Annotated in this window: 30 protein-coding genes and 1 pseudogene; 18 read left to right on the top strand and 13 right to left on the bottom strand. The window is 68.7% G+C overall.

The window, feature by feature from the left end:
- Both L324_RS41230 and L324_RS01290 read left to right on the top strand, forming a co-directional pair.
- A pseudogene (locus L324_RS41230) lies at nucleotides 1-523 on the top strand (hypothetical protein); the annotation flags it as partial.
- A 34-nt stretch (nucleotides 524-557) separates the two neighbouring features.
- Nucleotides 558-755, top strand: coding sequence for a hypothetical protein (locus L324_RS01290; RefSeq protein ID WP_037303447.1), 198 nt, complete (start codon nucleotides 558-560; stop codon nucleotides 753-755).
- 71 nt (nucleotides 756-826) lie between these two features.
- Here the strand turns inward: L324_RS01290 and L324_RS01285 are convergent, their stop codons facing one another.
- Nucleotides 827-1,792: an ATP-binding protein gene (locus L324_RS01285; RefSeq protein ID WP_037303446.1), complete on the bottom strand. Its 966-nt coding sequence runs from the start codon at nucleotides 1,790-1,792 to the stop codon at nucleotides 827-829.
- 134 nt (nucleotides 1,793-1,926) lie between these two features.
- On the opposite strand from L324_RS01285, the gene L324_RS01280 reads away from it, so the two are divergent.
- Together L324_RS01280 and L324_RS01275 are read left to right on the top strand one after the other, a co-directional pair.
- Nucleotides 1,927-3,336, top strand: coding sequence for an RNB domain-containing ribonuclease (locus L324_RS01280; protein WP_037303456.1), 1,410 nt, complete (start codon nucleotides 1,927-1,929; stop codon nucleotides 3,334-3,336).
- A complete protein-coding gene (locus L324_RS01275) occupies nucleotides 3,333-4,094 on the top strand; it encodes a helical backbone metal receptor (protein ID WP_037303445.1) in 762 nt (253 codons plus the stop codon). Before L324_RS01280 ends, L324_RS01275 begins: the two co-directional genes overlap by 4 nt.
- A gap of 53 nt (nucleotides 4,095-4,147) precedes the next feature.
- Here L324_RS01275 and L324_RS01270 read toward each other — a convergent pair whose 3' ends face one another.
- Both L324_RS01270 and gabT read right to left on the bottom strand, forming a co-directional pair.
- Nucleotides 4,148-5,578 carry an aldehyde dehydrogenase family protein gene (locus tag L324_RS01270; protein ID WP_037303444.1) on the bottom strand — a complete coding sequence of 477 codons (1,431 nt, stop codon included), beginning with the start codon at nucleotides 5,576-5,578 and terminating at the stop codon, nucleotides 4,148-4,150.
- A complete protein-coding gene (gene gabT / locus L324_RS01265; protein ID WP_051173559.1) occupies nucleotides 5,575-6,906 on the bottom strand; it encodes a 4-aminobutyrate--2-oxoglutarate transaminase in 1,332 nt (443 codons plus the stop codon). The genes L324_RS01270 and gabT overlap by 4 nt, the downstream gene beginning before the upstream one ends.
- Nucleotides 6,907-7,014: 108 nt before the next feature.
- On the opposite strand from gabT, the gene L324_RS01260 reads away from it, so the two are divergent.
- On the top strand, nucleotides 7,015-8,484 hold the full coding sequence (locus tag L324_RS01260; RefSeq protein ID WP_037303442.1) for a PucR family transcriptional regulator: 1,470 nt from the start codon (nucleotides 7,015-7,017) through the stop codon (nucleotides 8,482-8,484).
- A gap of 69 nt (nucleotides 8,485-8,553) precedes the next feature.
- Here L324_RS01260 and L324_RS01255 read toward each other — a convergent pair whose 3' ends face one another.
- Nucleotides 8,554-9,291, bottom strand: a complete 738-nt coding sequence (locus tag L324_RS01255; RefSeq protein WP_037303455.1) for a cache domain-containing protein — start codon at nucleotides 9,289-9,291, stop codon at nucleotides 8,554-8,556.
- Nucleotides 9,292-9,323: 32 nt separating this feature from the next.
- Nucleotides 9,324-10,067, bottom strand: coding sequence for a FadR/GntR family transcriptional regulator (locus L324_RS01250; protein ID WP_037303441.1), 744 nt, complete (start codon nucleotides 10,065-10,067; stop codon nucleotides 9,324-9,326).
- 164 nt (nucleotides 10,068-10,231) lie between these two features.
- On the opposite strand from L324_RS01250, the gene L324_RS01245 reads away from it, so the two are divergent.
- The 5 genes from L324_RS01245 (at nucleotide 10,232) to L324_RS01225 (ending at nucleotide 15,772) form a co-directional block, all read left to right on the top strand.
- Complete coding sequence (locus tag L324_RS01245; protein WP_037303440.1) at nucleotides 10,232-11,653, top strand: gamma-aminobutyraldehyde dehydrogenase; 1,422 nt, start codon at nucleotides 10,232-10,234, stop codon at nucleotides 11,651-11,653.
- Nucleotides 11,650-12,768, top strand: a complete 1,119-nt coding sequence (locus L324_RS01240; protein ID WP_235783375.1) for an ABC transporter ATP-binding protein — start codon at nucleotides 11,650-11,652, stop codon at nucleotides 12,766-12,768. Before L324_RS01245 ends, L324_RS01240 begins: the two co-directional genes overlap by 4 nt.
- 29 nt (nucleotides 12,769-12,797) lie before the next feature.
- Nucleotides 12,798-13,997 (top strand): ABC transporter substrate-binding protein, encoded by a 1,200-nt coding sequence (locus L324_RS01235; RefSeq protein WP_037303439.1) that lies wholly within the window; start codon nucleotides 12,798-12,800, stop codon nucleotides 13,995-13,997.
- Nucleotides 13,998-14,071: 74 nt separating this feature from the next.
- Nucleotides 14,072-14,956: an ABC transporter permease gene (locus L324_RS01230; RefSeq protein WP_037303438.1), complete on the top strand. Its 885-nt coding sequence runs from the start codon at nucleotides 14,072-14,074 to the stop codon at nucleotides 14,954-14,956.
- Nucleotides 14,957-14,965: 9 nt separating this feature from the next.
- Nucleotides 14,966-15,772 carry an ABC transporter permease gene (locus L324_RS01225; protein ID WP_037303437.1) on the top strand — a complete coding sequence of 269 codons (807 nt, stop codon included), beginning with the start codon at nucleotides 14,966-14,968 and terminating at the stop codon, nucleotides 15,770-15,772.
- 52 nt (nucleotides 15,773-15,824) lie between these two features.
- Here L324_RS01225 and L324_RS01220 read toward each other — a convergent pair whose 3' ends face one another.
- The 4 genes from L324_RS01220 to panB form a co-directional block, all read right to left on the bottom strand.
- Complete coding sequence (locus L324_RS01220) at nucleotides 15,825-18,782, bottom strand: PQQ-dependent sugar dehydrogenase (RefSeq protein WP_037303435.1); 2,958 nt, start codon at nucleotides 18,780-18,782, stop codon at nucleotides 15,825-15,827.
- 193 nt (nucleotides 18,783-18,975) lie between these two features.
- Entirely contained in the window at nucleotides 18,976-19,935 is a 960-nt protein-coding gene (gene pip / locus L324_RS01215) for a prolyl aminopeptidase (RefSeq protein WP_037303434.1), read from the bottom strand.
- 89 nt (nucleotides 19,936-20,024) lie between these two features.
- A complete protein-coding gene (locus L324_RS01210; RefSeq protein WP_037303433.1) occupies nucleotides 20,025-20,999 on the bottom strand; it encodes a right-handed parallel beta-helix repeat-containing protein in 975 nt (324 codons plus the stop codon).
- Nucleotides 21,000-21,234: 235 nt separating this feature from the next.
- Nucleotides 21,235-22,110 carry a 3-methyl-2-oxobutanoate hydroxymethyltransferase gene (gene panB, locus L324_RS01205; RefSeq protein ID WP_037303432.1) on the bottom strand — a complete coding sequence of 292 codons (876 nt, stop codon included), beginning with the start codon at nucleotides 22,108-22,110 and terminating at the stop codon, nucleotides 21,235-21,237.
- Nucleotides 22,111-22,357: 247 nt separating this feature from the next.
- On the opposite strand from panB, the gene lysX reads away from it, so the two are divergent.
- On the top strand, nucleotides 22,358-25,675 hold the full coding sequence (lysX, locus tag L324_RS01200) for a bifunctional lysylphosphatidylglycerol synthetase/lysine--tRNA ligase LysX (RefSeq protein ID WP_037303431.1): 3,318 nt from the start codon (nucleotides 22,358-22,360) through the stop codon (nucleotides 25,673-25,675).
- A 144-nt stretch (nucleotides 25,676-25,819) separates the two neighbouring features.
- The gene (locus L324_RS01195; protein ID WP_037303430.1) at nucleotides 25,820-26,416 is read left to right on the top strand and encodes a DinB family protein; all 597 of its coding nucleotides are present in this window, start codon (nucleotides 25,820-25,822) and stop codon (nucleotides 26,414-26,416) included.
- Here the strand turns inward: L324_RS01195 and L324_RS01190 are convergent.
- Nucleotides 26,413-26,949 carry a methylated-DNA--[protein]-cysteine S-methyltransferase gene (locus L324_RS01190; RefSeq protein ID WP_037303429.1) on the bottom strand — a complete coding sequence of 179 codons (537 nt, stop codon included), beginning with the start codon at nucleotides 26,947-26,949 and terminating at the stop codon, nucleotides 26,413-26,415. The two genes, L324_RS01195 and L324_RS01190, sit on opposite strands and share 4 nt — an antisense overlap.
- 107 nt (nucleotides 26,950-27,056) lie before the next feature.
- On the opposite strand from L324_RS01190, the gene L324_RS01185 reads away from it, so the two are divergent.
- Nucleotides 27,057-27,683 (top strand): VOC family protein, encoded by a 627-nt coding sequence (locus L324_RS01185; RefSeq protein WP_037303452.1) that lies wholly within the window; start codon nucleotides 27,057-27,059, stop codon nucleotides 27,681-27,683.
- On the opposite strand, the gene L324_RS01180 is transcribed toward L324_RS01185, so the two are convergent.
- Nucleotides 27,654-29,411, bottom strand: a complete 1,758-nt coding sequence (locus tag L324_RS01180) for an NAD+ synthase (RefSeq protein ID WP_037303451.1) — start codon at nucleotides 29,409-29,411, stop codon at nucleotides 27,654-27,656. The two genes, L324_RS01185 and L324_RS01180, sit on opposite strands and share 30 nt — an antisense overlap.
- Before the next feature lie 222 nt (nucleotides 29,412-29,633).
- The gene (secA2, locus tag L324_RS01175; RefSeq protein WP_037303450.1) at nucleotides 29,634-31,961 is read right to left on the bottom strand and encodes an accessory Sec system translocase SecA2; all 2,328 of its coding nucleotides are present in this window, start codon (nucleotides 31,959-31,961) and stop codon (nucleotides 29,634-29,636) included.
- Between the two features lie 150 nt (nucleotides 31,962-32,111).
- Between secA2 and L324_RS01170 the strand changes: the two genes are divergently transcribed.
- On the top strand, nucleotides 32,112-33,683 hold the full coding sequence (locus L324_RS01170) for an alpha/beta hydrolase (protein WP_201769628.1): 1,572 nt from the start codon (nucleotides 32,112-32,114) through the stop codon (nucleotides 33,681-33,683).
- 52 nt (nucleotides 33,684-33,735) lie between these two features.
- The gene (locus L324_RS01165) at nucleotides 33,736-35,295 is read left to right on the top strand and encodes an alpha/beta hydrolase (RefSeq protein ID WP_081736156.1); all 1,560 of its coding nucleotides are present in this window, start codon (nucleotides 33,736-33,738) and stop codon (nucleotides 35,293-35,295) included.
- A gap of 77 nt (nucleotides 35,296-35,372) precedes the next feature.
- Here L324_RS01165 and L324_RS01155 read toward each other — a convergent pair whose 3' ends face one another.
- Complete coding sequence (locus L324_RS01155; RefSeq protein WP_235783373.1) at nucleotides 35,373-36,035, bottom strand: LppX_LprAFG lipoprotein; 663 nt, start codon at nucleotides 36,033-36,035, stop codon at nucleotides 35,373-35,375.
- 107 nt (nucleotides 36,036-36,142) lie between these two features.
- On the opposite strand from L324_RS01155, the gene L324_RS01150 reads away from it, so the two are divergent.
- The 3 genes from L324_RS01150 (at nucleotide 36,143) to L324_RS01140 (ending at nucleotide 40,397) form a co-directional block, all read left to right on the top strand.
- Nucleotides 36,143-37,408: an MFS transporter gene (locus L324_RS01150; RefSeq protein ID WP_037303448.1), complete on the top strand. Its 1,266-nt coding sequence runs from the start codon at nucleotides 36,143-36,145 to the stop codon at nucleotides 37,406-37,408.
- A 68-nt stretch (nucleotides 37,409-37,476) separates the two neighbouring features.
- The gene (gene glnA / locus L324_RS01145) at nucleotides 37,477-38,820 is read left to right on the top strand and encodes a type I glutamate--ammonia ligase (protein WP_037303423.1); all 1,344 of its coding nucleotides are present in this window, start codon (nucleotides 37,477-37,479) and stop codon (nucleotides 38,818-38,820) included.
- A 14-nt stretch (nucleotides 38,821-38,834) separates the two neighbouring features.
- Nucleotides 38,835-40,397, top strand: coding sequence for an amidase (locus tag L324_RS01140; RefSeq protein ID WP_037303422.1), 1,563 nt, complete (start codon nucleotides 38,835-38,837; stop codon nucleotides 40,395-40,397).
- Nucleotides 40,398-40,737: the final 340 nt, after the last annotated feature.

The raw sequence follows: 40,737 nt of genomic DNA, 5'->3' as shown, positions 1-40,737 counted from the left end.
GCCGCCGTTGCCGGGTGGCCCCGCCGCACCTCAGGCGCCGCCCGCCCAGCCCGCCGCCCAGCCGCCCGCCCAGCCGCAGGCCGGGCCGCCCGCCGTGCCCCAGACGCCGCCTCCGGCCGTCGCGCCTCCGCCTGTCCAGCCTCCCGCCGCTCAGGCGCCGCCTCCGGCCGTGAGCGCGCCTCCGGCCACGCCGGAAGCGCAGTCGGCCACGCCACCCCAGGCCGAGCCGCAGCCGGAACCGCCGCAGGCCGCCCAGCCGCCCGTCCAACCGCCGGTCGCCCCTCCCGTGACCGGGCCGCCCCCGGCGCCCTTGCCGCAGCCGATGCCGCCCGCCTCCCCGCCGCGGGGGACCCCCGCCGCACCGGAGCCCGCGACCCCGCCGCGCGGCGTCCCGATGCACCGCGGCTGGTTCGACGAACTGGCCGAGAACCCGCCGGAAAGCTCGAAACTGGATCCGCCGGAGGGCGGCGAGTTCGGCCCGACCGGCGAGCCGACGGAGATCCCGTACCGCTACCGCAAGTGATGACAGGACGTCCCGGTGATGTCACGCTGGACGCATGTCGAGCGACCCGAACCCGGATCAGGGCTGGTACTACAACACCAAGACGAACCAGGTCGAACATCTGGAACGCGGGCGGAGCATCGATCTCCTCGGCCCGTACCCGGACGAGGCGACGGCCCGGCGCGCGCTGGAGATCGCCAAGGAACGCACGCGGCAGGCCGATGCCGAGGACGCCAAATGGAGCGGTGACTGAGCCGCCCCGGTCACCCTCGTGAGTGGTAATGACGGTTAGAACCGTCATTACCACTCACGAGGCTCCGCAGGTCAGGCGCTTTGCTTGGCCGGTTCCGGGCCCAGTACGAACTCCGGGTCCACCTGCGCCGTGAGGTCTTCCCCGGCGCGCCCGCTGCCCCACGCCCGCGCGTTGCGGAGGTGGAACTCGACGCCCTGACGCTGATAGCGCGCCCAGTCGCGCTGCTCGGCGTCGACGGTCGCGAGCATCGAGCCCAGCGTCCGGAGGTTGTGCGCCTCGAGTTCGCCGATCGGGCGCGCGCGGCCGCGTTCGGCGGCGCGGACGTGCCGCGAGTTCTCCATCCAGCCCAGCAGCGCGTCGCCGATCTCGTCGCGCAGGAAGTCGATGTCCTCGTCCTCGGTCACCTTGTTGCCGACGACGACCAGCCGCACCCCGAAGTCCCGCGCGTAGTCGGCGTACTGCCGGTACACGCCGACACTGCGCACGGTCGGCTCGCACACCAGGAAAGTGACGTCGAACCGGGTGAAGAGTCCGGACGCGAACGCGTCGGCGCCGGCGGTCATGTCCATGACCACGTATTCGCCCGCGTCGTCGATCATGTGGTTCAGCAGCAGTTCCGCCGCGCCGACCTTCGAGTGGTAGCAGGCGACGCCGAGGTCGTCCTCGTCGAACTGCCCGGTGACGCCGAGCCGCACGCCGCCGAACTCGCGGAAGCAGGCCTGGAAGATCGGGTTGTCCTCGAACGGCCGGACCAGCCGCGAACCGCGTCCGGGCGGAGTCGTCTTGATCATCGAAGCCGCGTCGGCGATCCGCGGGTTGTCGCCGCGCAGGTACTCCTTGATCAGGCCCATGTTGTCGCCCAGCGTCGGCCACGCGATGGCCTCTTCCTCGCTCGCGCCGAGCGCGACCGCGAGGTGCTGGTTGATGTCCGCGTCGATCGCCAGTACCGGTTTCCCGGCACCGGCCAGGTACGCGGTGAACAGCGACGCCAACGTGGTCTTGCCGCTGCCGCCCTTCCCGACGAACGCGATCTTCACGCCACGGCCCTTCCTGTCGTTTTGAAAAGGGTATCGGTTTTCATTTCGGCCCGTAACGTACACCCGACCGGCCCGCACCCGAACGGGCGATCAACCGGGCCGGATCGGGATAGGGTTGGGTGGTGCCTCCACTCGTGATCAGGACACACACGGCCGGAGGGGACTTCGGTCGCCTGCGAGCCGAGTTCTTGCTGCCGGAGACGTTCGGACCCGACGTCCTCGCCGAGGCGGAGGCGGCGGTCGTCGACCCGCTCGAAGCGGCGGGGGAACGCGAGGATGCCACCGGTCTGCCCTTCGTCACCATCGATCCGCCCGGTGCCAAGGACCTCGACCAGGCGATGCTGATCGAGCGCGTCGAGGGCGGCGGATTCCGGGTCCACTACGCGATCGCCGATCTGGCCGCGTTCATCCCACCGGGTGGTGCGCTCGACAAGGAAGCGCGGCGCCGCGGGCAGACGCTCTACCTGCCGGACGGAAACGTGCCGTTGCATCCGCCGGTGCTGTCCGAAGGCGCGGCGAGCCTGCTGCCGGGGGAGACCCGGCCCGCCGTGCTGTGGACCATCGACGTCGACGCGGGCGGCGAACCGACGGCGACCCACGTCCGCCGCGCGCTGGTCCGCTCCACCGAGCAGTTCGACTACGAAACGGTCCAGGCCTCGATCGACGCGGGTACCCCGCATCCGTCGGTCGCCGCGCTGCCGGAGCTTGGTCGCCTGCGCCGCGAACTCGCGGTCCGGCGCGGCGCGGTCGAACTGCAGTTGCCGGAACAGGAGATCAACGGCGATCCCGACGGCGGCTGGGTGCTGGTCCAGCGGCCGCGCAACGACGTCGACGCGTGGAACGCCGAGATCTCGCTGCTCACCGGGATGGCGGCGGCGAAGCTCATGATCGACGCCCGGATCGGGGTCCTGCGGACCCTGCCCGCGCCGGAACCCGACGCGGTCGAATGGCTGCGCCGGTCCGCGCAGGCGCTGAACATCGACTGGCCCGAGGGCAAGAGCGTGTCGGAGTTCCTGGCCTCGCTGGACCCCGGTCAGCCCGCTTCGATGGCTCTTTTCGCCGACACGACACGGCTTTTGCGTGGCGCCGGGTACACCGCCTTCGACGGCGAACTGCCCGCCTTGACCACGCACGCCGGGATCGGCGGCGCGTACGCCCATGTCACCGCGCCGATCCGGCGGCTGGTCGACCGGTTCGCCACCGAGATCTGCCTGGCCGTGAGCGCCGGCCGCGAGGTGCCCCCGTGGGTCCGCGCGGCGCTTTCGGAGGTGCCGGAGCAGATGACCGCGTCCGACACGCTGGCGGCCAAGGTCGAACGGGCCTGCATCGACCAGGTCGAGGCCTGGGTCATGGTCGAGCACATCGGCGAGGAGTTCGGCGCGATCGTGCTGCGGGCGGACGAGAACAAGGCGGAGATCCTGGTCGAGAATCCGCCGGTGATGGGCAAATGCGCGGGTGAGCGGCTGCCCGAGGGCGAGCGGATCCGGGTCCGGCTCACCGCGGTGGACGTCGACAAGCGGAAACTGTCCTTCGAGCGCGCATGATCGACGATCTCGGCGAAGTGGTCCCGCTGCGCGCGCCGGCGACGCGGGTGGTCTCACTCGTGCCGTCGCTGACCGAGGCCGTCGAGGTGAGCGCGCCGGGAAGGCTCGCGGGCGCCACCGACTACTGCACCCATCCGGTGGAGCTGGACGTCCCGCGGGTGGGCGGTTCGAAGTACCCGAACGTGGACAAGGTGCTCGAACTCGAGCCGGACCTGGTGCTGGCCAACTCCGAGGAGAACCGGCCCGAGGACGTGGAACACCTGCGCGCCAACGGGATCCCGGTCTGGGTGATGGAGGCGTCGGCGACCGTGCCCGCCGCACTCGGCTCGATCCGGCGGATTCTGACGCAGGCATACGACCTCGCCGAGCCGGACTGGCTGGTGGAGGCCGAGGAGGTGTGGCGGGAGACGCGGCCGGAGCGCTTCCGGGCGGTCGTGCCGGTCTGGCGGAAGCCGTGGATCGTGCTCGGCCGCGACACCTTCGGCGGCGACGTGCTGCGTCGCGTCGGAATCGGCAACGCCTACGAGGACCACGAAGAGCGCTACCCGCGTCCGAAGCTCGACGAACTCCAGGCGCGCTTCGCGGCCGGGGACGCGAACTTGCTCGTACTGCCCGACGAGCCCTACGAGTTCACCGCCGACGACGGCCCTGAAGCGTTTCCCGGCGCGAAGTACGTCTTGGTCTCCGGGCGCCACCTGACCTGGTACGGCCCTTCGCTCGTCGAGGCCCACGCCCACCTCACGCATTTAGTCCTCTGAATGCGGTAGTTCGCGTCACGAACCACCGCATCCAGAGGACTAAATGCGCGTCGTCAGAGGGTCAGGCCGGTCAGGACGGTGACGCGCTCTTCGGTGAAGTCCGCCATCGCCGACGCGGGGCCCTCGCGGCCGACGCCGGAGTCCTTCACGCCGCCGTACGGCATCTGGTCGGCCCGGAAACTCGGCACGTCACCGACGAGCACGCCGCCGACACGCAGCTTCGCGGACACGTCGAACGCGGTCGGCAGGTCGCGGGTGAACACGCCCGCCTGCAACCCGAAGCGCGAGTCGTTGATCCGCCGCACCCCGTCGTCCACCGAGTCCACGCGCGTGATCGACACGACCGGCCCGAACACCTCGTCGGCCATCACCGCCGCGTCCTCCGGCACGTTCGCGAGCACGGTCGGCTCGACGGTCGCGCCGTCGCGCTTCCCGCCGGTCAGCAGTTCGCCACCCGCGTCGACGGCCGTGGCGATCCACGACTCCACCCGGGAAGCGGCGGCGGTGTTGATCAGCGGCCCGACGTCCACGCCGTCCGCCCGCGGGTCACCGGTCCCGAGCGCACGAACCTGCTCCAGCACCTTCGCCCGGAGCTCGTCGTAGACGTCGGTGTGCGCGTAGACGCGCTGCACCGAGATGCACGACTGGCCCGCCTGGTACATCGCGAACGTCGCGATCCGCTGGGCCGCGAAGTCCAAGTCCGTCCAATCAGGACAGACGAGGACGGCCGCGTTGCCGCCGAGTTCGAGCGCGACGTGCTTGCGCGGCACGCTGTCCCGGATTCCCCAGCCCACCGGCACGGAACCGGTGAACGACACGACCGGAAGCCGAGGGTCGGCCACCAGCTTGGCCGATTCCTCGTTGCTCACCGGGAGAATCGACCAGCTTCCGGCGGGAAGATCCGTCTCGGCCAGGATTTCGCCGAGCAGCAACGCGGTCAGCGGCGTCGCAGGCGCGGGCTTGAGCACGATCGGCGCGCCGACCGCGATCGCGGGCGCGACCTTGTGCGCCACCAGGTTCAGCGGGAAGTTGAACGGCGTGATGCCCAGCACCGGCCCCTTCGGCACACGCCGCACCAGCGCGAGCCGCCCGGTGCCGCCCGGGTCGGTGTCGAGCCGCTGCAGGTCGCCGGAGAACCGGCGGGCCTCCTCGGCGGCCCAGCGGAACGTCGACGCCGCACGCCCGACCTCGCCGCGCGCCCACTTCAGCGGCTTGCCGGACTCGGCGGTGATCAGCCGGGCCAGCTCTTCGGACCGCTCACCCAAAACTCGGGACACGTGGTCCAATGCGCCCGCCCGGACGTGCGCGGGCAGCGTCGCGAACTCCTCCTGGACGTCGTGCGCCGCCTGAACCGCGGTCTCGATGTCCGAAGTGGACGGAACGTGGTGCGAGCCCGCCTCGCTGTTGTCGAAGGAGTGGCGGACGATGACGGTCTCGTCGCTGGTGACCGGCTTTCCGGCCACCCAGTACGGGAATGTGGTCACTTGACGGCCTCCGTGCGGACAGCGTGCTCGAGGACGGAAAGACCCTCGTCGAGCAGTTCGGTGGACAGGGACAGCGGCGGCAGCAGGCGGACGACGTTGCCGTAGGTGCCGCAGGTGAGGACGACGACGCCCGCCTGGTGGCAGGCCTGCGCGATCCGCTTGGTCAGGTCGGCGTCGGGTTCGGTGGTGCCCGGCTTCACGAATTCGGCGGCCAGCATCGCGCCGCGCCCGCGGACGTCGCCGATCACGCCGGTCTCCTCGGCCAGCGCGCGCAGCCGAGGCAGCACCGCGTTCTCGATGCGCTTCGCCGACGCCGCGAGGTTCTCCTGGCGCATGGTCTCGATCGAGCCGAGCGCCGCGGCGCACGCGATCGGGTTACCGCCGTAGGTTCCGCCGAGGCCGCCCGGTCCGACGGCGTCGAGCAGTTCCGCGCGGCCGGTGACGGCGGCGAGCGGAAGCCCGCCCGCGATGCCCTTGGCGGTGGCGATCAGGTCGGGCACGACGTCTTCGTGCGTGGACGCGAACCACTCGCCGGTGCGGCAGAAGCCGGTCTGGACCTCGTCGGCGACGAACACGACGCCGTTTTCGGTGCACCACCGGGAAAGCGCGGGCAGGAAGCCGGGCGCGGGCTCGATGAACCCGCCCTCACCCTGCACCGGTTCGAGCACGACGGCCGCGACCTGGTCGCCGCCGATCTGCTTCTCGATGCGGTCGATGGCGATCCGCGCCGCCTCGGGTCCGGACAGGCCGTCGCGGTACGGGTACGACCCCGGCACGCGGTAGACCTCGGGCGCGAACGGGCCGAAGCCGTGCTTGTAGGGAATGGACTTCGCGGTCAGCGCCATCGTCAGGTTGGTGCGGCCGTGGTAGGCGTGGTCGAACACGACGACCGCCTGGCGGCCGGTCGCGGCGCGGGCGATCTTCACCGCGTTCTCGACGGCCTCGGCGCCGGAGTTGAACAGCACCGAACGCTTCTCGTGGGTGCCCGGCGTCAGCTTGTCGAGCGCTTCGCACACCTCGACGTAACCCTCGTACGGCGTGACCATGAAACACGTGTGCGTGAACAGTCCCACCTGCTCGCGCACCCGGTCCACGACGGCGGGGGCCGCGTGGCCGACGTTGGTCACCGCGATGCCGGAACCGAAGTCGATCAGGACGTTGCCGTCGGCGTCGGTGAGCAGGCCGCCTTCGGCCGAGGTGATGTAGACCGGCAGCACCGAGCTCACGCCCGCGGCGACGACGGCGGCGCGTCGCTCCTGCAGGGCGCGCGAGGCAGGGCCGGGGATCTCGGTGCGCAGCCTGCGCTGGGTCTCGGTGGTGACGGTCACGGCCAACTCCTGCGGACGCGAGGGACGGGGTCGCCCTCCAGAATGGGAGCCGCGCCGGTGCACGTCAGCTCGACATCTTGTCGATATGGGAGCGTAGAGTTGGACAACATGGCACTGACGCTCCGCGCCCTCGCGGCCGAACGCCCGCTCGGGCTGCGCGTGCGGGCGGCCGAGAGCGGGCTCGACCGGCCGATCGGCTGGGTCCACCCCACCGAACTGACCGATCCGCAGGCCTTCCTCGAAGGCGGCGAACTCCTGCTGACCACCGGCCTCGCCCTCGATGAGACCACGTCGCCCGGGTACATCCGGCGACTCGTCGACGCCGGGGTGGCGGGGCTCGGGTTCGGTGTCGGGCTCAGTCACGAGACCATCCCGCGGTCCTTGGTGGAGACCGCGGAGGAGGTCGGGCTCCCGGTGCTGGAAGTGCCGAGGAAGACGCCGTTCATCGCGATCACGCGGGCGGTCTCCCGTGCGGTCGCGGCCGACGAGTACGCGTCGCTCGTGCGCACCGGCAAGGGGCAGCAGGAACTGACCAGGACCGCCGTCGGCAAGGGCGGACCTGGCGGAGTGGTGCGCAAACTGGCGAAGCTGATCGACGGCTGGGTGCTCCTGCTCGATTCGGCGGGCGCGGTCACCGAAGCGTCGCCGTCGTCGGCCCGGCATTTCGCCGACGAAATGCGTGAAGATCTCGGACGGCTGCGCGCGGGCACGTTGGTGACGGTGGCGGGGGAGGACGAGGTCGTCCTGCAGACACTCGACACCCGCGCTCGCGGTGTGCTCGCTGTCGGCACCCGTGAGCCCCTGGACGCCGCGGGGCAGCACATCGTCAACACCGCGGTGTCGCTGCTTTCCCTTGCGCTGGAACAGAACCGGGAACACGGCGGCGCACTGCGGCGGCTGAGGTCCGGGCTGTGCGAGCTGCTCGCCGCGGGCCATACCGAACTCGCCACTCGCACGATGAAGACGCTCTGGGGCGGGGTTCCGGAAGAGCCGTGGCCGGTCCTGGCCGTCACCGGTCCCGCGGGCGCGCGTCGCTCACTCGCCGACGCGCTCGACGTCGAAGTCGCCGGAGAGAAGGTCTTCTTCGGGGAATCAGGGACGTTCGTGCTCGCGCTCGGCGACGTGGAGGCGGTTCTCCGGCTGGTGTCGAGGATCGGCGGGCTGCACGCGGGCCTCGCCGAACCGGTGTCCACAGTGGATTTCCCCGCCGGGCTCCGTCAGGCGAAGCAAGCGGCCGAAGCGGCCAAGGCCGAGCGAACCGAGTTGGTCCGGTTCGCGGAACACGCCGGGCGCGGCTTCCTGGAACTGGTCGATTCCCAAGCGGCGCAAGCGTTTTCGGACAGCTTGCTGGCGCCTCTGCGGCAGCACGACGAAACCGGCCGAGGCGAACTCGTGGCCTCGCTGAGGTGCTGGCTCGAACACCATGGCCACTGGGATCTGGCGTCCGCGCGGCTCGGCGTGCACCGGCACACCCTGCGCAACCGCATGCGCAAGGTCGCCGACCTGACCGGCCGGGACCTCGATTCCCCCGGCGTACGCGCCGAACTCTGGCTCGCGCTGCAGGCCGCGGGGGGCTGAAGGACGCTTTCCCCGCATGCGACGCGGTGAAGGGCGCTTTCCCCGCATCAGATGCGGGTATGGCGTCCTTCAGCCCCCAGCGGACCTGACCAAGGCGATCGGTGAGTCCCCGCAGCGCCGGAGGTGGATGCCGTTCTCGGTCGTGACCGGTTCCGCGCCGGAGGACCACCAGGCCGGGACGTCGACGTCGCGCACCAGCGAACCCGTCGCCTGGCGCGCGTTGTTCGACACGATCACCCGGCCTTGGGCGTTGACCAGCGCCGCGCGGCCGCCGAGCCCGCGCAGTTTCGGCTGCAGCAGGCGCTCGACCTCGCGCACGTAGATGTCCGCGCCGACCACGCCCGCGAACGACCCGCTTCGCTGGACCGGGACGGTGAACGTCAGCGTGTACTCGTCGGTGCAGAGGTAGTCGACGTACGGGCCGTTGATGTGGCGGCGGCCGGTGTCGCGCGGGACGGTGAACCATGACTGGCGGGTGTAGTCGAGGAAGTTCTCGCTGTCCGGATCGAGGCTGATGACCAGCCGAGCGGGTTCGGCGTCGCCGGTTTCGGTCCACCACTCGAAGCCGAATTCCTGGTCGGCCAGGGCGTTCGGCGCGCTGATGAACCCGGCGCCGACGACCAGGCCGCCGAGAACGTCGAAGACCTGCGGCCGGAGCCGGGTCAGATCGTCGGCGAGGGCATCGGCGGATCCGGCCAGCAGCCCTTCGGCCGCGGCCAGAACCGGCTTCAGTCGGCCGAAGACGTCCTCGACCAGGGCGGATACCTGGTCGACGACCTCGGAAGCGGCGGACGGTGTGTCGTTCACGATGCTCACCTCGGATGCGCGGATGCCGCAGCTTAAGGGCCCAGAAGGTCTAAATGCACGTCCGCCAGCCGGTCTATCGCTTCGAGGATGTGCTCCTCGGTGAGTTTCCTGGCCAGCTCGCCGTCGGCCTGCGCGATGGCGGCGGTGATCGCGCGGTGTTCGGCGTAGGCGTGCTCGCGGGTGCCGCTCGGTTCGAGCGGCAGCCACAGCAGCCCGCCCCGTTCGCTCTGCAACTGCACCTCCTCCCTCGTCAGTCGCGGCGACTGAGCGGCCGCCGCGACTTCGAGGTGGAACTGGCGCTCGGCGCGCGACGCCTCCGCGCCTGTCGCGGTGCGGATGTCCTCGGTCGCCAGTTCGAGCCGCTCGATGTCCTCGGGCGAACTCCGCTCGGCGGCGAGTTTGGCCGCGGCGCCGGCGATGGCCAGATAGTGGTCGCCGACGTCGCGCAGATCCGACAGCGAAACCGTGCGAAGGCGTTCTCGCCACGAAGCGGCCGAAGGGTTCACCGGAGTCTTCACGAAGCTTCCGCCGCCCCGGCCGCGACGGGTTTCGACGAGGCCCTGCTGCCGTAGGGCGACAAGCGCTTCGCGAACGGTCACGGTCGAGACGCCGAACTGGGCGGCCAGTTCGGCTTCGCTCGGCAGCTGTTCGGAGTCGGCCAGCAGTCCGAGCGTGATGGCGTCGACCAGCCGCGCGGTGACCGCTTCGGCCCGGCCGATCTGGTCGAGCGGCGCGAACATCGCTGACCGCGCGCTGTGCGACAACCCCTTACGCATGGTGGCCCTTCACCCGTACCGCTACCCGATGGAACCAATCTTGCCCCATCGTCTTGTCATCTAACCTATGGAGTTATATGTTTTAGCCGTCCCGCCACCCCACAAGGGAGCAAGGGACCTTTGCTATCGCCTCACGCCCCCAGGCCCAGTAGCCAGGAGCTTCCGTGCAGCAGTTGAAGCACTTCATCGGCGGTGAGTACACCGGATCCGCGTCGGGCCAGGTCGCCGACATCGTCGATCCCGTCACCGGCCGCCCGTATCGCACCGCCGCCGTCGCCGGCCCCGAAGACGTCGATCGCGCGCTCAAGGTCGCGGCCGCCGCCTTCGAGCACTGGCGCGAGACCACGCCCGCGCAGCGCCAGCTCGCGCTGCTGAAGATCGCCGACGCCGTCGAAGCGCGCGCGGACGGCCTCGTGCTCGTCGAATCCGCGAACACCGGCAAACCGATCGCGCTCACCGCGGCCGAAGAACTGCCGATGATCGTCGACCAGTTGCGGTTCTTCGCCGGCGCCGCGCGTGTCCTGGAAGGACGGTCGGCAGGCGAGTACATGGAAGGACATACCTCTTTCGTCCGCCGAGAACCGATCGGCGTGTGCGCGCAGGTTACGCCGTGGAACTACCCGCTCCTCATGGCGGTCTGGAAGATCGCGCCCGCCCTCGCGGCCGGGAACACCGTGGTGCTCAAACCGGCCGACACCACCCCCGCGTCCACCTTGCTCCTGGCCGAGATCTGCGCCGAATTCCTGTCGCCCGGCGTGCTCAACGTCGTCTGCGGCGACCGCGACACCGGCCGGGCGCTCGTCGAGCACGAGATCCCCGCGATGGTGTCCATCACCGGCTCCGTCCGCGCGGGAATCGAGGTCGCCGCTTCGGCGGCGAAGGACGTGAAGCGCGTACACCTCGAACTCGGCGGGAAGGCGCCCGTACTGGTCTTCGCCGACGCCGACATCGAAGCGGCCGCGGAGGGAATCGCCGCCGCGGGCTACTTCAACGCGGGTCAGGACTGCACCGCGGCGACCCGTGTCCTGGTCGCCGACGAGGTCCACGACGCGTTCGTCGCGGCGCTCACCAGGCAGGCGCGGGCGACCACCACCGGCAAACCCGACGACACTTCGGTCAGTTACGGACCGCTCAACAACGCCGCGCAGCTGGCCAGGGTCGCCGGTTTCGTCGACCGGCTGCCCGCGCACGCGACAGTCCACTGTGGAGGGAAAAGGCATGGGGACGAGGGTTACTTCTACGAACCGACGGTGATCTCCGGCGTCCGCCAGGACGACGAGATCAGCCAGACGGAGGTCTTCGGCCCCGTCATCACCGTGCAGCGCTTCGGCGCCGAAGCGGAAGCACTCGCGGCGGCCAACGGCGTCGACTACGCGCTCGCGTCGTCGGTGTGGACCACCGACCACCAGCGGGCGATGCGACTGGCCGGAAAGCTCGACTTCGGCTGCGTCTGGATCAACACGCATATCCCGCTGGTCGCCGAAATGCCGCACGGCGGCTTCAAGAAGTCCGGCTACGGCAAGGACCTCTCGCTCTACGGCCTCGAGGACTACACCCGCGTCAAGCACGTGATGAGCGCGCTGTGACGACCACCGAAAGGCACGCCATGCCGCATCGAGCACCCATCCCCCCTGCCGAGGGGGAGCAAGGGACCTTTGCTATCGCTTCCGCGGGCGGCGGCGAACCGGCCATCCGGCTGCGCGGGCTCCGCAAGGAGTTCGGCCAGGTCAACGCGGTCGACGGCGTCGATCTCGACATCCCGCCCGGCGAGTTCTTCTCGATGCTCGGCCCGTCCGGCTCCGGCAAGACGACCGTGCTCCGCATGATCGCGGGTTTCGAACTGCCGACCGCGGGCACGATCGAACTGCACGGCCGCGACGTCAGCCGCCTCGCGCCCTTCGACCGCGACGTCAACACCGTCTTCCAGGACTACGCGCTCTTCCCGCATATGACCGTGCGGCAGAACGTCGAATACGGCCTTCGGGTGAAACGTGTCCCCCGCGCGGAGCGCCGCCAACGCGCGAAGGAGGCCCTCGACACGGTCCGGCTCGGCGAGTTCGGCGAGCGCAAACCCGATCAGCTCTCCGGTGGTCAGCGGCAGCGCGTCGCGCTCGCCAGGGCATTGGTCAACCGCCCGAAGGTGCTCCTGCTCGACGAGCCGCTCGGCGCGCTCGACCTGAAACTGCGCCACACCATGCAGACCGAGCTCAAGCAGATCCAGCGCGAAGTCGGCATCACCTTCATCTTCGTCACCCACGACCAGGACGAGGCGCTGACGATGAGCGACCGCATCGCGGTGTTCAACGCCGGCCGCATCGAGCAGGTCGGCTCACCGGTCGAGGTCTACGAACGGCCCGCGTCGGCGTTCGTCGCCGGATTCGTCGGCACCTCGAACCTGCTCAGCGGCGGTGGCGCCGAGAACATCATCGGCGAATCCGGCGTCTTCAGCATCCGCCCCGAGAAGATCCGCATCGACGCCGATCTCTCGAAATCGGCGGAGGACGGCGAAACCAGCGCCACCGGCACCGTCACCGACACCGTCTACGCGGGCGCGACCGTGCGCTACGAGGTCACGCTCGACGCCGGCGGCCAGCTCTCCGTGGTCCGGCAGAACACCGCCGAGCCCGCGGACTTCGAGGGTGGCCGGGTCCGCCTGAGCTGGCGGCACGAACACAGCTTCCGCGTCCCCGAAGCCGGTTAGCCCCTCCCCAGCACCGAAAGGTTCGTCCAATGAAGAAACTCGCGCTCGCCGGGCTGCTCGGCGCCGGCCTGCTCGTGGCCGCCTGTGGCACCTCCGGATCCAGCTCGACCGCCGCGGCCCCCGGCGGTCAGGGCTTCACCCCGCCGAAGCTGGACGCGCTCGCGCAGCTCGGCCAGCCGGAAGGCCAGGTCAACGTGCTGGCCTGGCCCGGCTACGCGGAGAACGGTTCGAACGACCCGGCCGTCGACTGGGTCACGGGCTTCGAAAAGGAGACAGGCTGCAAGGTCAACGTCAAGGCGTTCGGCACCTCCGACGAGGCCGTCAGCCTGATGAAGACCGGACAGTACGACGTTGTCTCCGCCTCCGGTGACGCCTCGCTGCGGCTCATCGCGTCCGGCGACGTCGAACCGGTGAACACCGCGCTCGTCCCGAACTACGCCGACGTCTTCGACTTCCTCAAGAACCGTCCGTGGAACAGCGTGAACAACGTTTCCTACGGCGTGCCGCACGGCTGGGGTGCGAACCTGCTCACCTGGCGGACGGACAAGGTGACCCCGGCGCCGACGTCGTGGTCGGTGATGTTCGACGCGAACAGCCCGTACAAGGGCAAGATCTCCGCCTACGACTCGCCGATCTACATCGCCGACGCCGCGTTGTACCTGCAGACGCACAAACCCGAACTCGGTATCAAGAACCCGTACGCCTTGGACGACAAGCAGTTCCAGGCCGCGGTCGAGCTGCTCAAGCAGCAGCGGCCGATGGTGGGGGAGTACTGGTCGGACTATCTGAAGGAGAGCCAGGCGCTCAAGAGCGGCGACTCCGTCGTCGGCACCGCCTGGCAGGTCACGGTGAACCTGACCAAGAGCGAAGGCGCCCCGGTCGAATCCGTGCTGCCGTCCGAAGGCGCGACGGGCTGGTCGGACACCTGGATGGTGTCGGCGAAGTCGCCGCACAAGACGTGCTCCTACAAGTGGCTGAACCACATCGTCAGCCCGAAGGCCAACGCGCAGGTGGCCGAGTACTTCGGCGAATCGCCGTCGAACCCCAAGGCGTGCGCGGAAACCAAGAACAAGGAGCACTGCGAGACCTTCCACGCCGGTGACGCCGCCTACGCCGCGAAGATCGCCTACTGGACGACACCGATCGCGCAATGCCTCGACGGCCGCACCGACGTCAAGTGCAAGGACTACGGCGAGTGGACGCGCGCCTGGACCGAGATCAAGGGCTGAGCCTCCCGAACTCCGGGAGCGGCCGGTGGGCCCCCCACGCCGGTCGCTCCCGGTCCATCCCAAGGCGGAAGAAGATGACGACCACCCTCGATTCGCCGCGGCGGAAAGTCTCCGCCTTCCTGTACCGCAAACCCAGGCTGCGGCTGGGAATCCTGCTGTCCGCGCCGACGTTGTGGCTCGGCCTCGCCTACCTCGGCGCGCTGGCCGCGCTGTTCGTGACCGCGTTCTGGCACACCGACATCTTCACCGGCCAGGTCGTCACCGAATGGTCACTGGACAACTTCACCACGCTGTTCAGTGACGCGGTCTACCGCACGATCACCCTCCGGACGGTCGGGATCGCCGCGCTGGTCACGGTGATCACCGCGGTCATCGCCTTCCCGATGGCGTTCTACATGGCCAAATTCGCGTCACCGCGAGCGCGACGTCTTCTCGTGATCGCCGTGATGACCCCGCTGTGGGCGAGCTACCTGGTGAAGGCGTACGCGTGGCGGACCATGTTGTCCGGCAACGGAGTCCTGCACTGGCTGCTCGATCCGTTCGGCCTCGACACCCCCGGCTACGGCGTCCTCGCGACCGTGATCACGCTGTCGTACCTTTGGCTGCCATACATGATCCTGCCGATCTACGCGGGTCTCGAACGGCTGCCCGATTCCCTTGTGGACGCCTCCGGCGACCTCGGCGCGCGGCCGTTCAGGACGTTCCGGTCAGTGGTGCTGCCGGTGAGCTTCCCGGCCGTCGTCGCCGGGTCGATCTTCACGTTTTCGTTGTCGCTGGGCGACTACATCGCGGTCAAGATCGTCGGTGGCACTTCGCAGATGCTCGGCAACGTCGTCTACGACAACATCGGCGCGGCCAACAACCTGCCGTTCGCGGCGACCGTCGCGACCGTGCCCGTGGTGATCATGCTCGCCTACCTCGCCGCCGTGCGCCGCACGGGCGCGCTGGACAACCTGTAGGAGCGCGCGATGCGGCTTTCCCGGACGACCAAATACCTGCTGCTGGCGGCGCTCGTGCTCGGCCTCGCGGTCATCTACTTCCCGCTGCTGGTGGTCCTGCTCAACTCCTTCAACGCGGACACCACCTTCGGCTGGCCGCCGTCGAGCTTCACCCTCGAATGGTGGGGACGGGCCGCGGAGAACGAAGGTGCGTTGAACGCGCTGTGGACGAGTGTCCAAGCAGGACTCGCGGCCACCGCGATCGCCCTGGTCCTCGGCACCATGGCGGCGTTCGCGCTGCAAAAGTACCGCTTCTTCGGCCGTAACCAGGTGTCCCTGTTGATCATCCTGCCGATCGCGCTGCCCGGCATCGTCACCGGTATCGCGCTGAACAACGCCTTCCGCACGATCCTCGGCATCGATCTCGGCCTCTTCACCGCGATCGTCGCGCATGCGACCTTCTGCATCGTGGTGGTGTTCAACAACGTCGTCGCGCGCCTGCGGCGCATGAGCGGCAATCTCGAAGAGGCGTCGATGGACCTCGGCGCCGACGGCCTCACGACGTTCCGCTTGGTGACCTTCCCGATGCTGCGCTCGGCCCTGCTCGCCGGTGGCCTACTGGCCTTCGCGCTGTCTTTCGACGAAATCATCGTCACGACCTTCACCCTCGGCACCGGGCTGGAGACCCTGCCGATCTGGATCCTGAACAACCTGTTCCGGCCGAACCAGGCGCCGATCGTCAACGTCGTGGCCGCGGTGCTGATCCTGGCCTCGACGGTGCCGGTCTACCTGGCGCAACGGCTTTCCGGCGACACGACTTCGGGCGGACGGCTGTAGACGGCGAAACGCCGGTGCGGCCGTGTGGCCGCACCGGCGTTCCCGTGTTCACTCAGTACCGACGGTCCACCACCGCGCCGGTCGCGGCCGTGAAGACGATGTAGCCGTTCTGGAAGTCACTGCGTTTTCCGCCGGGAACGTCGTACTCGCCACTGGTCGGGAAACCGAGATACGAGGTCTCCCAGCCGAGCTGCCGCCAGCGATTGCGGATCGCGCCGCGGACGTCGAAAGCGCTGCTGGTGCCGAATCGCCAGTAGATCGAATGTTCCTCGTTCCCCTTGCGGAAGTGGTTGTACTTCCCGGTGCCGTTCGGCGTCCAGGTCTCGTCGGTGGTCGGGTAGCCGAGCCCGTTTTCCCAGCCGACGGCCGCCCAGCGTTCGCGGATCCAACCGTGGACCTCGTAGGCGCCCGTCGACGGCGTCCAGTAGATCGAACCGCCCTGACTGAAATGGTTGTACCTGCCCACGCCGTCCGGGGTCGCGGTCTCGTCGGTGGTCGGGTACCCGAAGTACCGTTCCCAACCGATAGCCTTCCACTTCTCCCGGATCGCGCCCAGCACGAAGTGCGCGCCGGTGTTCGCCGTCCAGTAGATCGACGAGTTGACGAAATGGCTGTACCGGCCGACTCCGTCCGGTGTCGCCGCCAGGTCGGTGGTCGGATGGCCGAGGACACCGGCTTCCGCTCCGGTCTCGATCCACTTCTCGCGAACCGGCCCGTAGACCGCGGCCGCGCCGGAATCAGGTGTCCAGTAGATCGTTCCGGCACCGGTCGTCGGTCCACCTTCGAAGTGGCTGAAGCGGCCGTTCCCCACCTTGCCCGGCAATTCGTCCACACTCGGAGCGCCGAGAAAGGCGTGCGCGCCCAGTGCGACGTATTTTTCGTGGATCCGGCCGTAGACAGCGGTCACGCCGGTCTGCCAGGTCCAGTAGAGCCTGCCGTTGGCGTAGGCCTGCCAGCGTCCTGGACTCTCGATGACCTCACGCCCGACCGCGGCGCCCAGCGTCGTGCGAAGGGCGGCCTCGTCCGAGTAGCGCTTCTCGATGGAGGACAGGTAATCCACGCGGAGCGTGAGTTCCGCGGCGGGCATCCGGATCTCCCGATGGGTATCGGTGCCGAGGTTGTCCGCCCATCGGCGGAACCCCGCGCCGTCGAGTGCGGTGGGCGGCGCGGAAAGCTTCAGCGGTGCACCGACGGTCACCAAGCGGTTCGCGCTCCGACCCGGTTCGACGGTGATCTGGGCCGGGTGCGTACCGGCGATCGTGAGCCGGGCGAGTCGTGGCTGGGCGACATGCCGCGCCTTGGCCACGACGTTGCGGCCGTTCGTCACGGTCCCGGTGAGCACGAGGCTGCTGTCGGTCTCCTCCGGGAACTCGAGCTTGATCGTCGATCCGGAGCCGTGGCTTACCAGGGTGGTCGTGCAACTGTCGCCCGCCGGGCAACGCCGTTGCTCCGCTTTCCAGCTGACGGTGATCGGTCCGTCGATGGGGTCATCCGATTCCGCTGACAGGGCGACGGTTTCCCGTGACGAGTACACCGTGCCCTGGAGCGGCGGGAGCAGGGTGATCGTCGGTCCGGCCATCCCGGGCGTGATCGTCTGGCTCGAACTCGCCACAGCACCGTGGATGTCCTTCACGGTCAAGGTGGCTGTCGTCGTGCTTTCCGGGCCGTAGGTGTGTTGAGCGGTGCGCCCAGTGCGGGTTTCACCGTCACCGAAGTCCCACTGATAGGTGAGATCGTCGAAGTCCGGGTCCGTGGACAGGCCCGCGTCGAACGAAACCGTGCGAGTGGCGGGATCGATGGTGGCGTTGAACTCGGCGACCGGTGCCTTGTTGGCGGGGCGGTAGCTCAACCGCCGCAGCGCGGAGGTGCCGGCGTCGGCCACCACGATGTCCCCGTTGGGGGCGGTCGCGATCGAAACGGGAGTGCCGAACGCGGAGGCGAAGACGGCGGGCGAGACCACCGTCTCCGCCGCACTGTTGACTCTGAAGGTCGTCAGGGTTCCCGCGCCTTGGTCGGCCACGAAGTGGCTTTCGCGGTACGCCTCGGGATAAGACTGCCCGATGTAGCGGACGCCGCCGCTGGCCGCGCCACTGTCGCTCTGGCCGATCTCGAACTTCGGCGCGGTGTTCATCACGCCGGCGCACTCGGGAAGGTCCTGATAACCAAGTGTCCTGGAGTTCCCCTCCCAGCAAGGCCATTTCGCGCTCTGCCCGGGGAACGCGAAGTTCACCTCGTGAGCACCGGTGCGGCCGGTGTCCGTGACGAGCACTCCACCCCGCGGATCGAGCGTGACGCGGGGGTCGCGTAGGCCGCTGAGATAGTTGCGGCTTCGCCAGGAGGAGCGCTCCGTGGGGTCGTAGAAGGGGTTGTCCGTGACGCCGAGCCCGCTCGGGTCGACGCGCAGTATCTTCCCGGTCGGCTGGTTCGGGTCCAGCGCGCGCAGGGCGAACTTGTCGGTGGTGTCGTCGGTGGCGTTGTCGCCGACCGCGATCCAGAGGGCCCGGCCCGTCGGATCCACCGCGAGGTCCTGGATTCCCCTGCTGTCGGAGTTCGCCGCGAATTCGAGGACGACTGATTCGCCGGTGAGCGCGGTGGGCGCATCGGTCCCTTGTGCGTGCCATTTGCTGACCCGGAGAACCCGGTCGGCGGTTCCCGACGACACGGCTTGCGCGGTGTAGACCGTCCTGCTGGTGGAGTAGTCCGGAGCCACCGCGATACTCGTCAAGCCGAGTAAGCCCCCGGAGTACACGGGAATCGACGCGACTTCTTGCGGTTGTCCGCCGTTCGGCGTCCAGTGCACGGAGCCCCGTTTGCCGGTCGTGAGAACGCTGCCGTCGGGGAGGTAAGCCGCGTCGGTGAGCTCACCCGATGGTTGACCCGACGGCGTGTCGGTCAGCACGAACCCGGACGGGAGAACTGGTTCCGCTGCCGCGACGGGTGCCGTCACGACCGTGACACCGAGAGCGGTCAAGACGGCCATCGCGGCGGCGATGGATCTTCGAGTACGCATCGGACCCGCTTTCTTCCTGGTGAAGAGAGCTCCTGATGGCGTGAGATCGTGCGCAGGCCGAGGCGAAGGTGTGGCGCGGCCACGGCAAGGCGCTCCGCGACGATCACGGCATCCGGATCCCCCCAAGGACGATGATCAAGGGGAACGCTATTGGTCTGGACCCGGCTTGTCATCGGCCGTTTGCGTGCCAGAGTCAGGTCTGCCGGAACGAGTCCGTCGCGGCCCGGAGCGCCGCCAGCATCCCGGGATCCGTCACCGCGTGCCCGGCCGCTTCGACGAGTTCCAGCTTCGAGTCCGGCCAAGCCCGGTGCAGCTCGTAAGCCGTCACCGGGGGACACACCGCGTCGTACCGCCCCTGCACGATCACGCCAGGAATCCCGGCGAGCTTCCCGGCCTCCCGGATCAGCTGTCCTTCTTCAAGCCAGGCCCCATGACAGAAGTAGTGCAGCGCGAGCCGGGCGAAGGTGACCGCGAACTCCGGTGACGCGTACTGGTTGTGAAAAGCCGGATCCGGGCGCAGGCAGACGATCGCGCCTTCCCAGATGCTCCAGGCGATGGCGGCACGCTCTCGAATCACCTGATCGGGGTGATAGACGAGTTCGCGGTAGGCCGTCAGCGGGTCGTCGCGACGGTCTTCGGGGATCGGCGCGAGGAAGGCCTCCCACTCGCGCGGGAAGAGGTTCGCGGCGCCGCCGTTGTAGATCCAGTCGAGTTCGCTCCGCCGGACGGTGAAGACTCCGCGCAGGATGATCTCGCTGACGCGGCTCGGATGGGTTTCGGCGTAGGCGAGGGCGAGGGTGGCGCCCCACGAGCCGCCGAAGAGCTGCCACTGCTCCAGATTCAGCCGTTCGCGCAGCTTTTCCATGTCCGAGACGAGGTGCCAGAGGGTGTTGACCGACAGGTCGACGTCCGGCGCGCTGATGTGCGGAGTGCTGCGGCCGGTGCCGCGCTGGTCGAACAGGATGATCCGGTAGGCCTCGGGATCGAAATGCCGTCTGGTCATCGGAGAGATGCCGCTACCAGGGCCTCCGTGCAGGACGACGACCGGTTTTCCGTCCGGGTTGCCCGCCTCCTGGCAGTAGATCCGGTGCCCGTCGCCGACGTCGAGCATGCCCTCGGCGCGCACGTGGATCGGCGGGTACAGATCGTCCATACGGACACTCTGCCCGAATCGGCGAGTGTTCGAAGGGTGGGGGCCCGCCCCCGCCGCCGGGCTGAGCGGGCCCCCGGTCTTCGGTCGCGTCAGCAGCCGGCCGTGGCGGCCACGTTCGCGAATCCCTTCCCGGCGTTGGTCACCTTGTTGCTGGCGCAGACCTTGTTCCCCGTAGCGGTCTTCACCAGGTAGAAGCCGTACGCGTAACCGGACCGCACGTCCGCGGTGTTGCCGGAGAAGGTGTTGCCGCGGCCCCAGCCGTCGAGCTGGACATGGACTTCGAAGCCGCCGTAGGTCGCGTCGTGCACGAAGACCTTGGTGCCCCGGTTGTCCGCGACCACGTAGTTGTTGCCCTTCAGGTCCACCCAGCTGTCGGCGAAGTGCTCGCCGCTCTGCCCGGTCCCGTCGAAGACGTTGCCGCGCAGTTCGCCGCCGGTGGTGCCTTCCTTGATGTCGATCGACTCCGCGCGCACGTTCGGGCCGATCTTGTTGTTGAGCGCCTTGTTGCGGTCGCTGCGGTCGGGCGTGCCGCCGGGCCAGTTGCCGTTCGCGGAACCGAAGTAGATGCCTTCGCCGTAGCCCGCGTACTCGCGGCCGGTGTCGGTCACCTCGGAGTTCTTCACGACGTTGTCGGTGCTCGTGTACTGGAAGTGGATGCCCTCGTGGCCGACGCCGGTGACCTTGAGGCCGTCGACGACCGTGTTCTTGACGCCCGTCGCCATCAGGCCCTTCTGGCCGCCGGTGATCGTGAAGCCGGTCAGGTTCCAGAAGCTGCCGGTGAGTTCGAGCGTGCGCCCGGCCGCGGCTTTGATGACCGCGCTTCGCGGCCCCTTCAGAGTGATGCGGCTGCTCGAGGTGCCACTCTTCGCCGCCTTGAAGTTGCCGGTGAAGGTCGTGTCGGCCGCGAGTTCGATGACGGTGCCGGGAGTGACCGAAGCGAGCGCCGCCGACAGCTGCTCCGAAGTCCCTACGCGCACCGTCGCGGCCTGTGCGGGGTACGCCGCCAGGGTCGACAGCAGGGTAGCGCCGGCCGCGATGGCCAGAACCCGCTCACGAACACGCATCCGTGGTCCTCCTCGTCGAGGGATCGAAGCTTGGTCGTGGCGGCGACGGCTAGACCGTAAGGCAGCTTTCGAACGCTAGTCAAGGACATGATTGAAGTTCATATACGTGAACAACTAAAGGAGGGTCCGCGGTCACCGCCCACCCGAAAAGAGAGCAAGGGACCTTTGCTATCGCTCCCGCTGGGGGCGGCGATAGCAAAGGTCCCTTGCTCTCTTTGTGCAGGTCAGAGGTGGGTCAGTCGTGGAAGGAGTGCTCCGGAGCCGGGAATTCGCCTCGCCGGACGTCCTCCGCGAACGCCGACGCGGCCCCGGCCAGTACGCCCGCCAGGTCGGCGTACTTCTTCACGAACCGAGGCGTCTTCCCGCGCCGAAGCCCGGCCATGTCCTGCCAGACGAGCACCTGCGCGTCGCAGTCCGGCCCGGCCCCGATGCCGACAGTCGGGATCTTCAACTCGTGCGTGATCCGCTTCGCCGCCTCGGCGGGCACCATCTCCATGACGACCGCGAAGGCGCCTGCCTCCTCCAGGGCGAGTGCGTCGGCGAGCAGCGCGTCGGCCGCTTCGCCGCGTCCCTGGACTCGGTAGCCGCCCAGATTGTGTTCACTCTGTGGGGTGAATCCGATATGTCCCATCACGGGGACACCGGCCGACGTCAGTGCCTCGACGTGGGGCGCGAACTTCCGCCCGCCTTCGAGTTTCACCGCGTGCGCGCGGCCTTCCTTCATGAACCGTACCGACGTCTCGAGCGCCTGCTGCGGCGAAAGCTGATACGAGCCGAACGGCAGATCGGCGACGACCAGCGCCCGCTTCACCGAGCGGGTCACCGCGCGGACCAGGGGAAGGAGTTCGTCCACGGTCACCGGAAGTGAAGTGTCGTAACCGAAGACGTTGTTCGCTGCGGAATCCCCGACGAGCAGGACAGGAATGCCCACTTCGTCGAACAGCGCGGCGGTGTACATGTCGTAGGCGGTGAGCATCGGCCAGGTTTCGCCGCGCTCCTTCATGTCACGAAGGTGGTGTACGCGGACCTTTTTCCCGGGCGCGGCCTGAGGCGCCGCGCCGGTCCCGTACGGTGCGGCGAGTTCGCCGGAATCCTTTTCGCTGGCAGACATCTTTGTCGACCGTCCTTCCCTCGAGGCCTCGCGGAGGTCCCCGGGTCGTGGAGCTGAACAGTTCAAAGCGTGACATGCGCGGATGGGGCCCCCAAGGTCCTGCGACCAGCTTCACACCGCGGTGTTCCCGCAGGGTCACGCCTGCGGACGACAAGATTCGCGACCAGAGGATGATGATCGTTGACAACCACACGGGGTTGTGTGACGTCAAGTAAGGCAGCACCTGTGAGTACCGCGAAAGGCCAGTATGGGAAACCCAGCGAGCCGTGTCTCGCCGTGGAAGGCGAGGGCGGGCGGAATCGTCGCCACCCTTGTGCAGCTCGCGGCCGTGTTCTCGGTGATCCTCCTGATCGCCGGCGACGTGAAGGGGCCCGTGCTCAGGACGGGTGACATCGCGTTCTCCGCGTTGAGCATCCCGACGAACGCGAGTCTCGTGATCGTCCTGCTGCTCGTCGTCCTCGGCGCCGCGCTCCGCCGCCGCAAACGCGCGGCCCTCTACACGCTGCTGCTGTTCCAGGTCGGCGGTCTCGCGATCACCGTGGCCTGGCAGGCCGCGTTGCTGTGGTGGCCGCACCTGCTGGCGCTGGGCCCTCGTCAGATCCGGCACATCCCGCACCAGGTGTGGGCGCTGACCATCGCCGACCTGATCTCGATCGGCATGATCGCGTTCCTCTGGATCCTGCGCCCCGCGTTCCCGGCCCGCCTCGCGCCCGGCGCCTGGCGCGACGGCTTCACCGTGCTGTTCGGCGGCCTGGCCGCGGTCATCCTCGTCGGCTGGGGCCTGGCCGAGGCCTTCCCCGGACGGCTCGCCGACACCTGGGAGCGGTTCGCCTGGGTCGTCAACCACACCACCGGCGAGAACATCCAGCTGCGCCGCGTCGGCATCGGCGAAGGGCCCGCGTGGCTCGATCTCCTGCTCGACCTCAGCGCGACAGCCGTCGCGACAGCCGCGCTGTACACACTCTTCCGCGGCGTACGCAGCCGGCGTCTGAGGACGGACGAAGAAGAACTGCACGTACGCCGCCTTCTCGCCGAACACGGCGAAGACGACTCTTTGGGCTATTTCGCCACCCGCCGCGAGAAGAGCGTCGTCTTCTCGCCGAACGGCCGCGCGGCCGTGGCCTATCGCGTGCTCGCGGGCACCAGTGTCGCGAGCGCCGATCCCATCGGCGATCCCGACGCCTGGCCGGACGCGGTCCGCGCGTGGCTGAACGAAGCCCGCACCTACGGCTGGACCCCCGGCGTGCTCGGCGCCAGCGAACGCGGGGCCAAAGTGTACGCCGACGCGGGTCTGCGCGCGCTTGAGATCGGGGACGAAGCTGTCCTCGACGTCCGCGACTTCAGCCTCGCCGGTCCGGAGCGCCGGTCGGTCCGCCAAGCGGTCAAACGGATCGAACGGGCCGGATACACCACGAAAGTCCGGCGCCACAGCGAGATCCCGGCCGACGAAATGGCCCGGCTGCTGCTGCAGGCGCAGCAATGGCGCGGCGCGGAGACCGAGCGCGGGTTCTCGATGGCGCTCGGCAGGCTCGGTGACCCGAGTGACGGCCGCAGCGTGATGGTGGAGGCGTATGACGCCCAAGGCGAACTGCGCGGCATGCTTTCGTTCGTGCCGTGGGGCCGCCGCGGGTTGTCCCTGGACCTGATGCGCCGCGACCGCGAGGCCGAAAACGGCCTCAACGAGTACATGGTCGCGGAGGTCGTGGCGGCTAGTTCACACCTTGGCGCACAACGGATTTCGCTGAACTTCGCGATGTTCCGCGCGGTCTTCTCCGAAGGCGAGCGGATCGGTGCCGGTCCGGTCCTTCGCGCGTGGCGCGCCGTGCTGAGCATGGCGTCGCGGTTCTTCCAGCTGGAATCGCTCTACCGCTCCAACGCCAAGTACGGACCCGACTGGGAACCGCGTTTCCTGTGCTATTCCTCGGCTCGACGGCTGCCGCGGGTCGGCATCGTCGCCGGCGCGCTCGAAGGATTCGTCCCGACAGGACGGTCGGCACGGGCGCTGAAACTGGAGACTGTCACCGAGGATTTCGTCGCCGAGGTCCACCGCATCGAAGCGAACGCGGCCACTCCCGCACCGAAACAGGTGCGACGCCCCGACCAGGTCCGGGTACGGATGGCGAAGCTGGATCGCTTGCGGGAAGCCGGAATCGATCCCTATCCGGTCGGTTTCGCCCGGGAGGATCTGCTCGGGGACATCGTCTCGAAGTTCGGCGACCTGAGCCCGGACACCCAGACCGGTCATCGGGTCCGCGTCGCGGGCCGGGTGCTCGCGATGCGCAACCTCGGCGGGCTCTGCTTCGCGCGGGTCAAGGATTTCAGTGGCGAGATCCAGCTGATGCTCGACGCCTCCGTGCTCGACCTCGGCGGCTGGCGGCGAGGCATCGACCTCGGCGACCACGTCGGCGTCAGCGGGCAGGTCGTGACGTCGCGGCGCGGTGAACTCTCCGTGCTCGTCGACGAATGGACGGTGACGGCGAAGAGTCTGCATCCGTTGCCGGACAAGCGAAAGGGCCTCACCGACCCCGAGACGCGAGTACGGCAGCGCTACCTCGATCTCGCGGTCAACCCGGATTCGACTGCGATGCTGCGGATGAGGTCGGCCGTGGTCCGCGCGGTACGGGAACGGCTGCACCAGGACGACTATCTCGAAGTCGAGACGCCGATGCTGCAGACCGTGCACGGCGGAGCCAACGCCCGCCCGTTCATCACCCACATCAACGCCTACGACATGCGGATGTACCTGCGGATCGCGCCCGAGCTGTATCTGAAGCGGCTGTGCGTGGCCGGGGTCGAGCGGGTTTTCGAACTGAACCGGAACTTCCGCAACGAAGGCGTCGACGCGACGCACAACCCGGAATTCACGATGCTGGAGGCGTACCAGGCCTACGCCGACTACAGCACGATGCGGACGCTGACCCGGGAACTCGTCCAGCATGCCGCGGAGGTCGCGTACGGCGCGCAGGTCGTCCGGCGGCCGGACCCGGACGGGAAGATCGTCGAGTACGACATCTCCGGCGACTGGCCGGTGATCCCGGTTCACGAAGCCGTTTCGGCGGTGCTCGGGGAGAAGATCGACGCGGGCACCTCGGTCGCCGAACTCCAGCGGCTGTGCCGGGCCGCGGGGGTGCCGGTGAACGAGGACGCCGGGCACGGCGATCTCGTGCTGAAGGCGCACGAGCACCTCGTCGAGGGCGCGACCGTGCTGCCGACCTTCTACACCGACTATCCGACCGACGTCTCGCCGCTGACCAGGCAGCACCGGGTGGATCCTCGGCTGGCCGAGCGCTGGGACCTGATCGCGTTCGGCTCCGAGGTCGGCACGGCCTACACCGAACTGACCGACCCGCTCGAACAGCGGCGGCGGCTCGAAGCCCAATCGCTGCGCGCGGCGAGCGGGGACGTCGAGGCGATGGAACTGGACGAGGACTTCCTGCTCGCGCTCGAACACGGCATGCCGCCGACCGGCGGGCTCGGTATCGGGGTCGACCGGCTGCTGATGATGCTGACCGGGGCTTCGATCCGGCAGACGGTGCTGTTCCCGTTCGTCCGGCCGCAGGGGTAGCAAGGGACCTTTGCTCTCGCTTACTTAGCCTGCCTAAGCGAGCGAGAGCAAAGGTCCCTTGCTCCCCTCCTGGGCCTTCCTCGCCGAATCGCCTCGGAGAGCCTGCCCCGGATGTAAGGATCCTTCCCAACGGAAGGAGCCACCATGGCTGGAAACGTCCCCCCGGTCGCCGACGAGCGCGAAGGCCTCCTCGCCTACCTCGAGCAGCAGCGGCACGTCCTGCGCATCGCCGCCCACGGCCTCACCGAAGAACAAGCCAGAGCCGTCCCGACGAGAAGCTCACTGAGCGTCGGCGGCCTGATCAAGCACACCGCCAGCACCGAAAGCGGCTGGATCGACATCGTCCTCCAGAAGCCTTCGAAGCCCATGGACGAGGCGATGAAGGACTACGAAGCCGACTACGTGATGGCTGAAGGCGAGACCGTCGAAGGGCTCCTCGCACGCTACGACGAGGTCGCGCGCCGTACTTCGGACGTCATCGCGGGAATCCCCGACCTCGGACAGCCGGTCCCGGTGCCGCAGGGCGTGCCGTGGTACCCGCAAGACGTCGACGCCTGGTCGGTCCGCTGGGTCCTCTTGCACCTCATCGAGGAGACCGCGCGGCACGCCGGACACGCCGACATCATCCGCGAGCACATCGATGGCGCGACCGCGGTCCCGCTGATGGCTGCGGCGGAAGGCTGGCCGGAGACGCCCTGGCTCAAGCCGTGGCGTCCCGCCGAGAAGGTCGGGAACGCCTAGAACAACGTCGGTTCGTCCGCCAAAGCGCCTTCGATGACCAGCATCCGGCGCTTGGTGGCGACCCCGCCGCGCGCGGAGAACCCGCCGTCCTTGCCGCCCGCGGCGAGCACGCGGTGACAGGGCACGATGATCGGGAACGGGTTGCGCCCCATCGCCTGCCCCACGGCCTGCGCCCCACCGGGCATGCCGAGGATGTTCGCGATGTCGCCGTAGGTCAGCGTCTTGCCCGCGGGGATCGAGCGGATGAACTCGTAGACCCGGTGGTGGAAGTCCGGAACGCCTTCGTAGTCGAGTTCGACACCGGTGAGGTCCGTACGCTTGCCGTCCATCAACGACACGACGCCGTCGATGGTGCGCTGGACCTCGGCCGGTGGTGCGGATTCGATCGCTTCGGGAAGGCGCGCGGTCAGTCGCGCCCTCGTCTTCTCTTCACTGCCCTCGGGTAACTGGACCGCGATGACCCCGCGTTCGTTCCACGCGATGCCGCAGTCGCCGATCGCGGTGTCGAACACGGCGTAGCCCGGTGCCGTCATGAACCCAGGGTACGAGACAGGTCCGACAGTTTCGGCTTCGCCGCGTTCCGGCCGGGAAACCCGTGCCGCGGTGCCGCCGAGGCGCCGTCTGCGGTAGGAGTATGGACATGAACGACCTCGTGCTTGATCACCTCGTCTACGCCGGGCCGAATCTCGAAGAGGCCGTAGCGCGCGTCGCCGATCTGACCGGTGTCACGCCCGTACGCGGTGGCAGGCATGTCGGGCTCGGCACGGCCAACTATCTGGCCGATCTCGGTGCCGGTGCCTACTTGGAGGTGGTCGGGCCGGATCCGGATCAACCCGAGCACATCGGGCCGCGGCCGTTCGGCATCGACGAGCTGACCGCGCCCGCGCTGGTCACCTGGGCCGCACGAGTGCGGGACATCGACAACGCGATCGCCGAGGCACGCGAGCGCGGTTACGACCCGGGGGAGGCGTTCGAGATGTCGCGCGCCACCGACGACGGCGAACTGCTGACCTGGCGTCTCACCGGCGCCGGCGGCCTCGACGGGCTCGCGCCCTTCCTCATCGACTGGGGGAGCACCCCGCATCCGACGACACGGGGACTCCCGTCGATCCCGCTGCTCCTGGTCACCGGTGTCCACCCCGAGCCCGCCGCGGTGGAAACCGCGGTGCGGGCGCTCGGGATGGACATGCTCGTCCGGCGTGACGACCGGCCCGGCCTGGTGGCCGTACTGCAGAACTCAGCGGGGAAGCAGGTCGCGCTGAGCTGACCGGATCACGACCTCGCCCTCGCGCCAGCCGTTGGTCATCGGCAGCCGCCGGTCCCGGCCGAACGCCTTGAACGTGATCTTGGTGCCGGGCGGGTACTGGCGCCGCTTGTATTCGGCCTTGTCGACCATGCGCACCACCCGGTCGATGGTTTCCGGCTCGAAGCCGGCGTCGACCAGGTCGACGTAGCCGCGGTCGCCCTCGATGTAGTCGTCGAGGATGTCGTCGAGCATGAGGTAATCGGGCAGCGAGTCGCTGTCGAGCTGACCGGGCCGCAGCTCGGCCGACGGCGGCTTCGTGATCGAGTTCTCCGGGATGGGCGGGGTCTCGCCGTTCTTCTCGGCTTCCGCGTTGCGCCATTTGGCCAGATGCCAGACGTGCGTCTTGAACAGGTCCTTGATCGGCGCGAAGGCCCCCACGGCGTCGCCGTAGATCGTCGAGTAACCGACGGCGAGTTCGGTCTTGTTGCCGGTGGCGAGCACCAGGTGACCGTCCTGGTTGGACAGCGCCATCAGCAGCATGCCGCGGACCCGGGCCTGGATGTTCTCTTCGGCGAGTCCGGTCAGCTGAAGCTGGTCGACGTAGACCTTGACCATGTCGGCGATCGGCTCGACGCGATAGTGCGCGCCGATGCGGCGGGCGAGGTCCGCGGCGTCGTCCTTCGAGTGGGAGGACGAGTACTCCGAAGGCATCGAAACGCCGTATACGTTGTCGCCACCGAGCGCGTCCGCGGCCAGCGCGGCCACGACCGCCGAGTCGATGCCACCGGAGAACCCGAAGGTCACCGACGAGAAGCCGTTCTTGTGCACGTAGTCACGCAGGCCGACGACGAGCGCGTGCCACACCTCGGCTTCGTCCGACAGCGGTTCGCTGATCGCCGACTCGGTGCTCGGGGTGTAGGCGGGAACCGGGTCCTCGCCGAGCACTCGACGAGTGACCCGCAGACCGTCGAACTCGCCCTCGGCGGTGTGCCCGCCCGCGTCGAGATCGGTGTCGACCACGAGCAGATGCTCGACGAACTGCGGCGCGCGCGCCAGCAACCGGCCGTCCGCGCCGACCACGATCGAGTCGCCGTCGAACACGAGGTCGTCCTGGCCGCCGATCTGGTTCGTGTAGACCAGCGGCGCCCCGGCCTCGGCCGCGCGGCGGGCGATCAGCGGCAGGCGGATGTCGTCCTTCGCGCGCTCGTACGGTGAGGCGTTGGGCGCGACCACGAGATCCACCCCGGCCTTGCCCAGCGCGGAGATCGGGCCGCCGTCCTGCCAGACGTCCTCGCAGATCACCATGCCGACGTCGACGCCGTGGAAGCGGACGATCTCGAGGTCATGGCCCGGCTTGAACCAGCGGTGCTCGTCGAAGACGCCGTAGTTGGGCAGGTGGTGCTTGAACTGGCGGGCGACCACTTCGCCGCGGTACAGCGCGGCGGCCGCGTCGCGCGGGCCGGTCTCGTCGAGGTCGAGGTAGCCGATGTAGGTGAGCACCTCTCCGCAGCCCGCTTCGTCGAGGCGGCGGGCGAGGGCTTCGACCATCTGCTTCGAGGCGGAGGCGAAGGCCGGGCGGAGAGCGAGGTCCTCGACCGGATAGCCGGTGAGGGACATCTCCGGGAAGACCGCGATGTGGGCGCCCGCTTCGGCGGCCTTGCGGGTCCATGCGACGGTGAGCTCGGCGTTGCCCTCGAGGTCGCCGACGGTGGTGTTGACCTGGGCCAGTGCGATGCGCAGTTGCGGCATGCCGACATTCTCACCCACCGGCGTCCGCGGGGACGAGTGGATGTGTGGAATCGCCCACCTGGGTCCGGTGCGCCGGTGCCGCGCGGGGAGGGAGCAAGGGACCTTTGCTATCGCCGGGGCGCTGACCTGGGGATTCGCGCAAAAGAGAGCGGGGGACCTTTGCTATCACTCTCCGAAAGAGAGTGATAGCAAAGGTCCCCCGCTTCGTTCCGGGGCCCGGAGCTACTTCCGCTTGATCATGCTCCGCACCTTCTTGATGGTCTGCTCGAAGTCGGAGTCGAACGGGTTGTCGTGCACCAGATAGGTCCACGTCGTGTTCGCCCGCCGCACACCGGCGTCACCGAGGTCGATCCCGTTCTCGGTGATCTCGGCTTCCTCGAGCGTCTTCGCCGCCCGCTCGGCCGCCTCCGGGATGATCTTGTGGAACTCGGGGATCGCCGCGCGGTGGAACTCGTCGATCGGCGTCTCCCGCGCCAGCGCCCGCAGGTGGATGCTCTCCCGCACGTCGGTCAGGAACGCCAGGTGGTCCGACCACAGCTGGTCGATGTGGAACAGCAGCACCTCGCGGCACAGCTGCTCGACGCGAGCCTCGTCGTCGACGGCCTCCGACAGCTCCTTGAACTTCTCCGGGTGCGCCTTCTCCAGCACCTCCGCCGCGTGCGCCGTCCGCAGCACCTTGTCCCGGTGCTCGAGCAGCTCGCCGCGCTGCCGCTCGATCAGCCGCGTGTAGCGCCAGGTGTTCCGGTGGATCTCCAGGTCGACACCCTCGGCGACGCGCTGCGCGTGGTTGATCTGCCGCAGCGCCGCCGGGTCGGTGATCTCGCCGCTGCCCACGTCCGAGCTGATGCCCTCGGGGATGTCCGGCGCGTTCGACAGCACGAGTTCGTCGTTCAGGCTGGCGAAGAACACCGCGCTGCCCGGGTCGCCCTGCCGTCCGGACCGGCCGCGCAGCTGACCGTCCAGCCTGCTCGACGGGTAGCGGGCGGTGCCGATCACGTGCAGGCCGCCCAGCTCGACGACCTCTTCGCGGCCTTCGCCGTCCTTGCCGCCGAGCCGGATGTCGGTACCGCGACCGGCCATCTGGGTCGAAACGGTGACCGCGCCCTTCTTACCGGCGTCGGCGATGATCGCGGCCTCTTCAGCGTCGTTACGCGCGTTCAGCACGACGCATTCGAGGTCCGCCTTCGCCAGCTTTTCGGCCAGTTCCTCGGATTCGGCGACGTCCTGGGTGCCGACGAGAATCGGCCGCCCGCTCTCGTGCACGCGCCGGATCTCCTCCTCGATCGCGCGCAGCTTCTGCGACGGCGATCCGAAGATCCGGTCCTCCTGGTCCTCACGGATGTTCGGCGTGTTCGGCGGGATGACCGCGACCTCGAGCTTGTAGAACTCGCGCAGCTGCTCGGCGACCGCGACCGCGGTACCGGTCATGCCCGCGACCTCGGGGTAGCGCGCGAGCAGCGCCTGCACGGTGATCGAGTCGAGGATCTCGCCCCGGTCGGTCGCCTTGACCTGTTCCTTCGCCTCGACGGCGGCCTGGAGACCGTCCGGCCAGCGCTGCAGTTCGGCGACGCGGCCGCGCGCGGCGTTGATCAGCTGCACCTTGCCGTCGCGCACGAGGTAGTCGACGTCGCGGGTGAGCAGCGCGTGCGCGTGCAGCGCCACGTTCACCGCGGGCAGCCGGTCCGAGCCGGTCTCGTCGTAGAGGTTGATGTCGTCGCCGAGTGCCTTCTCGACCACCGACGCGCCCGCCTTGGTCAGCCAGGCGTTGCGGCCGTCGGCGTCGGTCTCGTAGTGCAGGCCGAGCCGCAGCCGCCGGACGATGTTCGCGACCTCTTCGTCGGCGTCGGTGTGGTCGATCGACCCCGCCATCACCAGCGGCACGCGGGCCTCGTCGACCAGCACGGAGTCCGCTTCGTCGACGATCGCCACCTCGGGAGCGCGCTGGACCAGGTCCTCTTCGCGGGTCACCAGCCGGTCGCGCAGTACGTCGAAGCCGATCTCGCTGACAGCGCCGTACGTGACTTCCTTCGCGTACGCCTCGCGGCGCTCGTCGCGGGAGTGAGCCGGTTCGATCCACCCGACGGACACACCGAGCAGGTCGTAGATCGGGCCCATCCACTCCGCGTCACGGCGGGCGAGGTAGTCGTTCACCGTGACGACGTGGACGTGCTTGCCGCGCAGGGCGTATCCCGCCCCGGCCAGCGCACCCGCCAGCGTCTTGCCCTCACCGGTCTCCATCTGCACGATATGCCCGCTGAGCAGGCCCATCGTGCCGATCAGCTGCACGTCGAAGGCGCGCTCGCCGAGTGCGCGCCGCGCGGCCTCACGGCCGAGCGCGCACACCTCGATCAGCTGGTCGTTGCCGAACGAGGCCGCGTCCCGAAGCTTGCCGGCCCGCTCTGTCAGCTCCTTGTCGGAGAGCTTCTCCAACTCGGGCTCGAGCTTCTCGATGGCCGGCAGCAGCGCTTCGTAGCGGGTCAGCTCGACGCTGCCCGGCCGCTGGATGATCCGGCGCAGCTTCTTGCCCACCCGGCTGATCAGTGCTGCCACCCCTGTGCTCCCGTCTGTTTCTTCTGCCGTCCGCACCCGTACCACCAACGCGGTGGTGGTGCGGCCGAGTTCCACGGCCGATGGCACGATCCAACCGTGTCCACTCATGTCAGCGCCAGGTCCCGTGCCCGCCGATTCGCCGCGATCTCGCTGTCCGGCCTGCTCGCCGTCACTTTCGCCGCGTGCTCGTCGGGAAAGGGTAGAACTCAGCCGCCGCCTCCGGCGACCGAATCGCACGCCCCGTCCGGCCAGGTGCCCGCGGGACTCGAGAAGTTCTACGGACAGAGTCTGACCTGGGCCGACTGTGCACCCTACGCGACATCCGATGACGCAAAAGCGGCGTTTCGAGTGAAGGACGCACAGTGCGCCCGGCTGACCGTCCCGCTCGACTACGCGAAGCCTGAAGGCGACTCGATCACGCTCGGCCTGCTGCGCCGGAAGGCGCTGGAAACCGACGAAAGGATTGGGGCGCTCGTGGTCAACCCCGGTGGCCCCGGCGCCTCCGGCATGGCGGCCGCGGCCGGTCTGGCCTCCCGGACGGCGACGAACGAGCTGGGCAAACGCTTCGACATTGTCGGTTTCGACCCGCGAGGCATCGGCGCGAGCCAGCCGCAGATCCGCTGCCTGACCGACGCCGAACGCGACGCGGACCGGGCGGACGACAGCGAGACGGACGGCTCACCCGACGGGGTGAAAAAGCAGGAGGCCGAGTCCCAGGACTTCGCGGCCAAGTGCGCCCAGCGGACCGAACACGGCACGGCGATGCTCGCGAACGTGGGCACCCGCGACGTCGTCAAGGACATGGACATCCTGCGTTCGGTGCTCGGCGACCCCAAACTGAACTACGTCGGCTACTCGTACGGAACGCGCATCGGATCCGCCTACGCGGAGGCCTTCCCGGCGAACGTCCGCGCGCTGGTGCTCGACGGGGCCGTCGACCCGGAGCAGGACGCGGTGGAGTCGCTGGTCGCGCAGGGGCAGGGCTTCGGCAAGGCGTTCGGGGAGTTCTCCACCTGGTGTGCCGCGCGGGAGGACTGCGCGCTCGGACGCGACGCCGCAGGGGTGACGAAGGCGTTCCAGGATCTGGTGCGGCCGCTGATCGACTTCCCGGTCCCGGTCGGCGACGGCCGGAAGCTGTCGTACGAGGACGCGACCACCGGCGTGATCCAGGCCCTCTACCAGGAAGATCTCTGGGAAACGCTGAACACCGCGCTCAACGAACTGAAGCGTCAGCGCGGCGACGCCCTGGAAAAGCTCGCGGACCTCTACAACGAGCGCGGCGCCGACGGCCGCTATGGGACGACGCAGGACGCCTTCGTCGCGATCCGGTGCGTCGACGACCCGCGGGTCACCGATCCCGCGAAGATCCTCGACGCGCAGAAGCGGTACGCGCAGGCGGCGCCGTTCCTCGACGACGGCAAACCGGACGGTGCCGCCCGCGACTCCTGCGCCTTCTGGCCGGTGCCCAACACCTCCGAGCCGCACCAGCCCAACGTCGAGGGCCTCCCGAAGACGCTGGTCATCTCGACGACCAACGACCCGGCGACGCCCTACCAAGCGGGCGTCAACCTGGCGAAAGCGATCAAGGGAGCTTTGCTGACGTTCGAGGGCAACCAGCACACGGTGTTCCTCCAGGGCGTCCCGTGCGTCGACCAGATCGGCATCAAGTACCTGGTGGACGGCGCCGTGCCGGACGAGGGCACGCGCTGCGCGGCGAAGTAACGAGTTCGGCGCGAAGGCCTGCGACAGGCCGGGACGCTGCGAAGATCGCGAGATGAGCCTTCGCCGCGTCCCGGTCGTGCTCGCCGCCGTGCTGGTCGCTTCGTGCACGACGCAGCAGCAGCCGCAGCCCGCGCCGTCGGCCCCTCCGCCGACCCCGACGACCTCCGCGTCGCCGACTCCGGATCCGAAGGCGCTCGAGAAGTTCACAGCGCAGAAGCTGGCATGGGGTCAGTGCGCGGGCTTCACGGACAAGGCGTTCGACTGCGCGAAGCTCACCGTGCCACTCGACTACCTGAAACCGGACGGGGAGACGATCTCGATCGGCGTCCTCCGGCACAAAGCGAAGAAGGCCGATCAGCGGATCGGGTCGCTCGTGATCAACCCCGGTGGGCCCGGTGGCTCGGGCGTCTCGGCCGCGGCACGTATCGCGAAGTCCCGTCCCGCCGCCACCCTGGCCACGCGGTTCGACATCGTCGGATTCGACCCGCGCGGCGTCGGGACCAGCGAACCGAAGCTCGTCTGCCTCACCGACGCCGAACGCGACGCGGACCGTGCCGAGGATTCGGAGAGCGACACGACCTCCGGCGGGATCGCGAAGCAACTCGCCGACGCCAAGGCGTACGCCGCGAAGTGTGTCGAGCGCACGAAGCACGGCCAAGAGATGCTCGCCAACATCGGGACCAGGGACGTCGTCCGCGATCTCGACGTCCTGCGCTCCGCCCTCGGCGACGAAAAGCTCACCTACCTGGGCTTTTCGTACGGCACGCAGATCGGGACCGCCTACGCCGAGGCCTACCCGGACAAGGTGCGGGCGCTGCTCCTCGACGGCGCGGTCGATCCCGAACTCGACACCGCCGAATCGCTCGTCACGCAGATGGCGGGCTTCCAGAACACGTTCGCCGAATTCGGCAAATGGTGCGCCGCCCGCCAGGACTGCGCGCTCGGGCGCGACGCCGGCGCGATGACGAAGGCGTTCCAGGACCTGGTCCGGCCGCTGATCACCAGGCCCGCCCCGGCCGGAAACCGCGAACTCTCCTTCGAGGACGCCATCACCGGAACCAGCGCCGCGCTGTACTCACAGGACGCGTGGAAGTTCCTCAACGACGGGTTCGCCGAACTCAAGCGGGGGAGCGGCAAAACCCTGGTCGCGCTCGCCGACAGCTACTACGGCCGTGAGCCGGACGGCCGGTACACCGGGATCCTCGACGTCTACTTCGCCGTCCGCTGCGTCGACAGCGCGCGGATCACCGACCGCCGCGTCATCGACGGCGCCCACGAGCGGATGTACCAGGGCGCGCCGTTCCTCACCGGTGGCACGCCGGACATGAGCGAACTCGACATCTGCTCGGTCTGGCCGGCCCCCGCCACCTCTGAAGTGCACAAACCCGACGTCGAAGGCCTGCCGCGGCCGCTGGTCATCTCGACCACCGACGATCCGGCGACCCCGTACGCGTCCGGCGTGAACCTCGCGCGGGACCTCAAGGGAGCTTTGCTCACGTTCGAGGGCGCGCAGCACACCGTGTTCCTCGACGGCAACGAGTGCGTCGACGGTGCGGGCTTCGCGTACCTGATCGACGGCAAACTGCCCGCACCCGACACCCGCTGCACCTAGCGGGGGAGCAAGGGACCTTTGCTATCGCCGCACCCGCTGACCTGGCCTTTTCACCCCAGGGAAGCAAGGGACCTTTGCTATCGCCCGCCCCCGACGACCGCCACGTTATGCCTGGTCAACGCTAGTTCCAACATCACCGCGAACTCCTCCGGCCGCGTCGGCGGCACCTGCACCCAAACCCGCACCAGCCGCCGCGGCTCGTCCTGCGAAATCCACAGCTTCACGAACACGTCCGACTTGATCTCCGGCACGATCCCGCCGATCACCGAGGCCGGCACCTTCGCGCCGATCCGGAACGAGTCGGTGTCCTGCACCCGCTCCCACCGCTCGCCCCGCAAATCGGTCGCCCCGAGCAGCAGCCGCCGCAGCCCGCCATCGGCCCCGAGCATCGCACGCGGCGTGTAAGGCGCCGAAGCCGGAACCACCCGATCCACGTCAGGACCACTGAGCGTGATCTCCGAACCGGACAGCCGGTACTTGACCTTCACCCGTTCGAAGTCATCCTGCAGATCGGCATTACCGACCGCGCTGCCATCCCGGCCGCCATCGAGGCTGATATCGCCGTCGAGCCCGCGCACCGGAAGCCCGGTGACGACGCCGTTCACCCCGAGCTTGAACCGCACGCTGCGCAACGAGACGAGGGAGTCGGCCGCCGCGCTCACGAATTCCTGGGCAGGCGGCAACGGGGGAGACCCCGCGCAGCCGCCGATGAGCCCGATCGTGAGCAGCAGCGCCGGCACGAGGTGACGGCAGCGCATGGCCAGAGCCTATGGCCTTGGCCCGAATCTTTCGCACGGTGTCCTTCCGGCCGCTTCCGTCGGAAGCCGCCGGCGATGACGCTGTACCCGTGCAACCTGAGACTCGACTCCACCGAGCGTGGTTCGTCGCCGCCGCCGCATTCATCGCCCTGCTCGCCGCCGCCGGTTTCCGCGCCGCCCCCGGTGTGCTCATCGACCCGCTTCACAACGAGTTCGGCTGGTCCCGCGCGACGATCGCGTCAGCCGTCTCCGTGAACCTCGTGCTCTACGGCCTCTTCTCACCCTTCGCGGCGGCTCTCATGGAGCGCTTCGGCATGCGACGCGTCGCCTCGACGGCGCTCTTCGTCGTCGCGATCGGTGCGGGCGGCACGGTGTTCATGAGCGCGAGCTGGCAGCTCATCCTCTGCTGGGGCGTCCTGGTCGGCGTCGGCACAGGTTCGATGGCGATGAGCTTCGCCGCGACGGTCGCCGCCCGCTGGTTCGTCCGCAGCCGCGGCGTCGTCACCGGCGTCCTCACCGCCGCGGGAGCCACCGGCCAGCTGATCTTCCTCCCGATCGTGGCGAACCTCGCCGTCGACGAAGGCTGGCGGACGGCGTCGCTCGTCATCGCCATCGCCGCACTGGCCGTCGTCCCCGTCGTCCTTCTGGTGGTCCGCGATCACCCGTCCGACGTCGGCACGACCGCGTACGGCGCGGAACCCGGCGAAGTCGCCCCCGTTCCTCGTACGGGTGGTTCGGCCCGTCGCGCACTCTCGGTCCTCGGCTCGGCGGCACGCACGAGGACGTTCTGGTTGCTCGCGGCCGGTTTCGCGATCTGCGGTGCCACGACGAACGGCCTGGTCAGCACCCACTTCGTTCCTGCGGCGCACGACCACGGCATGCCACAGACCACCGCCGCCGGCCTGCTCGCCCTCGTCGGGATCTTCGACGTCGTCGGCACGATCGCCTCCGGCTGGCTCACGGATCGGGTCGATCCGCGGATCCTTCTCGGCGTCTACTACGCCCTTCGCGGTGTCTCGCTCGCGCTGCTGCCGCAACTGCTGAGCGGATCAGTCGAACCGAGCATGTGGGCCTTCATCGTCTTCTACGGCCTCGACTGGGTGGCGACGGTTCCGCCGACGGTCGCGCTCTGCGTCCGCCAGTTCGGCGCCGCCGGACCGATCGTCTTCGGCTGGGTCTTCGCCAGTCACCAGCTCGGCGCCGGTCTCGCGGCCTTCGGCGCCGGCGCGATCCGAGACTCTTCCGGCAGCTACGCGCTCGCCTGGTACATCGCCGCGGGTCTCGCCGTGCTCGCTTCGGTCGCTTCGCTGTCGATCGCGAAGGCCGCGAAACCCGAAGCGGTTCTCGTGGCGTGATCCACCACTTCCGGTCGAACGGCGCGTCGCGAAACATGTCGTTAACACGTTCTCGTTAGGGTGCGGCCATGGATCGCCAGCAGGAGTTCGTGCTCCGCACCTTGGAAGAGCGCGACATCCGTTTCGTCAGGCTCTGGTTCACCGACGTGCTGGGGTTTCTCAAGTCCGTCGCCGTAGCGCCCGCCGAGCTCGAGGGCGCCTTCAGTGAGGGGATCGGCTTCGATGGATCGGCCATCGAAGGATTCGCGCGCGTCTACGAATCCGACATGGTCGCGAAGCCGGACCCGGCCACGTTCCAGGTACTGCCCTGGGAGACCCCGGACGGCGGCCCGTACTCGGCACGCATGTTCTGCGACATCGCGATGCCGGACGGCTCCCCGTCCTGGGCGGACCCCCGCCACGTCCTGCGCAGGCAGCTCTCGAAGGCGGCCGAAGCGGGTTTCACCTGCTACGTCCACCCGGAAATCGAGTTCTTCCTGCTCGCCAGCCTGCCGGACGACGGCAGCGAGCCCGAGCCGGCGGACAACGGCGGGTACTTTGACCAGGCCAGCCACGCGACCGCGACGCACTTCCGCCGTCACGCCATCGAGACGCTCGAGGCGATGGGGATCTCGGTCGAGTTCAGCCATCACGAGGGCGCGCCCGGCCAGCAGGAGATCGACCTCAGGTACGCCGACGCGCTGACCATGGCCGACAACGTGATGACCTTCCGTTACGTCGTGAAGGAGGTCGCGCTCACCCAGGGGGTCCGGGCGACCTTCATGCCGAAGCCGTTCACCAACCAGCCGGGCTCGGGGATGCACACCCACGTGAGCCTGTTCGAAGGTGACCGCAACGCCTTCTATGACGCGGAAGACCCGTACGAGCTGTCCGCGACCGGCAAGGCCTTCGTGGCGGGGCTGCTGCACCACGCGAAGGAGATCTCGGCGGTCACCAACCAGTGGGTGAACTCCTACAAGCGGCTGATCAGCGGCAGTGAGGCACCGACCACCGTTTCGTGGGGCCGGGCCAACCGCTCCGCGCTGGTCAGGGTGCCGATGTACTCGCCGGGCAAGGCGTCGTCACGCCGCGTGGAGATCCGCACGCTCGACTCCGCGTGCAACCCGTATCTGGCCTACTCGGTCATCCTGGCCGCCGGCCTCAAGGGCATCGAAAAGGGCTACGAGCTGCCGCCTCCCGCCGAGGACAACATCTGGCAGCTGTCCGACGCCGAACGCCGTGCGGCCGGATACGCCCAGCTCCCGCAGAACCTGGGCGAGGCGCTGTCCGAAATGGAGAAATCGGAACTTCTGCCCGAAGCGCTCGGAGAGCACGTTTACGACTTCTTCCTGCGCAACAAACGTGTTGAATGGGATAACTACCGCAGCGCGGTGACCCCGTACGAGCTGCGGACCCTGCTTCCGGTTCTCTAGACGAAGGAGACCTGATGGTGCGGCGACCGATGTTCCGAATCTTCACCACATCGGTCGCCGTGGCCATCACGGTGAGTATCGCGCCTGCCGTTTCCGCGGCGCCGAAATCCTTCGATCTCGACGCCGCCGACATCCCCGCCCTGCAGACGCGGATGTCCTCCGGACGGCTGACAGCGGTCGGCCTGACCTCGGCTTATCTCGATCGCATCCGGAAGCTGGACCGGAAGGTCAACGCGGTCATCGCGGTCAATCCAGCGGCGATCGCGCAGGCCGCGGAAAGTGACGGCCGTCGCCGGGCCGGTAAGACCCGAGGCCCCCTCGACGGCATCCCGGTCCTGGTGAAGGACAACGTCGACACCCACTCGATGCAGACGACCGCCGGATCACGAGCGCTGCGCAGTAAGCCCGCGAAAGACGCGACCCTGGTCCGCCGCCTGCGTGCCGCGGGCGCGGTGGTCATCGGCAAGGCGAACCTGTCCGAATGGGCGAACTTCCGCGCCGCCAAACCCACTTCCGGCTGGTCAGGCGTCGGCGGACAGACGAACAACCCCTACGTGCTCGATCGCAATCCTTGTGGGTCGTCCGCCGGATCCGCCGCGGGTGTGGCCGCGTCGCTCGCCCAGGTCGCGATCGGCAGTGAGACCGACGGCTCGATCGTCTGCCCGGCCGGGATGACCTCCACCGTGGGACACAAACCGAGTCTCGGCCTGGTGAGCCGCACCGGCGTGGTGCCGATCTCGGCCGAGCAGGACACCGCCGGCCCGATGGCCAGGCACGTCGTCGATGTCGCGCTGACCCTGTCCGCACTGCAGGGCCGGGACCCGAGCGACCCGGCCACCGGCGAGTACCCGCCGAATCAGCCGACCGACTACGCGGCGCACCTGAGGCCCGGCGTGCTGAAGGGCTCGCGGATCGGCCTCTGGCGTCTGCCGGTCCTCGGCCCCGACGTGGACACGGTGCTGACGCAGGCCAGGAATTCGCTGGTCAAAGCCGGTGCCGAGGTCGTCGAGGTGACTCCGCCGTACCAGGCCAGGCTGGGTGAACTGGAGTTCCCGGCGCTGCTCACCGAGTTCCACCGCGACATCGATCGCTACCTGGCCACCCGTCCGGAAGGACCGCGCGACCTGGCCGCGCTGATCGCCTACAACCGGTCCGACCCGCTGGAGCAGACCTGCTTCGCCGGGCAAGAACTCTTCGAGCAGGCACTCGCCGCGCCCGGCCCGGCCGATCCCGCCTACCTGGCCATGCGCCGCGAGCTGACCGACCTGGCGAAACGCTCGATCGACGAGACCCTCGCCAAGTACCGGCTCGACGCGATCGCCGCGCCGACCAACCCGCCGGCCTGGAAGACGGACTGCAAGACCGGCGACAACGACGTGATCCCGTCGTCGACGCCGGCCGCGGTCTCGGGATACCCCGCCGTCACCGTGCCCGCGGGGTTCGTCGGCGAGCTGCCGGTCGGGGTTTCGTTCATGGCGGGCCGCTGGACGGACGCCCGAGTCCTCGCCTACGCGGCCGACTTCGAGCGGATCGTCCCCGCCCGCAAACCGCCTCGCTACCTGAAGACCGTCGGATGATGGGGGTTCGTACCGGCTGACCTGCGGCGATGTCGTTAAGTGACCCCCCTGTTTTCGGGGGGTTCCGGGGCATGTAATCTTCTCTTCGTCGCCAGGAACACCGGGCCACCGGGGCCGAAAAGCCCCAGGTCAGGAACCAGGGCCGAGCGGGTTGACACCGCGAACCGGACCAGGTAACGTTCAGCGTCGGCCCACGAGCGGCCGCCGACCCCCTACGACTAAGACCGTAGGATTCGGCATGCTCGACCAAAAGCTTGTGAATATCGCTTGAAGCAATGTGTGTTGCTTGAGAACTCAACAGTGTGCTAGTGAACTAAGCCAGTAGAGCTTATGTATTTGA

Source organism: Amycolatopsis orientalis DSM 40040 = KCTC 9412 (genome assembly GCF_000478275.1).
Lineage (GTDB): Bacteria > Actinomycetota > Actinomycetes > Mycobacteriales > Pseudonocardiaceae > Amycolatopsis > Amycolatopsis orientalis.
Note: the sequence above shows the minus strand (reverse complement) of the source record. Positions and strands in the feature narration are given on the sequence as shown.

Coding starts and splice junctions, on each gene's coding strand:
- L324_RS01180 (WP_037303451.1), bottom strand. CDS start 29,411: ATGCCGCAACTGCGCATCGCACTGGCCCAGGTCAACACCACCGTCGGC.
- L324_RS01220 (WP_037303435.1), bottom strand. CDS start 18,782: ATGCGTACTCGAAGATCCATCGCCGCCGCGATGGCCGTCTTGACCGCT.
- pip (WP_037303434.1), bottom strand. CDS start 19,935: ATGGACGATCTGTACCCGCCGATCCACGTGCGCGCCGAGGGCATGCTC.
- L324_RS01225 (WP_037303437.1), top strand. CDS start 14,966: ATGCGGCTTTCCCGGACGACCAAATACCTGCTGCTGGCGGCGCTCGTG.
- L324_RS01250 (WP_037303441.1), bottom strand. CDS start 10,067: ATGCGTAAGGGGTTGTCGCACAGCGCGCGGTCAGCGATGTTCGCGCCG.
- L324_RS01190 (WP_037303429.1), bottom strand. CDS start 26,949: ATGACGGCACCGGGCTACGCCGTGTTCGACACCGCGATCGGCGACTGC.
- L324_RS01235 (WP_037303439.1), top strand. CDS start 12,798: ATGAAGAAACTCGCGCTCGCCGGGCTGCTCGGCGCCGGCCTGCTCGTG.
- panB (WP_037303432.1), bottom strand. CDS start 22,110: ATGTCTGCCAGCGAAAAGGATTCCGGCGAACTCGCCGCACCGTACGGG.
- L324_RS01290 (WP_037303447.1), top strand. CDS start 558: ATGTCGAGCGACCCGAACCCGGATCAGGGCTGGTACTACAACACCAAG.
- L324_RS01185 (WP_037303452.1), top strand. CDS start 27,057: ATGAACGACCTCGTGCTTGATCACCTCGTCTACGCCGGGCCGAATCTC.
- L324_RS01165 (WP_081736156.1), top strand. CDS start 33,736: ATGAGCCTTCGCCGCGTCCCGGTCGTGCTCGCCGCCGTGCTGGTCGCT.
- L324_RS01275 (WP_037303445.1), top strand. CDS start 3,333: ATGATCGACGATCTCGGCGAAGTGGTCCCGCTGCGCGCGCCGGCGACG.
- glnA (WP_037303423.1), top strand. CDS start 37,477: ATGGATCGCCAGCAGGAGTTCGTGCTCCGCACCTTGGAAGAGCGCGAC.
- L324_RS01210 (WP_037303433.1), bottom strand. CDS start 20,999: ATGCGTGTTCGTGAGCGGGTTCTGGCCATCGCGGCCGGCGCTACCCTG.
- L324_RS01140 (WP_037303422.1), top strand. CDS start 38,835: ATGGTGCGGCGACCGATGTTCCGAATCTTCACCACATCGGTCGCCGTG.
- lysX (WP_037303431.1), top strand. CDS start 22,358: ATGGGAAACCCAGCGAGCCGTGTCTCGCCGTGGAAGGCGAGGGCGGGC.
- L324_RS01195 (WP_037303430.1), top strand. CDS start 25,820: ATGGCTGGAAACGTCCCCCCGGTCGCCGACGAGCGCGAAGGCCTCCTC.
- L324_RS01230 (WP_037303438.1), top strand. CDS start 14,072: ATGACGACCACCCTCGATTCGCCGCGGCGGAAAGTCTCCGCCTTCCTG.
- L324_RS01260 (WP_037303442.1), top strand. CDS start 7,015: ATGGCACTGACGCTCCGCGCCCTCGCGGCCGAACGCCCGCTCGGGCTG.